Origin of the sequence: Streptomyces sp. NPDC092952 (genome assembly GCF_044754785.1) — a bacterium.
Taxonomy (GTDB): Bacteria; Actinomycetota; Actinomycetes; order Streptomycetales; family Streptomycetaceae; genus Streptomyces.
In genome coordinates this window covers 28,897-75,850 of the sequence record NZ_JBIVPT010000025.1, presented here as the reverse complement: position 1 = coordinate 75,850, position 46,954 = coordinate 28,897, and the positions used below count along the sequence as shown (strand labels likewise).

The 46,954-nt window shown below is 73.0% G+C and carries 39 protein-coding genes, 1 pseudogene and 1 riboswitch; of the genes and pseudogenes, 26 read left to right on the top strand and 14 right to left on the bottom strand.

Going from position 1 to position 46,954, the window contains the following annotated elements; translation table 11 throughout:
• The 8 genes from ACIQGQ_RS33630 to ACIQGQ_RS33595 form a co-directional block, all read left to right on the top strand.
• The coding region (locus ACIQGQ_RS33630) for a peptidase C14 (RefSeq protein WP_402403326.1) at positions 1–1,622 on the top strand (1,622 nt) is incomplete at its 5' end.
• The gene (locus tag ACIQGQ_RS33625) at positions 1,619–2,554 is read left to right on the top strand and encodes a GNAT family N-acetyltransferase (protein WP_402403323.1); all 936 of its coding nucleotides are present in this window, start codon (positions 1,619–1,621) and stop codon (positions 2,552–2,554) included. The genes ACIQGQ_RS33630 and ACIQGQ_RS33625, both read left to right, overlap by 4 nt.
• Before the next feature lie 150 nt (positions 2,555–2,704).
• Positions 2,705–3,733: a 3-oxoacyl-ACP synthase III family protein gene (locus ACIQGQ_RS33620; protein WP_402403321.1), complete on the top strand. Its 1,029-nt coding sequence runs from the start codon at positions 2,705–2,707 to the stop codon at positions 3,731–3,733.
• On the top strand, positions 3,730–4,470 hold the full coding sequence (locus ACIQGQ_RS33615) for a glycosyltransferase family 2 protein (RefSeq protein WP_402403318.1): 741 nt from the start codon (positions 3,730–3,732) through the stop codon (positions 4,468–4,470). Before ACIQGQ_RS33620 ends, ACIQGQ_RS33615 begins: the two co-directional genes overlap by 4 nt.
• Positions 4,470–5,948 (top strand): class I adenylate-forming enzyme family protein, encoded by a 1,479-nt coding sequence (locus tag ACIQGQ_RS33610; RefSeq protein ID WP_402403316.1) that lies wholly within the window; start codon positions 4,470–4,472, stop codon positions 5,946–5,948. The genes ACIQGQ_RS33615 and ACIQGQ_RS33610 overlap by 1 nt, the downstream gene beginning before the upstream one ends.
• The gene (locus ACIQGQ_RS33605; protein ID WP_402403313.1) at positions 5,945–6,721 is read left to right on the top strand and encodes a glycosyltransferase; all 777 of its coding nucleotides are present in this window, start codon (positions 5,945–5,947) and stop codon (positions 6,719–6,721) included. The genes ACIQGQ_RS33610 and ACIQGQ_RS33605 overlap by 4 nt, the downstream gene beginning before the upstream one ends.
• Positions 6,718–7,866 carry a cytochrome P450 gene (locus ACIQGQ_RS33600; protein WP_402403310.1) on the top strand — a complete coding sequence of 383 codons (1,149 nt, stop codon included), beginning with the start codon at positions 6,718–6,720 and terminating at the stop codon, positions 7,864–7,866. Before ACIQGQ_RS33605 ends, ACIQGQ_RS33600 begins: the two co-directional genes overlap by 4 nt.
• The gene (locus tag ACIQGQ_RS33595; RefSeq protein WP_402403307.1) at positions 7,863–8,765 is read left to right on the top strand and encodes an NAD-dependent epimerase/dehydratase family protein; all 903 of its coding nucleotides are present in this window, start codon (positions 7,863–7,865) and stop codon (positions 8,763–8,765) included. Before ACIQGQ_RS33600 ends, ACIQGQ_RS33595 begins: the two co-directional genes overlap by 4 nt.
• A 31-nt stretch (positions 8,766–8,796) precedes the next feature.
• Here the strand turns inward: ACIQGQ_RS33595 and ACIQGQ_RS33590 are convergent, their stop codons facing one another.
• Both ACIQGQ_RS33590 and ACIQGQ_RS33585 read right to left on the bottom strand, forming a co-directional pair.
• Positions 8,797–10,191, bottom strand: a complete 1,395-nt coding sequence (locus tag ACIQGQ_RS33590; protein WP_402403304.1) for a uracil-xanthine permease family protein — start codon at positions 10,189–10,191, stop codon at positions 8,797–8,799.
• A gap of 172 nt (positions 10,192–10,363) precedes the next feature.
• A complete protein-coding gene (locus tag ACIQGQ_RS33585; protein ID WP_402403301.1) occupies positions 10,364–11,596 on the bottom strand; it encodes an MFS transporter in 1,233 nt (410 codons plus the stop codon).
• A 145-nt stretch (positions 11,597–11,741) separates the two neighbouring features.
• On the opposite strand from ACIQGQ_RS33585, the gene ACIQGQ_RS33580 reads away from it, so the two are divergent.
• Positions 11,742–12,941: an ROK family transcriptional regulator gene (locus ACIQGQ_RS33580; RefSeq protein ID WP_402403298.1), complete on the top strand. Its 1,200-nt coding sequence runs from the start codon at positions 11,742–11,744 to the stop codon at positions 12,939–12,941.
• Positions 12,942–13,039: 98 nt separating this feature from the next.
• Here the strand turns inward: ACIQGQ_RS33580 and ACIQGQ_RS33575 are convergent, their stop codons facing one another.
• Positions 13,040–15,379 carry a chitinase C-terminal domain-containing protein gene (locus tag ACIQGQ_RS33575; RefSeq protein WP_402403295.1) on the bottom strand — a complete coding sequence of 780 codons (2,340 nt, stop codon included), beginning with the start codon at positions 15,377–15,379 and terminating at the stop codon, positions 13,040–13,042.
• Positions 15,380–15,634: 255 nt separating this feature from the next.
• Positions 15,635–15,765, top strand: a riboswitch (FMN riboswitch).
• 161 nt (positions 15,766–15,926) lie between these two features.
• Here ACIQGQ_RS33575 and ribD point away from each other — a divergent pair.
• The 10 genes from ribD (at position 15,927) to ACIQGQ_RS33525 (ending at position 24,502) form a co-directional block, all read left to right on the top strand.
• On the top strand, positions 15,927–17,027 hold the full coding sequence (gene ribD, locus ACIQGQ_RS33570) for a bifunctional diaminohydroxyphosphoribosylaminopyrimidine deaminase/5-amino-6-(5-phosphoribosylamino)uracil reductase RibD (RefSeq protein WP_402403293.1): 1,101 nt from the start codon (positions 15,927–15,929) through the stop codon (positions 17,025–17,027).
• Complete coding sequence (locus tag ACIQGQ_RS33565; protein WP_402403290.1) at positions 17,028–17,645, top strand: riboflavin synthase; 618 nt, start codon at positions 17,028–17,030, stop codon at positions 17,643–17,645.
• Positions 17,642–18,286: a nicotinamide riboside transporter PnuC gene (locus tag ACIQGQ_RS33560; protein WP_402403287.1), complete on the top strand. Its 645-nt coding sequence runs from the start codon at positions 17,642–17,644 to the stop codon at positions 18,284–18,286. Before ACIQGQ_RS33565 ends, ACIQGQ_RS33560 begins: the two co-directional genes overlap by 4 nt.
• Entirely contained in the window at positions 18,283–19,581 is a 1,299-nt protein-coding gene (locus ACIQGQ_RS33555; protein WP_402403285.1) for a bifunctional 3,4-dihydroxy-2-butanone-4-phosphate synthase/GTP cyclohydrolase II, read from the top strand. Before ACIQGQ_RS33560 ends, ACIQGQ_RS33555 begins: the two co-directional genes overlap by 4 nt.
• 46 nt (positions 19,582–19,627) lie before the next feature.
• On the top strand, positions 19,628–20,113 hold the full coding sequence (gene ribH, locus ACIQGQ_RS33550) for a 6,7-dimethyl-8-ribityllumazine synthase (RefSeq protein WP_366299449.1): 486 nt from the start codon (positions 19,628–19,630) through the stop codon (positions 20,111–20,113).
• Between the two features lie 35 nt (positions 20,114–20,148).
• Positions 20,149–20,421 carry a phosphoribosyl-ATP diphosphatase gene (locus tag ACIQGQ_RS33545; RefSeq protein ID WP_352280087.1) on the top strand — a complete coding sequence of 91 codons (273 nt, stop codon included), beginning with the start codon at positions 20,149–20,151 and terminating at the stop codon, positions 20,419–20,421.
• Positions 20,422–20,498: 77 nt separating this feature from the next.
• Positions 20,499–21,347 carry an ATP phosphoribosyltransferase gene (gene hisG, locus ACIQGQ_RS33540; protein WP_366299447.1) on the top strand — a complete coding sequence of 283 codons (849 nt, stop codon included), beginning with the start codon at positions 20,499–20,501 and terminating at the stop codon, positions 21,345–21,347.
• Positions 21,348–21,402: 55 nt separating this feature from the next.
• The gene (locus tag ACIQGQ_RS33535) at positions 21,403–21,867 is read left to right on the top strand and encodes a PH domain-containing protein (protein WP_366299446.1); all 465 of its coding nucleotides are present in this window, start codon (positions 21,403–21,405) and stop codon (positions 21,865–21,867) included.
• Between the two features lie 194 nt (positions 21,868–22,061).
• Positions 22,062–23,426, top strand: a complete 1,365-nt coding sequence (locus ACIQGQ_RS33530) for a hemolysin family protein (protein WP_402403280.1) — start codon at positions 22,062–22,064, stop codon at positions 23,424–23,426.
• On the top strand, positions 23,423–24,502 hold the full coding sequence (locus tag ACIQGQ_RS33525; protein ID WP_402403277.1) for a hemolysin family protein: 1,080 nt from the start codon (positions 23,423–23,425) through the stop codon (positions 24,500–24,502). The genes ACIQGQ_RS33530 and ACIQGQ_RS33525 overlap by 4 nt, the downstream gene beginning before the upstream one ends.
• Positions 24,503–24,560: 58 nt before the next feature.
• On the opposite strand, the gene ACIQGQ_RS33520 is transcribed toward ACIQGQ_RS33525, so the two are convergent.
• Both ACIQGQ_RS33520 and ACIQGQ_RS33515 read right to left on the bottom strand, forming a co-directional pair.
• Entirely contained in the window at positions 24,561–26,480 is a 1,920-nt protein-coding gene (locus ACIQGQ_RS33520; protein ID WP_402403275.1) for an AAA family ATPase, read from the bottom strand.
• Between the two features lie 361 nt (positions 26,481–26,841).
• Complete coding sequence (locus ACIQGQ_RS33515) at positions 26,842–27,471, bottom strand: uridine kinase (RefSeq protein ID WP_402403272.1); 630 nt, start codon at positions 27,469–27,471, stop codon at positions 26,842–26,844.
• A 175-nt stretch (positions 27,472–27,646) separates the two neighbouring features.
• Here ACIQGQ_RS33515 and ACIQGQ_RS33510 point away from each other — a divergent pair, with 175 nt between their 5' ends.
• Complete coding sequence (locus ACIQGQ_RS33510) at positions 27,647–29,014, top strand: peptidase C39 family protein (RefSeq protein ID WP_402403269.1); 1,368 nt, start codon at positions 27,647–27,649, stop codon at positions 29,012–29,014.
• Between the two features lie 347 nt (positions 29,015–29,361).
• Positions 29,362–32,544: a DEAD/DEAH box helicase gene (locus ACIQGQ_RS33505; RefSeq protein WP_402403266.1), complete on the top strand. Its 3,183-nt coding sequence runs from the start codon at positions 29,362–29,364 to the stop codon at positions 32,542–32,544.
• Between the two features lie 465 nt (positions 32,545–33,009).
• Here ACIQGQ_RS33505 and ACIQGQ_RS33500 read toward each other — a convergent pair whose 3' ends face one another.
• On the bottom strand, positions 33,010–33,642 hold the full coding sequence (locus ACIQGQ_RS33500) for a TetR/AcrR family transcriptional regulator (RefSeq protein ID WP_402403264.1): 633 nt from the start codon (positions 33,640–33,642) through the stop codon (positions 33,010–33,012).
• Positions 33,643–33,786: 144 nt separating this feature from the next.
• Between ACIQGQ_RS33500 and ACIQGQ_RS33495 the strand changes: the two genes are divergently transcribed.
• The 4 genes from ACIQGQ_RS33495 to ACIQGQ_RS33480 all read left to right on the top strand — a co-directional run bounded on the left by ACIQGQ_RS33495 (position 33,787) and on the right by ACIQGQ_RS33480 (position 36,882).
• Complete coding sequence (locus tag ACIQGQ_RS33495) at positions 33,787–34,158, top strand: alpha/beta hydrolase (protein ID WP_402403262.1); 372 nt, start codon at positions 33,787–33,789, stop codon at positions 34,156–34,158.
• A 47-nt stretch (positions 34,159–34,205) separates the two neighbouring features.
• Positions 34,206–35,015 carry an aminoglycoside N(3)-acetyltransferase gene (locus ACIQGQ_RS33490; RefSeq protein ID WP_402403259.1) on the top strand — a complete coding sequence of 270 codons (810 nt, stop codon included), beginning with the start codon at positions 34,206–34,208 and terminating at the stop codon, positions 35,013–35,015.
• A gap of 220 nt (positions 35,016–35,235) precedes the next feature.
• Positions 35,236–35,685: a hypothetical protein gene (locus ACIQGQ_RS33485; protein ID WP_402403257.1), complete on the top strand. Its 450-nt coding sequence runs from the start codon at positions 35,236–35,238 to the stop codon at positions 35,683–35,685.
• Positions 35,686–35,976: 291 nt separating this feature from the next.
• Positions 35,977–36,882, top strand: coding sequence for a S41 family peptidase (locus tag ACIQGQ_RS33480; RefSeq protein WP_402403338.1), 906 nt, complete (start codon positions 35,977–35,979; stop codon positions 36,880–36,882).
• Between the two features lie 87 nt (positions 36,883–36,969).
• On the opposite strand, the gene ACIQGQ_RS33475 is transcribed toward ACIQGQ_RS33480, so the two are convergent.
• The 3 genes from ACIQGQ_RS33475 to ACIQGQ_RS33465 all read right to left on the bottom strand — a co-directional run bounded on the left by ACIQGQ_RS33475 (position 36,970) and on the right by ACIQGQ_RS33465 (position 40,003).
• Complete coding sequence (locus tag ACIQGQ_RS33475; protein WP_402403255.1) at positions 36,970–37,386, bottom strand: hypothetical protein; 417 nt, start codon at positions 37,384–37,386, stop codon at positions 36,970–36,972.
• A gap of 251 nt (positions 37,387–37,637) precedes the next feature.
• On the bottom strand, positions 37,638–38,036 hold the full coding sequence (locus ACIQGQ_RS33470; protein ID WP_402403252.1) for a hypothetical protein: 399 nt from the start codon (positions 38,034–38,036) through the stop codon (positions 37,638–37,640).
• A gap of 1,061 nt (positions 38,037–39,097) precedes the next feature.
• Entirely contained in the window at positions 39,098–40,003 is a 906-nt protein-coding gene (locus ACIQGQ_RS33465; RefSeq protein ID WP_402403249.1) for an SDR family oxidoreductase, read from the bottom strand.
• A 103-nt stretch (positions 40,004–40,106) separates the two neighbouring features.
• Here ACIQGQ_RS33465 and ACIQGQ_RS33460 point away from each other — a divergent pair, with 103 nt between their 5' ends.
• Complete coding sequence (locus tag ACIQGQ_RS33460; RefSeq protein ID WP_402403245.1) at positions 40,107–40,793, top strand: TetR/AcrR family transcriptional regulator; 687 nt, start codon at positions 40,107–40,109, stop codon at positions 40,791–40,793.
• An 89-nt stretch (positions 40,794–40,882) separates the two neighbouring features.
• Here ACIQGQ_RS33460 and ACIQGQ_RS33455 read toward each other — a convergent pair whose 3' ends face one another.
• From ACIQGQ_RS33455 to ACIQGQ_RS33435, 5 genes and pseudogenes are all read right to left on the bottom strand, one after another.
• Positions 40,883–42,256, bottom strand: a complete 1,374-nt coding sequence (locus ACIQGQ_RS33455; protein WP_402403243.1) for an alkaline phosphatase — start codon at positions 42,254–42,256, stop codon at positions 40,883–40,885.
• Between the two features lie 251 nt (positions 42,257–42,507).
• Positions 42,508–43,956, bottom strand: a complete 1,449-nt coding sequence (gene argG, locus ACIQGQ_RS33450) for an argininosuccinate synthase (protein WP_402403241.1) — start codon at positions 43,954–43,956, stop codon at positions 42,508–42,510.
• A gap of 164 nt (positions 43,957–44,120) precedes the next feature.
• The gene (locus ACIQGQ_RS33445; protein ID WP_402403239.1) at positions 44,121–45,470 is read right to left on the bottom strand and encodes a hypothetical protein; all 1,350 of its coding nucleotides are present in this window, start codon (positions 45,468–45,470) and stop codon (positions 44,121–44,123) included.
• Positions 45,467–46,057: a type VII secretion system-associated protein gene (locus ACIQGQ_RS33440; protein WP_402403236.1), complete on the bottom strand. Its 591-nt coding sequence runs from the start codon at positions 46,055–46,057 to the stop codon at positions 45,467–45,469. Before ACIQGQ_RS33440 ends, ACIQGQ_RS33445 begins: the two co-directional genes overlap by 4 nt.
• Before the next feature lie 98 nt (positions 46,058–46,155).
• A pseudogene (locus ACIQGQ_RS33435) lies at positions 46,156–46,954 on the bottom strand (hypothetical protein); the annotation flags it as partial.

Sequence of the window (46,954 nt, the reverse complement as noted above, 5' to 3'; positions counted from 1 at the left end):
ACCGCATACGCACCGAAGGCATCGAGAAGAACACCCACGACAACCCCTTCGGCGCCGTCCTCTCCTTCCGCGGCACCGTCACCGACACCACCGTCAGCCACCCGCTCGCAGCCACGGTGATCGAGCTGACCGACACCTTCCCGGTCCCCGACGCCAAGGCGTTCCGGGTCGGCCAGTGGTGGACCGTCCAGGTCGCCCCGGTCGAGGGCGGCGGACGCGACGAACGCGAACTCCAGAAGCTCGTCGAGATCACCGAGATCGTCGACGCGACCCACGTCCGCGTCGGCTACCTCAACGGCTGGGAGCTCGCCGCCGGCCGCACCCTGACCTGGACCCGCGTCGAACCCGTCCGCAACAGCCATGTCCGCAACATGGTCTTCGAGGGCGCGGGCCCCGACGAGTACACCGGCTCGCACCCGGTCAGCTACGAGTACGCGGTGGGCTGCGACGTCTCCGGCATCCACGCCACCGGCACCTTCTGGCCGGTCGTCATGCGCCGCTGGTGCACCCGCTTCCGCACCGAGGAGTGCTCCCTGAAGAACCCGCCCACCGTCGAGTACGGCGGCGCCGGGTACCTCACCCAGCAGATCTACTGCCTGTACGGACGGGTCGCGGACTGCACCACCAGCAATGTGCGCCACCTCAACGACCTCACCGCCTCCGCCTACTGCACCGTCGTGAACTGCCACGGCGACGGCGACGACGCCGGCGGCAACCCCTTCACCACCCACGGGCAGTACGAGCACGACCTCCTCTTCGACGGCAACTCCGGACTGATGGACATTGCCAACTCCGGTGCCCAGTGGGGGATCTCGGCCAAACGGATCACCGTGCGCCGGCACGTCTGCTCCTGGTTCGTGGCCAACACGAAGATCACCGACCTGACCCTGGAGGACGTGACGGTGATCGCCCGCCCCACCTTCGACCAGGCGGGCACCCTGACCGTCAACGCCGACGGGGCCCAGGTGCGCGGCTGCACCGCGAAGACCTTCGCCGTCGCCCAGCGCTCCGCCCGCTCCACCCGGCCCACCACCGTCAGCGACTGCTCCTTCGACCTCCCCGCGGGCAGCGTGCTCGTCCAGACCCCGGTCACCGCCCCCGTCCACTTCGTCCGCTGCGCCTTTACCGGCGTCGACGGCGCGGTGCTGCGCGGGGCCGGGCCGGTCCGCCTCACCGACTGCACCGTCACCGGGGCAGAGGACGCCGCCCCGCTCTCCGTCGGCTCGGCCGACCTCACCATCGACGGCGGACGCTACGAGAACACCGGCATCGAACTCAGCGCCGTGCGCGACCAGCGGATCACCGTCACCGGCGGGGCCCGGCTCACCGGCCGCAACCGGGCCGGTGCGCTGCTCGGCCGCGCGGCCGGTCCGGGAAAGGTGACCTGGGACCTCACCGGCCTCAGCAGCACCACCGACACCGCGACCGCCCATGTCCGCATCGCCGACGGCACCAACCACTACCTGGCGACCGGCAACCGCTTCACCGGCGGCACCCTCCACCTCGCCCCCGGCGCGCTCGCCTCGGCCCTGCACACCGCCTGCGTCGAGGACGGCACGAAGCGCGTCGCGATGCCGGACGACGGCACCACGGCCCGCACGGAAGGAAACCTGATCCTGTGACCCCCGCCGCCGTCCGCACCGCCGTCCCGGCCGACGACCCGGCCCTGGCCGCCCTGTGGCGGCGGTGCTTCGACGCCCCGCAGATCACCGCCCTGCACGCCCTGGACCCGGACCGGTACCGGCACACCTTCGTCGTGCCGGGCGCCGGGGAGGGCGTGCTCGACGCGGTCGTCGTCTACGTACCGAGGACGATCCGCGACGCGGACGGCGCCCCGCACAGGGTCGGCGGCATCGGCAGCGTGGCCACCCGCCCCGAGGCCCGGGGCCGGGGACTGGTGCGGCTGCTGCTGGCGGCGGCGGAGCGCACCATGCGGGCCGAGGGCTGCGCCTGGTCGCTGCTGTTCACCGGCACACCGGGGGTCTACCGGGGCTCGGGATGGGAGGAGTTCGGCAGCGGGGTCGTCGAGGGGCGGCTCGCCCCCGCGCCGGCCACCGGGGAGTTCCGGGTCCGCGCGGCCACCGCCCCGGACGCCCCGGAGGTGGCCGCGCTGCACCGGGCGTACAACGCGGACCGGCCGCTCAGCACGGTCCGGTCGGCCGAGGACTGGGCGGTGCGGGTGCCCGCCTGGTACGGCCCGCTCGACGGGACACTGGTGGCCGAGGACCCCCGCACCGGGGCGCCCGCCGGCTGGCTGGTGGCCCGGCACGAGGAGGAGTGGCTGGAGGTACGGGAGTTCGCGGGAGCCCCGGAGTGCCTGGGCGCACTGCTGGCCGCCGCCGGGGAACGGGGCCGCGCGGCCGGGCTCGACCGGGCCCGGGTGCGGCTCCCCGACGGACCGGGCACCGCCGCCGCCCTGCCCCGCCTGCTGGCGGACGCCCGGCGGACGACGGAGTACGTGGGCATGGCCCGTCCGCTCCTCGCCCCGGCCCCGGCCGTCCGCGCCACGGTCACCGCGCCCGGCGCGGTCCACTGGTACGGCGACTGCTTCTGACCTCCGGCGCGGTAGGATCCCGCCGCCCCGGTCCTCCCGAGGACGGCGGACCCGGGGCCGGCCGTCCCGGCCGACGGCCGGATCCGGCTGAGTACGAGTGAGTACCAGCGCTCAGGTGGACCGTCCCGCGCCGCTCGTAGCATCCGGCCCATGCATATCGAACACGCTGTCTCCGGACCGGTGCGCCGGGCGGGCATCACGGCCGTGGCCTCCTGCCTTCCGGAACTCGAAGTGACCTCAGGACAGTTGCAGGAGCGGATCGCCGCGGCCTCCGGACTGTCCCTGCCGGCCCGGATGCTCGAACGGGCCACCGGCATCACCGCACGCCGGGTGGCCTCGGAGGACGAGTACGCCTCGACGTTCGCGGTACGGGCCGGGCGCACGGCGCTGGAGCGGGCCGGGCTCACCCCGTACGACGTGGACCTGCTGGTCTTCGCCTCCGCCACCCGGGACGTCGTCGAGCCGGCGACCGCCCACATCGTCCAGGCCCAGCTCGGCTCCCGGGCCCACGCGCTGGACGTGACGAACGCGTGCAACAGCTTCCTCAACGGCATCGACACGGCACGGGCGATGATCCTCGCCGGCCGGGCCCGCCGGGCCCTGGTCGTCACCGGGGAGACCCCGAGCCGAGCGGTCCGCCACGCCCCGTCCGGCCCCGGCCAGCTCCGCGACGGATTCGCGGGCTACACCTTCGGCGACGCGGGAGCCGCCGTCGTCCTGGAAGCGGTGGACCGGGGCGGCATCCTCGACGTGGACACCGAGACCCGCTCCGAGCACTGGCCGGTCGGCGGCATCTTCGGCGGCGGCTCGCGCCACCCCCGCGGGGACGAGCACACCTACTTCCACGGCGACGGCGGCGAACTGCGCGAGGTGTTCGAGAAGGTCGGCACCTCGGTGCTCGACCGGGTGCGGCACCGTACGGGGCCGGCGTGGGACGACTTCCGGTACGTGCTGGTGCACCAGGTCACCGTGGCCTACCTGGACCGGTTCGTGGAGCTCACCGGCGTCCCCCGCGACCGGCTCGTCGTCACGGTCCCCGAACTCGGCAACATGGCCAGCGCCACGCTCGGCGTGCAGCTCGACCGCGTCCACAGCCGGCTGCGCCCCGGCGACCGGGTCCTGTTCGTCGGCCTGGGCGGCGGCGTGAGCATCATGACGATGGTCTGGGAGAAGGCATGAGCACGCTGTGGGTGGTGGTCCCCGCCCACCGGGAGGCCACCCGGATCGGTGCCACCCTGGACGCGCTCGCGGACCAGCGCGACCGCGACTTCACCCTCGTCGTCGTGGACAACGCCTCCGATGACGACACCGCCGCCGTCGCCCGCGACTTCGCCCGCCGCGCACCCTTCCCCGTCCACGTCCTGCGCGAACCGGAGAAGGGCGTCGGCTGCGCCGTCGACACCGGATTCCGGTACGCGATCGGGCACGGCGCCACCCTCCTGGCCCGCACCGACGCCGACTGCCTGCCGCACCCCGGCTGGACCGCCGGTGCCCGCACGGCCCTGGCGGCCGGTGCGGGGCTGGTGTGCGGACGCATCGACGCCCGCCGCGACGAGCACGGGCCGCTCGGCCGCGCCGCCTTCCGCGCGCTGGTGCGCGTCGCCGCGTCCTTCGGCCGGATACGCCCCGCCCACCACCGCCGCCACGGCTACCTCGCCCCGTACCGGATGCACGCCGGCAACAACATGGCCGTCACCGCCGCGCTCTACGAAACCGTCGGCGGCATGCCCCGCCGCCCCTCACCCACCGACCGGCTCTTCCTCAACCGGGTGCGCCGCCACACCACCGCCATCGTCCACGCCCGCGACATGGTCGTGGAGAACTCCACCCGCCGACTGCGCGCCTACGGCCTCCTCGGCACCGCCCGCTGGTACCTCGGCAAGGGGCCCGGCCGCCACGGGGAGGACCCCCGCTGATGCTCGACACCCTCGCGCACACCCTGCGCCGCCACCCCGACCGGCCCGCCGTCCTCGGCACCACCCGGACCGGCGCCGTCCGCACCAGGGTCACCTCCGGTGACCTGGCCGACCTCGCCGACCTGTACACCGCCGCCCTGCACGGGCGGGGCATCGGACGCGGCAGCACCGTCGGCGTCGCCGTCCGGCCCGGCCCCCGGGCCCTCGCCGTGATGCTCGCCGTCCACCGGCTCGGCGCCCGGGCCGCCGTGCTCGACCCCGGCGCCGGACCGGACGTGCTGCGCGCCCGGCTCGCCCTGGCCCGCCCCGAACTCGTCCTCGCCGACGCCACCGCCCAGGCCGTCGCCGGCTGGGCCCGGCCGCTCGCCCGCCAGGCCCGCCTGGCCCTGCCCGACCTCGCGGAGCTGGGACCGGTCGCCACTCTCGGCCCCCGGCTGCCCGGCTGCGCCCCCGCCCTGGGGACCGGCCGCCGGACCGCGCCGCCGCCGCCCCCGGTGGACGAGGACGGCGACGCCGTCGTCGTGTTCACCTCGGGCACCACCCAACGGCCCCGGGCGGTCGTCCACACCCGTTCCTCGCTCGCCGCCGGGATGGCCACGGTGGCCGGACTGGTCCGGCCGCAAGCCGGGCGCCCCGTCCTCGGCGGCACCTTCTTCGTCCTCCTGCCGTCCCTCGCGAGCGGAGCCCCCGTCGCGCTCCCCGCCCGCTCCGCACCCGTTCTGCGCCGCCAGCTGAACCGGCTCGCCCCGCAGGCCACCTATCTGACACCGCCGCAGATCCGGCGGCTGCTGGCCGCGGGCGGACGGTTCACCGGCCGGGTGTGGACCGGATCGGCCCCGGCCGGCACCGACCTCCTCACCCGCGTCAAGCGCGCCGGCGCCGACGAGGCGTGGGGCGTCTACGCCCTGACCGAACTGTTCCCCGCCGCGGCCGTCGAGCAGGCCGACAAGGCCGCCTTCACCGGCGACGGCGACCTGGTCGGCCCGCCCCTGCCCGGAGTGGCGGCCAGGACCGACGCCGCCGGCGAACTGCTGCTGTCCGGCCCCGCCGCCCGCGACCGCTACCTCGGCGAGGACCCGGACCCCTGGGTCGCCACCGGTGACCGGGCCCGCCTCGACGACGGCCGGATCGTCCTCGAAGGCCGCCGCAAGGACATGGTCCTGCGCCACGCGGAGAACATCTATCCCGGCCTCTACGAGCCGGGACTGCACGTGCCCGGCGTCGAACTGGCCCTGCTGGTGGGCGTACCGGCCGGGGACGGCGACGAGCGCCTCGTCGCCGTCGTCCAGCCGGTGCCCGGGGCCGACCGCGCCGCGCTGCGGGCGGCCCTGGACGGACCGCTGGAGCGGATGGGAACCGCCCGGCCGGACGCGGTGCTGCTCGCCGACGTCCCGCTCTCCGGCCGCTCCCTGAAACCCGACCGCGCCGCGACCGCCCGCCTCGCCGCCCGGTCCCTGGCCGGACGGAGCCGGGGATGACCGCGCCCGACGCCGCGCCCCGGCTGTGGGCCGTGGTGCCCGCGTACAACGAGGAGGCCGGAATCGGCGCCACCCTCGCCGCTCTCGCCGCCCAGACCGACACCCGCTTCGCCCTCGTCGTCGTGGACAACGCCTCCACCGACGCGACCGCCGCCGCCGTCCACCGCTTCGCCGCGGGCGCGCCCTTCCCCGTGCACCTCGTCCGGGAGGAGGAGCGCGGCACCGGCGCCGCCGTCGACACCGGATTCCGGTACGCCGCCGCGCACGGCGCCGAACTGCTCGTCCGCACGGACGCCGACTGCCTGCCCGCCGCCGACTGGATCGCCGCCGCGCGCCGGGAGTTCGCGCGCGGCACGGAGATGGCCTGCGGCCGCAGCCTGCCGCGCCGGGACGAGCGGCCCTCACCCGCCGAGCGCTACCTCCTCCCGGCGGTGATCAGGGCGACCGCCCTGTACGGGCGCTACCGCGCCGCGCACCGGGACCCGCGCCACCGCGCGCCCTACGTGCTGTGCCACGGCCACAACCTCGCCATCACGGCCGCGCTCTACCTGCGCTGCGGCGGAGCGCCCCGGATCCCCCTGGAGGGACCGCCCGAGGACGTCGTCCTCCTCAACCGGGCGCGCGAACACAGCGACCGGATCGCACGGGCCGAACGGATGGTGGTGCACACCAGCCTGCGCCGGCTGCGGGCCTGGGGCGCCCGCCGGACCCTGCTGTGGTGCTGGGACCGCCGCTACCGACCCGCCGACCCGAAGGAGGTGCACGTCAGATGAGTACGGTCCCCACGACTCCCGGCACCGCCGCGCTCCGGGCCGCCCGGCGCCGCGACCGGCGGGTGTACACCCGCTCCCACCCCGTGCTGTTCGCCCTCCTCGCCGCCGCCCGCCGCCGCGCGGTCGTCCGGATCGGCGGCACGGTCCTGGTCAGCGGCACCGAGCCCTACCGGCAGGCCCTCACCCGCATCCCGCTGGACCGCACCGCCGCCGGCACCACCGGCGGCACCGCCCGCGAACTCTCCGAGGGCGGCACGCTGTTCGACCAGGAGGGCGCGGGACACCGCACCGCCCGGCGCGGTCTCGCCGCAGACCTCGGCGCGGCGGGGGTGGAGCGGCTGCGCCCGGTGTGGCGGGACGTCCTGGAGCGCCGCCTCGCCCCGCTCCACGCGGGCCGGGAGATCGACCTCGTACCGCTGGCCCGTGAACTGGCCGGGGCCACCGTCCGCGCGCTGCTGGACACGACCGGCGACCCGGAGGCCGTCGCCCGGGCGGCCGCCGAGGTGGCGGCCGCCGCCGTACGCGGCCACCTGCCCGGCCCCCGGCCGCCGGGCGCCGCACGGGCCGCCGCGGCGGCGACCGCCCGGCTGGAGGCACTGCTCGCCCCGGTCTCCGGCGGGACGGCCGAACCGGCCCTGCGGGCCGCGCTCGCGGTCGCCGCCGTCAACACCACCGTCGCCGTGCTCCCGCGCGCCGCCGCCTGGTGCGCCGACGCGGACCTCTGGGACGAGGCGGCCGACGACCGGCTGCGCCCGGCGCTGGTGGGCGAGGTGCTGCGGGTGACCGCCCCCTCACCGCTGCTGCCCCGTGTGGCGGCGGCCGACGCGGAGCTGGACGGCCGCCCGGTCCGGGCCGGGGACCGCCTGGTCCTGATGGCACGGCACGCCGCGCGGGCCCACGACCGGCTGCCCGACACCCGCGACCCGGCCCCGCCCGCCGTGGCCCGGCTCGTCTTCGGTGCCGGTGCCCACGCCTGCCCCGGCGCCCGGCTGGCCCGCGCCCAGCTCGACGACACCCTCGCCGCGCTCGCCCCGCACCGCCCCGAGGTCCGGCGCGCCCGGGTGGACCGGGCCGCCGCCCTGCCGGGCTGGCGCTCGCTCACCGTCCGGGCCGCCGCCGCCCGCCGATCCCCGGAGAACCCGTGACCACGATCGCCGTCACCGGTGCGAGCGGCTTCTGCGGCTCGCACGTCGCCACCGGGGCCGCCGCCCGCGGCTTCGAGGTCCTGTGCGTCGGCCGGCGCCCCGGCCCGGCCGGCCGGCACGTTCCCTGGGACGCCGCGTGCGGGATGCCGGACCTGTCCGGCGCCGACCTCGTCGTGCACTGCGCGGCGGCCGTCGGCGACCCCGTGCCCGGCTCCCCGGCCGAGGCCGCCATGCGGGCCGTCAACGTCGACGGCACGGCCCGGCTGCTCCGGGCCGCCGCCGGCCGGCCGGTGGTGTGGGTGAGCAGCGCCAGCGTCTACGCCCCCGGCCCCGGGCGCTCCAGGGTCGCCGAGGACCATCCCGTGCGCGGGCACCTGAACGCGTACGGCCGGACCAAGGCCGCCGGCGAGGCGCTGGCACTCGCCGCGGGCGCCGTGGTGCTGCGGCCGAGGGCGGTCTACGGTGCCGGGGACCCGCATCTGGTGCCCCGGCTGCTGTCCCGTGTCCGCCGCGGGCTGCTGACGCTGCCCGGCCCCAGCGTCCGCCTCAGCCTGACCGCCGTCGAGAACCTCGCCGACGCCTGCCTGCTGGCCGCCGACTGGCCGTCCGGCGCGTACAACATCGCCGACCCGGTGCCGTACGACCGGGACGAGGCGGTCCGCACGGTCCTGCGCGCCCACGGGGTCCGTGCGCGCGTCGCCCACGTCCCGCTGCCGGTGGCCCGCGCGGTCGCGGGCGCCGCCGAGGCACTGGCCCGGCTGCGCCCGCACGCGGACCCGCCGCTCACCCGCTACGCCGTGGACCAGCTGGCGCACTCCGTGGTCCTGGACGTGTCCAGGGCCGAGTCGCGGGGGTGGACGGCCGGGCGTTCCCTCGCGGACTACGAGCCGCTCCCCTGAGCGGGGGAGCGGGCACGCTTCGAGGCAGGGCCTAGCGGTCCGAGTCCTTCGACGACCCCGAGTCGTACGCCGAGGTGCCCGAGTCCAGCAGGGGCTCCTGGGTCTTGAGGTGCGCCGGGGCGAAGGCGCGCAGCACGTGGTAGCCGGTGATCACGACGATGGTGCCGAGCGCGATCCCGCTCAGCTCGAAGTTGTCGGTGATCTTCAGGCTGACCCCGCCGACGCCGATGATGATGCCCGCCGCGGCCGGAACCAGGTTGAGCGGGTTGCGCAGGTCGACCTTGGCGTTCAGCCAGATCTGGGCGCCCAGCAGGCCGATCATGCCGTAGAGGATGACGGTGATGCCGCCGAGCACCCCGCCCGGGATGGCGGCGACGACCGCGCCGAACTTCGGGCAGAGGCCGAAGAGCAGGGCGAAGCAGGCGGCGGCCCAGTACGCGGCGGTGGAGTAGACCCGGGTCGCGGCCATCACGCCGATGTTCTCCGAGTACGTGGTGTTCGGCGGGCCGCCCACCGCGGTCGACAGCATCGACGCGGCGCCGTCGGCGGCGATGGCGGTGCCGAGCTTGTCGTCCAGCGAGGCGCCGGTCATCTCGCCGACCGCCTTCACGTGCCCGGCGTTCTCCGCGATCAGCGCGATGACCACCGGCAGGGCGACCAGGATCGCCGACCACTCGAAGCTCGGCGCGTGGAAGGAGGGAAGCCCGATCCAGTCCGCCTTGGCGACCCCGGACAGGTCCAGCCGCCAGTGGTCCACCGCCTCGGCACCGCCCGCCGGGGAGTGGATCTTGCCGAAGACCCGGTCGAGGACCCAGGACAGCGCGTACCCGAAGACCAGGCCGAGGAAGATCGCGATGCGCGAGAAGAATCCGCGCAGGCACACCACGGCCAATCCGGTGAACAGCATCACCAGCAGGGCCGTCCACTGGTCCTGCGGCCAGTAGGTCGACGCGGTCACCGGCGCCAGGTTGAAGCCGATCAGCATCACGACCGCGCCGGTGACGACCGGCGGCATGGCCGCGTGGATGATCCGGGCGCCGAAGCGCTGCACGGCCAGACCGGCCAGGAAGAGCACCACGCCGACGGCGAAGACCGCGCCGGTGACCGTGGCACTGCTGCCGCCACTGGCCCGGATCGTCGCCGCGACACCGACGAAGGAGAGCGAACAGCCCAGGTAGCTGGGCACCTGGCCGCGCGTGGCCAGCAGGAAGATGGCCGTCGCGACACCCGACATCATGATCGCCAGGTTCGGGTCCAGGCCCATCAGGACCGGGGCGACGAACGAGGCGCCGAACATCGCGACCACGTGCTGCGCGCCCAGCCCGAACGTACGCGGCCACGACAGCCGTTCGTCGGGCCGCACCACGGCCCCCGGTGCGGGGGTCTTCCCGTCGCCGTGCAAGGTCCAGCGCACGCCGAGGCCCATGGTCGCTCCCTGATGTGTGTAGGCGCGGAACGGATTGCCTCGATGGGCACGTCGCTACCGCTGAAATGATCAGCGCCATGGTAATGCCGGTTCCCGGCGTGCTCGCGGCGGGGCGCCGCTTTCGAGCAGGCCGGCGCCGTCCGGCCGGGAGCGGACCGGCCGGACGGGCGGCTCAGCCGCGCGGTTCGGTGGCCGCCGCCTCCGGGGCACCGGCGTTCCCGGACGCCACCGCCCGGCGGTCGCCCGCCCGGAGCACCCCGGCCCCCAGCACCAGCCCGAAGGCCAGGACCGTCACCAGCCCGAAGGAGACCACCAGCGAGGTCGCCTGGGCCAGCGAACCGATCGCGGACGGGGCGATCAGCCCCGAGGTGTACGTGATCGTGGCGACACCCGCGATCGCCTGGCTCGGGTTCGGCCCGCTGCGCCCGGCGGCGGCGAAGGCCAGCGGGACGACCACGGCCACCCCGAGCCCCAGCAGCCCGAAGCCGCACATCGCGAGCACCGCGTCGGGCGAGGCCACCACGAGCAGCCCGCCGACCGTCGCGAGGGCGCCGCCGGCCCGCACCGTCCGGACCGCGCCGAAGCGGTCCACCACCTTGTCGCCGGCGATCCGGGCGACCGCCATGGTCAGCGCGAACGCCGTGGTGGAGGCCGCGGCGAGCCCGGCGGAGGTGTCCATGACGTCCCGGAGGTAGACCGCCGACCAGTCCAGGCTGGCGCCCTCGGCGAACACCGCGCAGAAGCCCACCGCGCCGATGATCAGCGCCGACCTCGGCGGCAGCGTGAAGCGCGGCGGCGGCTCCTCGTCCGGCTCGCCGCGCAGGTCCAGTACGTTCCGGCAGGCGATCAGGCCCAGCGCGGTGAGGACCAGGGCGGCCACCGTGTGGTGCAGCCGGGCGTCGGTGCCCAGATGCGCGGCGACCGTGCCCGCCGCCGAGCCGAGCAGCGCGCCCACGCTCCACATCCCGTGCAGCCCCGACATGATCGACTTGTCGAGGCGGTTCTCCACCTCGACGCCCAGGGCGTTCATCGCCACGTCCGACATGCCGGCCGTCGCCCCGTACACCAGGAGCGCCGCGCACAGCGTCAGCAGGTTGGGCGCCAGCGCGGGCAGCACCAGTGCCAGCGTCCACAGGGCGAGCAGCGCGCGCAGCGCGGTCCTGGCGCCCAGCCGGTGGCTGATCGCACCGGCCAGCGGCATGGCGAGCGAGGCGCCGATGGCGGGAAAGGCGAGCGCGAGGCCGAGCTGACCGGCGCCGATCCCGGCATGCTCCTGGATCCAGGGCACCCGGGTGGCGAAGCTGCCGGTCACCGCGCCGTGCACGGTGAACACGGCGGCGACGGCGTATCTGGCCCGTACCACCTGCTTCGTCCCGAACTCCGTGTCGGTGGAATCCGCTGTCATACCGCCGTGCCCTCCCTTGGAAACGTTCCGCTGCCGGTGGTCCGGTGCCCGTGTGCACGGTGCGGGCCGTAAACTATCAGGAACCCTGCCTGATAAATAGTGCGCCGGGCACTCCGGTGCTACGGAGATCTGGAAGGATCCCGGCATGCCCGCATCACCGAGCACCGCACGGGCCATCAACGACCGGCTCGCCCTGGGACTGCTCCAACAGGACGGCCCGCTGACGGCCGCGCAGCTGAAGACACTGACCGGCCTCTCCCGGCCCACCGTCGCCGACCTGGTCGAACGCCTCCAGGGCGCCGGGCTGATCCGGGTCGTCGGCGAGACCGGCGCCAGGCGCCGGGGCCCCAACGCCCGGCTGTACGGGATCGTCGCCGACCGCGCCCACCTCGCCGCCCTCGACGTACGCACCGGCAGCGTCGCGGTGGTCGTCGCCGACCTGCTCGGCACCACGCTCGCCGAGGCGACCCTGCCGATCGGCGGCGACACCGCCACCGAGGCCGCCGCCGAGCAGGCCGCCGCGCTCCTGGAGCGCACCGCCCGGAAGGCGGGGGCCGGGCCGCTGCACAGCGTCGGCATCGGCGCGCCCGGCCTGATCGACCCGGCCACCGGCGAACTGCGCGACACCACCGGGCTGCCCGCCTGGCACCGGCGGCTGGTCCGGGTGCTCCAGCAGCGGCTGCCCGCGACCGTGCTGGTCGAGAACGAGACCAACCTCGCCGCCGTCGCCGAGCACCGCGACGGCGCGGCCGTCGGCCAGGACACCTTCGTGCTCTTCTGGCTCGGCCACGGTGTGGGCGCCGCCGTCGTGCTGGACGGCAGGCTGCGCCGGGGGGCCTCCGGCGGTGCGGGCGAGATCGGCTTCATGCCGGTGCCCGGCATCACCGCCACCCCGTCGGCGCTCAACTGCGAGGGGGGCTTCCACTCGCTGGTGGGCTCCGCCCCGGTCTGCGAACTGGCCACCGCCCACGGCATCGCGGTGCCCCTCGACACCGGGGGGAGCGAGGAGGAGGGCAAGGAGCCGGCCGCGGCCTTCGCGGTCCGGGCCGCACTGGCCGGGGCGGGGGACGCCGACGCGTTCCTGGACGAGCTCGCCGGGCGCCTCGCGGTCGGGGCCGCCGCCATCGCCGCCGTTCTCGACCCGGGCTGCGTGGTGCTGGCGGGCGAGGTCGGCCACGCGGGCGGAGGCGCGCTCGCGGCCCGCGTCGAGGGGCGGCTGGCCGCCATGTCGCCGCTGCGCACCGAGGTCAGGGCCGGGCGGCTGGGTGGCGGCGCGGTCCTCCGCGGCGCCCTGCTGGCGGCCCGCGACGCGGCCCAGGACGACCTCTTCGGCTCGACGGCCTGAGCCGCGGGACGAGCCGCACGGCCCGGCCCCGGACGCGAAGGGGCCCGGCGGCGACCGGGGGCGAACCGGTCACCGCCGGGCGGTCACGGGGAGGCGGGTCAGCAGGCGCCGAGGTCCTGCCAGACCCCCCAGTCACCGGTGGAGCCGGGCGTCTCGCCCTTCGTCCACCACTTGGCCTTCCACTGGTGCCCGGCGTGGGCGACCGTCGTGCCCGTGCCGTACTCGGCGGTCGCGGACCAGGCGGTGGCGGTGCAGCTGCCGCCGCCGGGGCCCGGGGTCGGGCTGGTCGACGGGTCGGGCGTGGGCGAGGTGCCGGTGCCCGGCTCGACCACGGTGGTGCCGCGTGCCAGGTCGGCGGCGAGCGCGTAGGACTTCCCGCCGAAGGTCACCGTCCAGTTCGACGGGGTGGAGGTGGGCAGGTAGTAGACGAAGTCCAGCTGCACCGATGCGCCCGGGGCCAGGCTCTGCCAGCCGGGCAGCTTCAGCGCGACCCGGTTGTAGTCGCCCTTGAGCCCGCCCGCGTTGCCCGTGCCCGGGTGGTCGCTGCGCACGATCGTGGTGCCGAAGCCTGACTGGTCCTTGGCGTTGGCGGGCGCCGAGGTGGCGTAGTCGAACTGGAACTCCGTGCCGCCGGGCAGCGTCGCCTTCGTGTGGTTGGTGATCGTCAGCTTGGGGCTGATCGGGTAGTTGGAGTCGCCGAGCGGGAACTGGCCGAACGACACGTCGATGTCCAGCGCCTCGGTGGGCAGCTCGATGGTGGAGCGCTTCGCGCCGTACGGGGCCGCCGACTTGAACGTGTCGTACATCGTCGAGGTCAGCGTCGAGCCCGGCTCGTACTGGCCCTTGGCGGCGTTCCAGCCGTAGTCGCCCGCCAGCTCCCAGATCATGGTGCCGCCGATGCCCTGGTCGACGACGTACTTCACCTTCGCGGCGACCGACTGCTCGTCCTCGGTGGAGAGGAAGACCTTCTTCTCGGCGTTCCACAGCCAGGGCGCGACCAGCGTCGAGTCGTACTTGCGGGCGTAGGTGCCGGTCAGCTTGGTGCCGGCGGGGAAGCCGTAGTCCGTGACGTAGTCCCCGACGACGCCCTTCTCCAGGTTCTTCGCGTGCCACATCGGGTTGGAGCCGGCCGGCGACTCCTTCCCGTCGGCGTCCTGGTCGTGCCAGAGGTTGTCGATGCCGACCGCGCCGTCACCGCACTTGGTCAGCCCCGCGCCGGCCGGGCAGTCGGTGGTGGCGGCCCGGCCCCACAGTCCGTCGGTGCCACCCTGTACGTTCTTGAAGCCGCGGGTGTAGTACGGCAGCCCGATGTTGATCCGGCCGGCCGGCATCGAGCCGCGGAAGTAGTGGTACGCCCAGTCGGTGTTGAGGTAGCCGACGCCGCCGTACTGCGCGGTGGAGTAGACGCCCGCCTGGGCGAGCTCGGCGTCCTTGCCGTCGTCGTACAGCGCCGCGTTCGGGCCGACGTACTCGTTCCAGGCGCCGTGCAGGTCGTACGACATGATGTTGACGTAGTCCAGGTACTTCTGGACCTGGAAGGTCTCCATGCCGCGCAGCAGGTAGCCGGAGGAGGGCGCCGCCACGCTCAGCAGGTAGTGGGTGCCGTCGGCGGCCGAGGCCCGGTCGAGCTTCTCGCGCAGGGTCTTCATCAGCGCGGCGTAGCCCTTGACGAGACCGGCCCGGCGCGCGTTGGAGAGCGTCCAGTCCAGCGGGTTGCCCGAGTCCTTCATGGTCGTCGGGTACTCGTAGTCGATGTCGACGCCGTTGAAGCCGTACTTCTTGACGAAGGCGACGGCCGAGTCGGCGAAGGTGTCGATGCCGGCCTGGTTGACCGAGCCGTCGGCGTTGGTCGCCATCGAGTAGAACCCGCCGGAGTCGACCCGCTTGCCGCTGTCGTCGAAGTAGCCGCCGGTCTCGGCCCAGCCGCCCACCGACACCATGGTCTTCACGTTCGGGTACTTCTTCTTGAACTTCGTGAGCTGGTTGAAGTGGCCCTTGTAGGGGAGGGCCGGGTCCATCTCGGCACCGGCGACGCCCGGCCAGGTCATGCCGGTCGCGGGGTTGTCCGGGCCGTCCGAGCCGACGGAGAGCTTGTTGGCGCCGTCGACATGGGCGAAGGCGTAGTTCAGATGGGTGACCTTGTCCCAGGGGATGTCGGAGGCGAGGTAGGCGGGCTTGCCGTCCTTGCCGGTCCGCCAGCCGGTGAAGTAGCCGATGACCCGGCGCTGGTGGTCGGCGCCCATCTTCTCGCGGCCCTCGGTGTCGTACACGGAGCAGTAGGGGACCGAGACGCCGGGCGTCTCGTAGAGCCCGTCGGGGCGACAGGACTCCTGGTCGGCGGCGGCGGACGGGGTGGCGGTGAGCGAGCTCATCAGCAGTCCGGCGACGGCGGCGCCGGCGGCGAGCAGGGTGGCTCTCGCACGGGTGGGGGACAGCACGTTCGGTTCCTCCCGGGGAGGTTCGGCGGCACACAACTTGCAAGGGGGTGGGTCGTGTTGATGCCCCGGGTGTGCGCACACCACGGAACGGCTCCTCGGAGGTGACGCAGACATTAAGAGGACTAGACCAGTGCGTCAATAGGTCTGGACCATCGGGGGACGGGGAGATTCCGGAAGGGTGGTCTGTGAGGCAGTCCACAGGCACCGGCCGGTTGGCCCGCCGCGGTCCGTGGCACACTGGCCCTGTACCAGCAGCAGCGCACTCCGGGGTCGGTGCAATTCCGAACCGGCGGTTATAGTCCGCGACCCGTCCGCATCCAGCGGCCGGTTGACCAGGTGGGATTCCTGGACCGACGGTTAAAGTCCGGATGGGAGGCAGTGCGCGGCGGGCCGTTTCGCGGGTACGCCGCCGTCGGCGGATGGTTTTCGGGCGACCGATTCCATCCGTGTTTTCCGGCATTTCCGGCGTTCCTCCGTTGCGTTCCCGCTCTTTCTGTCGTCGTCGACAGGCCCCGGAGTCCGTGCCCGAAGAGGCAGGAGGACACCGGTGGACACCGCGGCCGACATCACCGCCATGCGTCGCGCGATCGCACTCGCCGCCCGAGGTCTCGGCTCCACCAGCCCCAACCCCGTCGTCGGCTGCGTCGTGCTCGACGCCGCGGGCCGCCTCGCGGGGGAGGGCTTCCACCGGCGCGCCGGCGGGCCGCACGCCGAGATCCACGCCCTGCGCGAGGCGGGCGACCGGGCCCGCGGCGGAACCGCCTACGTCACCCTCGAACCCTGCAACCACACCGGCCGCACCGGCCCCTGCGCCCAGGCCCTCGTCGAGGCCGGGATCGCCCGGGTCGTCTACGCGGTCGGCGACCCGAACCCGCAGGCCACCGGCGGTGCCGACACCCTGCGTGCGGCCGGGGTCACGGTCGGGCAGGGCCTCCTCGCCGACGAGGCCGAGGCGGGCAACGCGGCCTGGCTGACCTCCGTGCGGCTCGGCCGCCCGTACGTCCTGTGGAAGTACGCGGCGAGCCTCGACGGCCGGATCGCGGCCGCCGACACCACCAGCCGCTGGATCAGCTCCCCGGAGTCCCGCGCCGACGTCCACCGGCTGCGCGCCGAGGCGGACGCCGTCGTGGTCGGCTCGGGCACCGCCCGCACCGACGACCCGCAGCTCGGGGTACGCGGCATCGAGGGCGCCGTCCAGCCGCTGCGGGTGGTCGTCGACACCGCCGCCACCGCCGTACGCCCCGGCGCCCGGGTCCTCGACACCACCGCCCCCACCCTGATCGCCGTCGCCGAGGACGCCGACGCCGGGCACCTGCCCCCGGACGCCGTCCTGCGGCTGCCCCGCGCCGCCACCGGCCCCGGCCTGGACCTGCCCGCCCTGCTCCGGGCCCTGCACGGGCGCGGCGTCCGCTCCGTACTCCTCGAAGGCGGGCCGACCCTGGCCGGGGCCTTCGTCGCCGCGGGCGTGGTCGACAAGGTCGTCGGCTACCTCGCCCCCGTACTCCTCGGCGCCGGCCCCGCGGCCCTCGCCGACGCCGGAATCACCACCATCGCCGAGGCGTTGCGCCTCGATGTGACCGAGACCGTCCGCATCGGCCCCGATCTGCGCATCACCGCCGTCCCCGGCACCGACCGGAAGGGAAACTGAGTGTTCACCGGAATTGTCGAAGAACTGGGTGAGGTCACCGCCGTCGAGCAGCTCGCCGACGCCTCCCGCTTCCGTCTGCGCGGCCCCGTGGTCACCGAGGGCGCCAAGCACGGCGACTCCATCGCCGTCAACGGCGTCTGCCTCACCGTCGTCGAGCTCGGCGACGGGGAGTTCACCGCGGACGTCATGGCCGAGACCCTGAACCGGTCCAGCCTCGGCGCCCTCGCCACCGGCTCCCGGGTCAACCTGGAGCGCCCGATGGCGGTCGGCGGCAGGCTCGGCGGCCACATCGTCCAGGGCCACGTCGACGGCACCGGCCGCATCGTCGCCCGCGAGCCCTCCGAGAACTGGGAGGTCGTGAAGGTCTCCCTCCCCGCGGAGCTGAGCCGCTACGTGGTCGAGAAGGGCTCCATCACCGTCGACGGGGTCAGCCTCACCGTGGTGGACGCCGGTCCCGACTACTTCACCATCAGCCTCATCCCCACCACCCTCGCCCTGACCACGCTCGGCATCAAGAAGCCCGGCGACCCGGTCAACCTGGAGGTGGACGTCATCGCGAAGTACGTCGAGCGACTGCTCGGCCACACCACCCGGGACCCCGAGGAGCCGGTGTCATGACCTCTCTGCACTGGCTGAACGCGGAGGCGTTCACCCTCTTCGGCCAGCACATCATCTGGTCCGACATGATCGGCAACACCGTCGGTCTGATCGCGCTGACGCTCGGCTGGCTCCGCTCCGTCTGGACCTGGCCCGCGCAGCTGCTCTCCGGCGTCGTCCTGGTCGCCGCCAACGTCTCCGTGCAGCAGGCGGGCAGCGTCGGCAAGCAGCTCATCGTCATCGCGGTGGCCGTCTGGGGCTGGCAGCAGTGGACCCGGGGCCGGCAGCGGGCGCAGGACGGCTCCATAGCCGTACGGTTCGCCACCTGGCGCGAGCGCGGGCTGCTGCTCGGTGGCGCCGCGCTCGGCACCCTCGCGGTCGGCGGCCTGTTCACCGCGTTCCCCTCACTGTCCTGGAGCCCCTGGGCGGACGCGTACATCTTCGCCGGGACGCTCGTCGCGATGCTCGCCCAGGCCCGCGGCATGGTCGAGTTCTGGTTCGCCTGGCTGCTGGTCGACCTCGTCGGCGTACCGCTGAACTTCCACAGTGGGCTCGCCTTCTCCGGTCTCATCTACGTCGTGTACGGCGCCCTGGTCCTGTGGGGCATGCGCGACTGGTGGCTGCGTTCGCGGACACCCGCTCTGAAGGGAGCCACGGCATGACCGCCCAGCCCACCTGGCTGCACCGGGAACCCGGCGCGGCCGCCGAGGACCTGCGCCTGGACCCGGTCGGGCAGGCGATCCGCGACATCGCCGCCGGACGGCCCGTCGTGGTCGTCGACGACGAGGACCGGGAGAACGAGGGCGACCTCGTCGTCGCCGCCGAGAAGGCCACCCCCGAGATCGTCGCGTTCATGATGAGCGAGTGCCGCGGCCTGATCTGCGCGCCGATGGAGGGCGACGAGCTGGACCGGCTCGACCTCCCCCAGATGGTCGACCGCAACACCGAGTCGATGCGCACCGCGTTCACCGTCTCCGTCGACGCCGCCCCCGCCCACGGCGTCACCACCGGGATCTCCGCCGCCGACCGGGCCGCCACGCTCCGGCTGCTGGCCGGCGGCGAGGCCGGTCCCGGTGACTTCGTCCGCCCCGGCCATGTGTTCCCGCTCCGTGCCCGCCCCGGCGGCGTCCTGGTCCGCAACGGCCACACCGAGGCCGCCGTCGACCTCGCCCGGCTCGCCGGACTTCGCCCCGCCGGGGCCATCGTGGAGATCGCCGGCGAGGACGGGGTGATGCTGCGCCTGCCCCAGCTGGTCCCCTTCGCCCGCAAGCACGGCCTCACGATCATCTCCATCGAGGACCTGATCGCCTACCGCCGCAGCTCCGAACCGACCGTCCGCCGCGAGGCCGAGGTACGGCTGCCGACCGCCTTCGGCGCGTTCACCGCGTACGGCTACCGCTCCACGACCGACGGCGTCGAGCACGTCGCACTGGTCCACGGCGAGCTCGGCGACGGCGACGACGTGCTGGTCAGGGTCCACTCCGAGTGCCTGACCGGCGACATCTTCCAGTCGCAGCGCTGCGACTGCGGCCCCCAGCTGCACGCGTCCATGCGCCGGATCACCGAGGAGGGCCGCGGCGTCGTCGTCTATCTGCGCGGCCACGAGGGCCGGGGCATCGGCCTGCTGTCCAAGCTCCGCGCCTACGAGCTCCAGGAGCGCGGCGTCGACACCCTCGACGCCAACCTGGAGCTCGGCCTGCCCGCCGACGCCCGGGACTACGCGGCCGGCGCCCGGATCCTCGAGGACCTCGGCGTCCGCAGTCTGCGGCTGATGACCAACAACCCCGACAAGACGGCCGCGATCCTGCGGCACGGACTCGCCGTCACCGGCCGGGAACCGATGCCCGTCCAGGCCGGCGAGCACAATCTGGGCTACCTGCGCACCAAGCGCGACCGCATGGGGCACGACCTGCCCTGGCTCGACGCCGCCACGGCGTCGACCTGCGGCAACCAGTGATCTCGGCCATCTCGGCCACCTCACGGAAACGAACCACGGGAGAGACATGAGCGGCAAGGGCGCACCCGAACTGTCCGTACGCAACTGCGGCGACCTGCGCGTGGCGGTCGTCGCCGCGCAGTGGCACGAGAAGGTCATGGACGGGCTCGTCGACGGCGCGCTGCGCGCCCTGCACGACCTCGGGATCGACGAGCCGACCCTGCTGAGGGTGCCCGGCAGCTTCGAACTCCCGGTCGTCGCCAAGGTCCTCGCCGGCCGCGGCTACGACGCGGTCGTCGCCCTCGGGGTGATCATCCGCGGTGGCACCCCGCATTTCGAATACGTGTCCAGTGGTGTCACCAACGGGCTGACCCAGGTCGCCGTCGACACCGGCGTCCCGGTCGGCTTCGGCGTCCTCACCTGTGACACCGAGGAACAGGCGCTCGACCGGGCCGGCCTGGAGGGCTCCAGCGAGGACAAGGGCCACGAGGCGGTCACCGCGGCCGTCGCCACCGCCGCCACGCTGCGGACCGTCAGCGAGCCCTGGCGCTGAACACGGGCCGGGGACCCCGTACTCTAAGACCCATCATGGCGAACAAAACCTTCGAAGAGCTCTTCACCGAGCTCCAGCACAAGGCCGCCAACGGCGACCCGTCCACCTCCCGTACCGCCGAGCTCGTGCACAAGGGCGTCCATGCCATCGGCAAGAAGGTCGTCGAAGAGGCCGCCGAGGTCTGGATGGCGGCCGAGCACGAGGGCAAGGACGCCGCCGCCGAGGAGATCTCCCAGCTGCTGTACCACGTCCAGGTGATGATGGTCGCCCGGGGGATCTCGCTCGACGACGTCTACGCCCATCTCTGAGCACCACCCGCACCACCCAGCACCGCGCACACCCGCACCTCAGCACACACCCCCTCCTCGCAAAGGAATCCGACCTCATGCTGCGCATCGCCGTCCCCAACAAGGGTTCACTCTCCGGGCCTGCGATGGCGATGCTCCATGAGGCCGGATACCAGCAGCGCAAGGAGTCGAAGGAACTCGTCCTCGTCGACCCGGAGAACGAGGTCGAGTTCTTCTACCTGCGCCCCCGGGACATCGCGATCTACGTCAGCTCCGGTCGCCTCGACATCGGCATCACCGGCCGTGACCTGCTGCTGGACTCCGGAGCGGACTCCGAGGAGATCCTCCAGCTCGGCTTCGCCCGCTCCACCTTCCGCTACGCCACCAAGCCCGGCACGGCGAGCGGCCCGCAGGACTTCGACGGCAAGACGATCGCCACCTCCTACGAGGGCATCGTCGCCAAGCACCTCGCCGACGCCGGGGTCCACGCCTCCGTCGTCCACCTCGACGGCGCGGTCGAGACCGCCATCGAGCTCGGGGTCGCCCAGGTCATCGCCGACGTCGTGGAGACCGGCACCAGCCTGCGCAACGCCGGGCTCGAAGTCATCGGTGAACCGATCATGACGTCGGAGGCGGTCGTCATCCGCCGCACCGGCGCCCCCGGCGACGACCCCAAGGTGCAGCAGTTCCTGCGCCGTCTCCAGGGCGTCCTGGTCGCCCGCTCCTACGTGATGATGGACTACGACTGCCGCGTGGAGCACCTGGAGCGCGCCGTCGCCCTCACTCCCGGCCTGGAGTCGCCGACCATCTCGCCGCTGCACCACGAGGGCTGGGTCGCCGTCCGCTCCATGGTCGCCGCCCGCGAGGCCCAGCGGATCATGGACGACCTGTACGCCCTCGGCGCCCGCGCCATCCTCACCACCGCCATCCACGCCTGCCGCCTCTGACGGCACGGCAGGACACGGCACCCCGAAGCGAAGACCGAGAAGACAGAAGAACGACATGTCCGCCCCCGCAGCCCGGCCCGAACTCCCCGCCCTCCCCGTCACGTTCCGGCCGACCCGGACCCGGGTCGTCCTGCTGACGGTGGGCGCGGCGATGTTCCTCGTCATCACCGTGGTCGCCCTGACCCTGGAGCAGCTGGGGCCGGGCGAGCGGGCCAGCTTCGTCTTCACGGCGCTGCTGTTCTTCGGGGTCCTCGCCCTGCTCAGCCGCCCCAAGGTCGTCGCGGACGCGGACGGGGTGACCGTGGTCAATCTCACCCGGACGCGCCGACTGTCCTGGGCGGAGATCCTCCGGGTCAACCTGCGTGTCGGCGACCCCTGGGTCTTCCTCGACCTGAGCGACGGCACCAGCCTGCCCGCCCTCGGCATCCAGCCGGGCATCGCCAAGGAGCAGGCCATCAGGGACGCCCGGACGCTCCGGGTGCTCGCCGAGAACCACGGCACCGGAACGGATCTCGGCTGAGCCCCCTGCCCCGCACGGCCTGTTCTTGACTACTCTGGAGCACGGCGGTACCCCTGTGTACCCCCGCCCCGCACCGGAAGGTCCATGAACAACAGGACCGGCGGGGCCTTCCTGCGACCCAAGGAGTGACTCCTTCCAGCAATGGACGGATCGTCCGGTAGTACCTGCGCCGCCCCTTCCCCGGAGGCGGCGGCATGACCACCCCCCTGCTGCTCCTCGGAGCGGCGTTCCTTCTCATCCTCGCCAACGGATTCTTCGTGGCGGCCGAGTTCGGCCTCGTCACCGTGGAGCGGCCGGACGCCGAACGCGCCGCGGCCGAGGGAGACCGGCGGGCCCGTACCGTCGTCGGAGCCCTGCGCGAACTCTCCTTCCAGCTCTCCGGCACCCAGCTCGGCATCACCATCACCTCACTGGTCGTCGGCATGCTCGCCGAACCGGCCCTCGCCCAGCTGCTGGAGGGCCCGCTCAACGCGATAGGCCTCCCCGACGGTCTGGTCTCCGGCGTCAGCGTGCTGATCGGGATGATGGCGGCCTCCGCCGTCCAGATGGTGATCGGCGAACTCGTGCCCAAGAACTGGGCGGTCTCCCGGCCGCTCCAGGTCGCCCGGTTCGTCGCCGGCCCCCAGCGCCGCTTCTCCGCCGCCTTCCGGCCGGTGATCAGCCTGCTGAACACCGTGGCCAACCGCCTCGTCCGGATGCTGGGCGTCGAGCCCACCGACGAGCTGGCCTCCGCCCGCACCCCCGGCGAGCTGGTCTCCCTGGCCCGGCACTCGGCCGAGGCCGGCACCCTCGAACAGGACACCGCCGACCTCTTCGTACGGACACTGTCGCTCGCCGGGCTCACCGCCCAGCACGTCATGACCCCGCGCGTGAAGGTCAGCGCCCTGCAGTCCTCCGCGACCGCACAGGACGTCCTCAACCTCACCCGCGCCACCGGCCTCTCCCGCTTCCCCGTCTACCGGGAGCGGATCGACGAGGTCATCGGCATGATCCACCTCAAGGACGCGCTCGCCGTGCCCGCCCAGGACCGGCTGCGCACCCCGGCCGGCCGGATCGCCGTACCGCCGCTGCTGGTGCCGGAGACCCTGCCCGTGGAGCAGCTGCTCCAGCGGCTCCGCAACGAGCAGCCGATCGCCGTCGTGGTCGACGAGTACGGCGGCACCGCCGGGGTCGTCACCCTGGAGGACATCATCGAGGAACTGGTCGGCGAGGTCAGGGACGAGCACGACGCCGAGGGCGCCGACCGTCCCGAGCTGGCCCCCGCCGCCCCCGAGGACGGCCGCCCGGCCTGGGAGGCCGACGGCAGCTGCCGGGTCCTCACCCTGCGCCGGATAGGCCTCGACGTCCCCGACGGGCCGTACGAGACGGTGGCTGGGCTCGTCGCCGACCTGCTGGGACGCATCCCGGCCCCCGGCGACCGGGCCGAGCTGCCCGGCTGGCGGATCTCCGTCCGCCAGGTCGGCCACTACCGCGCCGAGCGGGTCCGCTTCGTCCGGCTGGCCGAACAGCCCGGCCCCGACGCCCCCCGGACGCACCAGGTCCTGGAGGGTGCCCGATGAGCCTGGCCCAACTGCTCTTCGCCGCGCTCCTCGTGCTGGCGAACGGCTTCTTCGTCGGCGCCGAGTTCGCCCTGGTCTCGGTACGCCGCAGCCAGGTCGAGCCGCTCGCCGCGGCCGGGTCCGGCCGGGCCCGCCAGGTGCTGTACGGCCTGGAGAACCTGCCGCAGATGATGGCCGCCGCCCAGTTCGGCATCACCGTCTGCTCACTGACCCTCGGCGCCGTCGCCGAACCGACCATCGCCCACCTCCTGGAGCCGGTCTTCGCGGCGGTCCACCTCCCCGAGGGGCTCGTCCACCCGCTCGGCTACGTCCTGGCGCTCGCCTTCGTGGTCTTCCTCCACCTCGTCATCGGCGAGATGGTCCCGAAGAACCTCGCGATGGCCGCGCCCGAGCGGACCGCGCTCTGGCTCAGCCCCGGCCTGGTCGGCTTCGCCCGGATCTGCCGTCCGGTGACCGCCGCGCTGGGCGCCTGCGCCCGGCTGGTGCTCCGGCTCTTCGGCGTCGAGCCGAAGGACGAGGTGGAGGCCGTCATCACCAGCGAACAGCTCAACCGGCTCGTCGAGGACTCCGGCCAGGCCGGACTCCTGGAACCGGATGCGCAGGAACGGCTGGAGGACGCGCTGGAGCTGGGCAGCCGGCCGGTCACCGACGTACTGCTGCGCCGGGCCGCCCTCGTCACCGTCGACCCGTCCGTCACCCCGCGCCGGATCGAGGAGCTGACCGTACGCACCGGCTACTCGCGTTTCCCGGTGTGCGCGGAGGGCGGTGGTCCGTTCATGGGCTATCTGCACGTCAAGGACGTACTGGACCTGGAGGACGGCGAACGGGCCGTCCCCCAGCAGCTCTGGCGGCCGATGGTCACCGTACGGGCCGAGCTGCCGCTCGACGACGCGCTGACCGTGATGCGCCGGGCGGCCACCCATCTGGCGCAGGTCGCCGACGCCTCGGGCCGGATCCTCGGCCTGGTCGCGATGGAGGACGTCCTGGAGACGCTCGTCGGCGAGGTGCGCGACCCGGCCCACCGGATCGCGGTCCCGCGCCGTGCCGCCGAGCCCGCCGCCACGGTGGCCGGCTGAGGGGTCCCGTGCTGCCGGAGCGGACCAGGTTCCGCGGTCCCTCCGGCAGCCGGGAGCCTCACAGCGCGGGCGGCGGCTCCTGCTGCCCCCGGCCCACCGGCCCCCGCCCGGACAGCACCTCGCCGTAGGCCTGCATCAGATCCGGCAGCCGCAGGGTCGCCAGGTCGTCCCGGCCCGGCAGCGACGTGTACCCCGAGAGCCGCAGATCGCGGTAGGCACAGCTCTTCTCGTACAGCGTGCGCAGGAACCGGCCGTTGCCCAGCTCGTCGATCCAGCCCTGCTCGACGACATGACCGCTGATGGAGGCGAGTTCCTCCAGGGACTCCTCGTCCCACAGGTCGCCGTTCTCCGCCGCGAGCACCTCGCCGATCGCCGTCAGCTCCGCCGGACGGTAGCTCGGGAAGTCGACCCGGGTGGTGAAGCGCGAGGAGAGACCGGGGTTGGTGGCCAGCAGCCGGTCCATGCCCTCCGGGTATCCGGCGAGGATCACGACCAGGTGGTCCCGGTTGTCCTCCGCCCGCTTGAGGAGGACCTGGAGGGCCTCGTCCCCGTACGCGTCACCCTTGCTGTAGCCGCTGTTGGCGAGGCTGTACGCCTCGTCGACGAAGAGCACCCCGCCGAGCGCCGAGTCGATCAGCTCATTGGCCTTGACCGCGGTCTGGCCGAGGAACTCGCCCACCAGGTCCGCCCGCTGGGCCTCCACCAGATGGTCGCCGCCCAGCAGCCCCAGCGCGTAGAAGACCCGGCCCAGGATGCGGGCCACCGTCGTCTTGCCCGTGCCGGACGGGCCGGAGAAGACGAAATGGCGCTTCGGCGGCTGCACCGGCAGCCCCTGCCCGGACCGCAGCCGCGCCATGTTCAGCTGCGCGGACAACGCCTTCACCTGGCGCTTCACCGGCTCCAGGCCCACCATCCGCTCCAGCTCCGCCAGCGCCTCGGCCAGCAGCACCGGATCGCTGGGCCCCGCCGGGAACGGCGCGGGCGGCTGACCGGGCACCGCCGACCGGTGCCGCGCCCCGCCGGACGGCGGCGGCATCCCGGCACCCGGGATCCCGGGCTGCTCGCCGTCCGGCCGCAGCTCCCGGCCGTCCGGCGGATCGGTGCCGGGCAGCGGCGGCTCCGGCTCCGGCTGCACCTCCGACACGGCGCCGTCCGTACCGAGCCCGGCCAGCGACACGGCGGCCAGGCTCGCCGCGTCGTCGGAGCCCTCCAGCCCGTCGTAGTCCGCGATGGCGGCGAGCCGCGCGGCGGTGTCCATGAACGTCGGGTCGATGCGGTGCACCGCCCGGTACAGCGGCAGGGCGGCGGCGCTGCGGCCGGTGCCCTCATGGGCGCGGGCCAGCCAGTAGCGCAGCTCCTTGCGCTGCGGCTGCTCGCTGCGGCACCGCATCAGGGCGGTGGCCAGCAGCGGCTCGGCCTGCCCGTACATCTCCAGCCGCACCCGCGCCATCCCGCCGAACAGCCCCGCCTCGATGCCGAGCAGCGGGTCGTCCGTCAGCTGTTCGGTGTTGCGGACCAGCTGATCCCAGTCCTTGACCAGGTACGAGCGGCAGGCGTGCAGAAAGCGGACCTGCGGGTCCGTGTCCACCGGGGGCAGGCCGGCGAGTGCCCGGTCCAGCTCGGGGACATGGCGGCCGTCCAGCCAGTGCGAGGCGTGCGCGAGCAGCAGATCGCGCCCGCTCTCCAGCACCGGCTGCACCCACCAGCCCAGCCAGTACCAGGAGTTGAGCGTGCGCCGGTGGCGGGTGCGCTGCTCGCCGAAGCGTTCGCGGTGGCGGTACATGCGCAGCAGCGCGGTCGTCGTGTCGACCCTCAGGGCGTGGAGGCCGAGCCAGCCGTCCGCCATGCCGGGGTCGAGCCGTACCGCCGCCCTGAACTCCTCCTCGGCCTGCGGATAGGCGCCCACGGTGTAGGCGTCCACGCCGCGCAGCCAGGCGAGGTCGGCCGGGGCCTGTGCGCCCTGCGTGCCGATGTCCATCTGGTCCCCCACAAACCGTGCCCCCAGGATGTCCCGCCGCACGATTCTGCCCATCGGGGAGCGTCGAATCACTTGGCCGCGAACGGGAATTGACCGCACCGAGAGGCATCGTACCTGCGCAGGGAGTATGCGACTAAGGGCTCCGCAGACGGAACGAAGACTGTGACCCAGGGTGATCGGAACCCCCTCGAACCGGCGCGGGGGAGGGGTGCGAGGGCAGAACGAAGCCCCCGATCACGGGGGAACAACCGGGGGCTTCGCGTCTGTCGGGGCTCCGAAAAGCCGCACATTGAGAACGTAAGACCTGTACCGTCCCCGGGTCAAGCCGAGTTGGGGTACTTCCGGGGCGATTTCCCACCATTCACCGGGGCGCCGCACCGCACTCACGCTCGGTGACGGAATGGTTCATTCCTGCTGCCGGGGCGGGGCCGTCCAGCAACGCGTATCCCACCGGCAACTGCCGCACCAGGGTGTCCGCGTACGGGCGCGAAGGATCGGCCGAGAAGTGCTCCGCCTCGGCCGCCGTCCACCCGTCCCAGAACTCCGTGAGCGCCGGCCCGTCCCGGCGCCGCCCGCGCTCCCAGGACTCCGCCGCGTCCAGTTCCATCCACAGCAGCCGGGCCAGCCGGGGCCGCACCGCCCGCCGCCCGGCCCCGACCCCCTCGACCAGCACGACCGGGGCGGGCCGGAGCGTCCGCGGCGCGCCGAACCGCCGGGCGGTCCAGTCGTACGGCGCGTACCGCGCGCATTCGCCGCGTCCCAACGGCTCCAGCACCTGCTCCCGCAGCCGGTCCGTCCAGGCGAAGCAGGCGTCGTGGCTGGCCAGGTCGTCCAGGTGCAGGACCGGGGCGTCGCCGAGGGCCGCGGCCAGGCGGGCGGCGAAGGTGCTCTTGCCGGAGCCCGCGTGGCCGTCCACGGCGATCAGCCGCACCGGTCCGCAGGACGGGGCCAGGGCACGCAGCCGCGCGGCGAGCGGCGAGAGGTCGGTCATGCCCACCAGCCTACGAGCCGCTCCGGAGCATCCGCAGGTCACGTCAGTGGACCAGACCAATATTGGTTGGTCGGCACGAGTCGAATCCCTGGCCGGATCCGGTCGCGACCGGCGATAGTTGGCGCACTGCCGTGAACCTGTAGCCGCATTCCGCCGACGACCGGGGGTCTCGCCCATGAACCGACCGACCTCACGCAGAACCGTGCTGACCGCCGCGCTCGCGGTGGCGGCCACCGCAGGCGCGGTGTCCTCCGCCGCGTCCGCCTCGGCCGCCGTTCCCGCCGCCCCGTCCGGGGCGGCCCCGACGACGGGCCCCGCCGTGGACAACCACTCCTGGCACGGCTTCACCGACTGGCGGTCCGGCTCCGGCGCCGGGACGCGGCCGGTCGCGGGCCGGCGCCCCGGACTGGTGATCGGCCACGCCGAGGGCCGCACCGACTACACCGACCCGCACACCGGCACGACCGCCAGCTGGGAGTACGCGAGCTGGACCTCGCCGCTCCACCGCCCCGCCGTCCCGGCCACCGAGGTCATCGCCTCCTGGAACGCCCACACCCCGGCGGGGACCTGGATCCAGATCGAGCTCCAGGGCCGCTACTCGGACGGGACCACGGCCCCCTGGTACGTGATGGGCCGCTGGGCCGCCGGCGACGGCGACATCCGGCGCACCTCCGTGGACGACCAGACCGACGGCCGCAGCTCGGTGTGGACCGACACCCTCTCGGTGGACGACCCGGCGAGCGGGCTGCGGCTGGCCGCGTACCGGCTGCGGCTCACCCTGTACCGCACCCCCGGGAGCCGCCTGACGCCCACGGTCTGGCGGGTCGGTGCGATGGCCTCCGACGTCCCGGACCGCTTCACCGTCCCGGCCAGCACCCCCGGACTCGCCCGCGAGCTGATCGTGCCGCGCTACTCGCAGAACATCCACGCCGGCCAGTACCCCGAGTACGACAACGGCGGCGAGGCCTGGTGCAGCCCCACCTCCTCGCAGATGATCATCGAGTACTGGGGCCGCCGCCCGACCGCCGAGGACCTCTCCTGGGTCGAGCCCGGCCTCCCCGACCCCCAGGTCTGCCACGCCGCCCGCTTCACCTACGACTACCAGTACGAGGGCTGCGGCAACTGGCCGTTCAACGCGGCCTACGCCTCGACGTACGAGGACATGAGCGCCGCCGTGACCCGGCTGGGCTCGCTCACCGACCTGGAGACCCTGATCCGGGCGGGCATCCCCGCCATAACGTCGCAGTCCTTCCTCAAGGAGGAGCTGACCGGCGCGGGCTACGGAACCTCCGGCCACCTGATGACCGTCATCGGCTTCACCGAGGACGGCGACGTCATCGCCAACGACCCGGCCTCGCCGAGCGACGAGGCGGTGCGCCGGATCTACCGACGCCGCGAATGGGAGAACATCTGGCTGCGCACCAAGCGCTACGACGCGAACGGCAAGGTCAGGAGCGGTACGGGCGGGGTCTGCTACCTCTACTGGCCGGCCCGGCCGACTCCGGCGCAGCGCCGGGTGCTGGAGTCGTTCGGCCTGCTGTGAGCATGTGCGGCCCGACGGCCGTCTCCACGACTCGGCGGCAGCGTTTCCGGCCGTCCTGAGCGAGGTGGCCGTACCGGTCCACCGTGACCTTGACCGAACGATGTCCGAGCCGGCGGGACACCTCGTGAACGGAGACTCCGTTGGTCAGGGCCACGGTGGCCCCTCGGCGGCACAAGTCGTGCGGTCGTGTGCGGATGATGCGCTCGTACCCTTCTTCCGGTCCCGCGGCCGTCGGCCCTGGAGACGGCTCCGGATGAGGTAGGGGCCGAGTCGTGACGGGACGTTCGACCGGGGCAAGTCTCACGACCGGCTTACGGGTGGTGATCGCTGGATGTCACAGTGGGGTCATGCGTAGTGACGAGGCCGGCGTGCGGGGATCGGTCACCGACCTGGTGCGGGAGCGGTGGGGAGTCACGCTGGGCGGAGAGTTCCCCGCGCGGTTCGCGGAGCCGGGGTGGAGGTATGAGGCGACCGTCGACCGTCGCTGTCCGGTGTGTGGCGGTGAACTGCACGCCCTGCGCAGACCGTACGGGTCCCAGGGGCGCACCTATCAGTACACGGCGCTGGTCTGCCCCGCCTGTCCCGCCGCCTTCACCCTGGCGGACCTCGGTGTGAAGCGATACGACCAGCTGACGGACGCCGTGCCATGCCGGTCCGGGCAGTCGGCCCGGACCCGTCCTGCTTCCGTTCCGCTCGGGGCCCGCCCGGGCGGGCCGGGGGTCACCGTGACCGCGATCATCAGGGTTCCGGCGCAACCGCGTCCGGGCGCGGGCACGGGCCGTGGACCGGCGTGGCCGGAGGACGTGGTCATGCCCGATGGGACGGAGCAGCGCGCCTTGTTGTGGTGCACGGTCGCCGATCCCGAGTGGCGTCCGGCCGAGGCGGCGCTCGCGGTGGCCGAGGACGCGCGGGTGATCCTCCCCGAAGGCCCGGAGTACGAGGCGCTGCGGAGCTGGCTGAAGGAGCGGGACGTCCCGTACCGGGTCGGCCGCTACTGGGAGGAGGCCGGTCAGGTCGGCACGGTCGGCGACACCGGCGGCCGCACCGAGCTGGTCGCGGCCGGTCCGGACGGATCGGCACCCGCCGCCGGCCCCTGGGCGGTGGCGGCCCGGGACGCCTTCGCGGCCCAGTGGGACGCCCTGGAGGAACTGCCGGACGGCGCCGCCGACGCATACGTGCCCGTGGGAGAGCTGGTGCCGGCCGAATGGGCCGGGCTGCTGCCGCACCCGTCGTTCAATCCGGTGCAGGCCGCCGCCGTACCGGCGGTGCTGAAGGACACCGGGCATCTGGTCGTCGTCGCGCCGACGGGTGCGGGGAAGACCCCGATCGGGATGGTCGCGGCCCTTGAAGCACATTCCCGCGGACGCAAGGCGGCCTGGCTGGTGCCGCAGCGCTCGCTCACCGACGAACTCGACCGTGAGCTCGAGCTGTGGCGCGGCCATGGGCTGCGGGTGGTGCGCCTGACCGGTGAGGCGGCGGTGGACACGGAGCTGATCCGGTCGGCCGACGTATGGGTGGCCACCACCGAGAAGTTCGAGGCGATCTGCCGCTCGGGCTCGCTGCGGGAAGCGCTTGCCGAGGTCGGCTGTCTGGTGGTCGACGAGATCCACCTGCTCGGCGACCCGGCGCGCGGCGCCGTACTGGAAGCACTCCTCGCCCGGGTACGGGAGGACGGGGCGGCCACCCGGATCGTCGGCCTGTCGGCGACGGTCGCCAACGCCGACGAGGTCGCGGACTGGCTGGGCGCCCGGCTGGTCCGCACCACCTGGCGGCCCACCCGGCTCACCTGGCAACTGCCCCTCCTGCCCCCGGTCGACGAGACGGACTGGGTGAAGCGGGCCACCGTCCGCACCGAGGCCGCCGTACGCATCGCCCGACAGATCACCGGGGACGGCGGCAGCGTCCTCGTCTTCTGCGGCAGCAAGCGGGGGGTGCGGTCCACGGCACTCGCGCTGGCCGCCGACCGGGGCGTGCCCACCACCGGCGTGGACGCCGACGACGCCGAAGAGGTGGAACGGCTGTGCACCAAGGCGGGTGTACGGCTGCACTACCGGGACTGGCCGTACAAGCGGGAGGCCGAGCAGGCGTTCCGCGCCCGCGAGGCGGAGGTCCTGGTCGCCACCTCCACGGTCGCGGCCGGCGTCAACCTCCCCGCCCGCGCGGTGATCGTCCGCGACACGACCCTCGGCCTGGACCGCGTCGAGGTGTCGATGGTCCAGCAGATGTTCGGCCGCGCCGGGCGTATCGGTGCCGGGGAGCGCGAGGGCTGGGCGTTCCTGCTGAGCGACCCGGCGGAACGGGCGCACTGGCAGGCCCGACTGGCTGCCGGGTACACCGTACGGTCACGGCTCGACGAGCACCTGGCCGACCATCTCCTCGCCGAGACCGTGCAGGAGCGGCTGTCCACCCTCGACGAGGCGGAGCGCTGGTGGGCCGGGACGTTCGCCGCGTACCAGGGCCACGACAGCGTCGAACCGCTGCACGAGGCGGCGCGGTTCCTCGCCGAGGTGGGCTGCCTGCGGCCCGCTGCCGACGAGGAATGCCTGGAGCCCAGCCCCCTGGGCCGGCTGACCAGCCGCTTCATGGTGAACGCCACGATCACCGACGACCTGGCGACGGCACTGCGGCGAGCACCGGTACCCGAAGACCCCCTCGCAGCGGAGCAGTTGCTCGCGTTCCTGCTCAGCACCCGCCTGCCCGTGCTCGAACAGGCGCCGTTCACCGAGCGGGCGAAGGCCGCTCTGCGCCGGGTCCTGCGCGAGACCGGGGGTGCGGACGCCGAGCAGGACGACCCGTGGGGGATCGGCCTGGAGGAGGGGGCGACGCCGGGCGACGACGAGCAGCAGCCGCAGGCCGGTGACCTGGCCCGCGCAGTCCTGTTGCTCGCGGCAGCCCGCCCGCACCTCTTTCGCGGCCGGCCCTCCTACGTCCTCGGCATCCCCGTCGACTCCATGACCGGCATCCTGGAGGAGGCGCAGCGCTATCTGGCCTGGCTGGGCGCGCAGGGCTCCCTCGGCACGGTCCATCCCTGGGTCGCCGTCGTCGCCAGTGACCTCGCGCTACGCATTCGCTGGCGCACCCTGGGCCCCGGCCGGGGAGCCGGACGCCTGCTGTGGATGTGCGAGCGCATGGCCACGGCCCCGCGCGCACCCCATCTCGTCCCCCGCATGTGGCACGCGGCCCGGGCCCGCGGCATCGACGCACCCGACTGGAACGGCACGACCCCGCCGAGCGACTGCGTCCTGCCCCCGGACCGTTACCACGCCCTCCTCGCGGAGCGCGTCACCGGCACGCGCCTCACCGTCGAGGACGACATGGTCCGGGTATGGGCCCCGCCCGGAGCCGTGATCCGCCTGTGGAACGGTGTTACCACCACGTTGCACCTCTCCGACGGTGAGGAGACCACGCTGCTTCTGCCACCCGCCGACCCGGCCGACGCGTCGGCGGGAGCGCGCGGCGCGGCCGCCTTCACCAGTGCCGACCGGTTGGCGACGGGGTGGCTCGGGGCGTACGCGTCGATCCGTGCCTGACCGGGGCAGCGGGCCCGCGATCGGACGGTGGGTGAGGCGGGCATTCTGCCCGTGCCGCCCCACCCGATCGGCCCGCGCGTCGGGCGACCGCTCTCGCCGTCGCCCTGACCCACTCGGGCCCGATCGCCCGTCGCATGCGGCATGCCGCGCAGGAAGGCGCTCCTGGCCCGGTTCGGGGCTTCGAGGGCTTTCGCGAGAAGGTCCCGGACGGGCTCCTCGGGCTCCTGTGAAGTGAGACCGGCGGGGATGCGGACCCACACCTTCCCGCCCGGGTCGGTATCCACGAGTGCGTATCCCGTGGACCGGGGCGGTGTCCCAGTGCCCGCAGTGCGACCGTGCGGTCCTCCAGCTCGGCGATGGCGGACTCGAACTGTGGCGGATCCGGTTCGGTCCAGGCGCTGCCGGTGCCCGGCCGGATCTCGGGCTGCTGCCCGTCCTGGCCGTCTTCGATCACCGGTATGGAACCTACAGGGGGGCGGCCCGGTCCTTGATCCCGGCAAGCACGGTGTCGAGCATCCGGTCGAACTCCGCCAGGGATCCGAAGTCGGCCATCATCGGGCTGAGCGCGGCCATCGCCGGGTACGCGGTGGCGTCGAATGCCGGCACAGCGATGGGTCCGTCGCTGGTGCGTGCCAGCAGGTGGCCGTTGAGGAAACTGAACAGCACCATGGGCGCATCCGCGACCGTCTGGTCGGGCAGGCCGGCCTCACGCATCGCGGTGACCAGTCCCTCCAGGGCGGAGACGGCCACTGGCGAGGTCTGGGCGCGCGTCACCAGCAACGGGAACACCTGGGGGTGCCGGTAGGCCATCTCGCGGTAGCCGTGTGCCGTCCGGCGGGCGATTTCCTCCCAGTGGTGGGACGCGTCATCGTCCGCGGCGGCAGCCACCTCGGCGAGCACCGCCTCGGACATCGCGTCCAGCAGTGCCGCCTTGCCCTTGATGTGGTGGTAGATCGACATCGGGTCGACCTCAAGCTCTTGTGCGAGTCGTCGTACCCCGAAGCGCTCCAGCCCGTCGCGGTCGACCAGTGCTACGGCGGCGGCGGCGATCCGTTCGCGGTCGAGTCCCGCCGAAGTGCCCTGAGTGCGTCTGGCCATGTCCACTCCCTCCCTTGCAAACCTACGCCGTAGAAATTACCGTACGGGAAAACAAACCTACGGCGTAGGTTTCAGGTCGCCGGTCCATAGACCTGACGGAGGGGGAGACATGGGCGGGGTCGCTGACACGGAGGGGCCATCGACGTGACCGAGACGATGTACGACTGCCCGTCGATGGTCGAGTACGCATACGGCCCGCCCCCATTTCTGACGCGACCGCGGTTCTTGCGGCGGCCCGCCGTCCCGCCGGGAACCGGTGCCGGCGCGCTCTCGCCCCCGTACACCGGCAACCTGGGCGGAATCGCACCCGCGCTCGTGGTGGTGCCCACCCGGGACGCGGTCGCCGATCACGACCGCCGCTACGCCGAGCGGCTTCACGCGGCCGGGACGCCTGTGAGGCTTTCCGGATACCCGGGCGCGAGGCACGCGTTCCTCGCCATGCCTGCCGTGGAACCACGGGCCGGGGCTGCCCGGGCGGAGATCCTCGCGTTCCTCCGCACGGCGCCGGTCAGGTGACGGAGGAGCGATGCACCCCACCACCCCGGAGACGGAGATCCTCAAGCATGCGCATGACCGAGCGGACCGACGGGCTGACCGAAACCGACCTGGTGGAGGGCTGGCGCAAGGCCGGGGTCCAGGAAGGCATGTCCGTGATCGTGCACTCTTCCCTGTCCAGCATCGGCCACGTCGACGGCGGAGCCGCCACCGTGATCGGCAGCCTGCGCACCGTGCTCGGCCCGACCGGAACGCTCGTCGCTCCCACCTTCACCTGGCAGGTCACCGATCCCGACCCCGACCGCGTCGGTGTCCCCGATGCCGAGGTGATCGAACGGCGCGCGGCCGTGCCCGCCTTTCATCCCGACCTGCCGTCCACCGGCATGGGCGCCGTCCCCGAACACCTGCGTTCCTTGCCCGGGAGCGTGCGCAGCTCGCATCCGCAGGCGTCCGTCGCCGCCATCGGTGCGCGGGCAGCCGATGTCGTTCGCCGTCAGACGCTCGGATTCGCGGTCGGCCCCATGTCGCCGTTCGGCCGTCTGAACGACCTCGGGGGCCACATCCTCCTCGTGGGGGTCGGCCACGACCGCAACACCTTCCTGCACTACGCCGAAACACTCACACCCAACCCACGCCTGAAGGTCCGTCGCTTCCCACGGGACCTCGACGGAGAGCGGGTGTGGGTCGAGACGCTCGACGTGGGCAACGACAACGGGAGGTACTTCCCCGCCGTCGGCCGCGAATTCGAGGAGCAGGCCGGCATCGAGGAGACGATGGTCGGCGACGCTCCCTGCCGGCTGATCCCGGTGCGGCCGCTGGTCTCCTTCGCGGTCCGCCGCCTCACCGAACTGCTCGACGCGGACCAACAGAACCCGTGAACGAACCCGTCCGTTCCACAGGTCCTGACGACCGGCCCCCGGCAGTTCCCGTTGCCCGCGCCTGCGCGACAACACGGTCGCCCGCGACCCGCGACCCGCGCCCGACCGCGACCGGCCTCGGCGGTATTGCAGCCGCCGTCCCCGGCACCGGGGCCCAGCAGACCCGGTACGGCGACCACCGCACCACCCTGACCTGCCAAGAAGAGAGAGAAGCACCCTGATGAAGAAGCCACTCTGTACGCGAGGGGCGCTCGGAGCGATGTACGCAGGCGTGGTGCTCACCGTCCTCGTGACGATCGCCCCGTACGTCGACCACGGCACCACCCATCTGCTGGCCGACCACATCCGCGCCGGCTATCCGATGTACCCCCGGGCGCGGGTCGACTCGGCCGTCACCACCTACCTGGTCGTGCTGTCCGTCATCGGAGCGTTCGGCGTCCTCGCCTGGCTCGCAACGGCCTGGGCCGTCGGAGCAGGCAAGCGGTGGGCCCGTCCCGCCGCGACCGTGATGCTCGTGCTCGGCACCAGCATCGGGCTGGCCGGGCTGCTGACCAAGGACACCTCCGGCGCGACCGGCCTGCCGCCGGAGCTGGGCTGGGCCGGGATGATTCCGTGCCTGGCGGGCATCGTCGCGGTCACATTGCTCTGGAGGAGACCCCGACTGACGTGACGTCGGTCCGGCGGAAGTCGGCACCAGCTCGGTACCAGCGCGTTCGCGCTCGATCCGCCCCACCCGGTCCGAATCTGTGACCTGCGCCCTCCCGCATGGAGATCATCATTCGCCTACTGTGAGCCTGTGAAGCGAACCGGCCCGTACCCCCGTGACCCCGGCCGGGCGATATCCGTACAGACGGGGTGCCTCGCCCGCCGAGGGCGCGGGGGTCGCGGGGCCGGGGCTGTTCTCGTCGCCGTGCTCGCCGTGGTCGGATGCGCCGGGGGCGGCGCGGGGGCGGCGGACGGGATGTCGCCGAGGGCGAGCGCCTACCTCGGCTCGGCGCTGGACGTGATGGAGGAGCACTCCCTCGTCACCGCGGACGTGGACTGGCCGAGGGTCCGGCGGGAAGCCGTCGTCCGTGCCGGGGCGGCACGGACTCCCGCCGACACCCATGAGGCGGTCCGGCAGGCACTGAGGGACCTGGGCGACGGGCACAGCACCTTCTTCGATCCCCGGGAGGCGTCCCGGGCCCTGAACGTGCCGGCCGGTGACCTGATGCTGCCCGAGGGCCGTCGGCTCGCCGGTGGCATCGGGTATCTGACGCTCCCTCCGGTCCCGTCCGACCGCGTCGCGGGCCCGTACGTCCGCTCGGCACGCTCGACCGTCGAGGGCATCGACCGGCGGGGCGCCTGCGGCTGGGTCGTCGACCTGCGGAGCAACAAGGGCGGGGACATGTGGGGGCCGCTCGCAGCGGTGGGGCCCGTCCTCGGTGATGCCACCGTCGGTGAGGCCGTGTACGCCGACGGCAGGAGGACGCCTTGGACGATCGAGAAGGGCACGCCCCGCCAGTACCTGGAGAAGTGGGGCCCCGCGGCTCCGCTGGCCCGGCCGATGCCGCCGGTGGCCGTGCTGACCAGCGGGCGGACCGCGAGCGCCGCGGAAGCGGTCGCCATCGCCTTCCGGGGCCGGCCGGACACCCGTGCCTTCGGGCAGCCGACCGCCGGTGTCCCCACCGCGAACGCCCCGTACCGGCTCTCCGACGGCGCGCTGGTCATCCTGACCGTGGCCCGCGAGGCCGACCGGGACGGACGCCTGTACGACGGGCCCGTCGTACCCGACGTGACCGTTCCGGAAGGGCTGGGGAAGGACGGGGCGCTGGCGGCCGCCACGGACTGGCTCAGGACCCGGGAGGGGTGCCGGAGTCCCCGCTGACCTCCTGTCGGTCGGGAGGAGGCCGGGTGCCCCGGTGGGCCTCATCCCGGGATGAGGCCCACCGGGGCACCCTGGCGCTGTGCCGTCTCAGCAGCGGGGCAGGTCCACGTTGTAGTCGGCGGCGCTGAGGTAGACCCTGCTCACCCAGACGTTGGGGTTGCCGCTGTCGTCGTCGGTCTGCAGCCAGACGGTGCTGGTGTGGCCCTTGTCGGTGTAGTTCTCACCGTTGGTGAAGCAGTAGACGTAGTTCCTCCCCGCGTACAGGGTGCCCGCGTGGGAGGAGTCCCGGGAGTCCGGAGTCCAGTGGGACCACGAGGAGTAGGCGAAGTTCACGTAGTACTTGGTCCGCTGCAGCGTGGGCTGCGCGGCCGGGGACGACGGCGCGCTCGTCGAGACGGCCGGGCTCTGGACGGCGTGGGCGGGGGCGGCAGTGACGGCCAGTCCGGCCCCGCCGAGGAGGGCCGCGGTCAGCACCGCGGTCGCGGAACGCTTGAGCTGCTTCATTATTGATTCCTTCCGGTGTGTTGCCTGTCGGGTGTGCTGTTGGCGTTACGCGCGGGTCCGCCGGGGGACCGCGCGCGGGCCGGCTCGGGTCACGGGCCGGTCACCTCCCCGCCGGCCCGCGCCGATGCGGTGGACCGTCGATCGTCCGGTCTTCGCGAAGGCGGCGGTTCCGGGGGAGCGGTGGTGTGCGTGATGCGGCGGCCTTCATGCCGGGCCGCGTCGGGTTTCTCGGTCCGTACCGCATGCTGCAGTCAGCAATGGGGCAGGAGCGCGTCGTAGTCCTCGGGGCTCAGGTAGACCCTGCTCACCCAGGTCTTCGCCTCGACGGGGCTGGAGGGGAAATCCATCAACAGCCAGACCGTGCTGGTGCGGCCGCGGTCCGTGTACGCCGGACCGTTGGTGAAGCAGTGGACGAGGTACGAGCCGCCCGGCAGAAGCCGCCCGCCCGAGGTTCTCCCGGAGTCGAACTTCAGCATGCTGCCGACTCTGTTCACCGCGGAGGGCGGTGTGCTCGATGTGGCGTCCGGGGCCTGGGTGGCGCGGGCCGGGGCTGCCGTGGCGGCGTGACCGGTTCCGCCGAGTACGGCGACGGCGATGGCTGCGGCTGCGGCTGCGGCTGCGGCCAATGTGCACAGGGGTTTCCTGCTCAAGGGGCGTCCTCCTCGGTCGTTCGCGCTCCCGGCCCTCGACCGGGGCCGGTGCTGGCGCTGCACCGAGTCTTCGCCGTCCCGGCAATGTCTGGCAGGCCCCATTCATCACGTCAGACAAAGCTGTTGGGCCCGGTTGCCGGTGTGTCCCGACAGGCCGACCGGCGGACACCCCTGGCCTCTCGCGGGGCCGGCACATGGCGCGTGGCCAGGTCATGCCGGTACGAGCCGGGGGTGGTGGGGCGTGTCGAGCGCGCGCCGGATCCGGCCGAGGGGCGGTGGTCCTGTTCGCTCGCGAATGACAGAAGTTGTGTAAGAGGCCAGGCCTTACGCACCGGGCGAAGGGCGACTACTCGACCGCGGCACGGGCCCGCACGGCCGAGTGCGCGATGGCGACGCGGAGGCGTGGACCGGGCGGGGAAGTGCGGCGCGGCAGGAACCGGCGGACCAGGTGCTTCGCTGCCTGGGGACCAGACCAGGAGGTGCGCATGTGGGGGTGTCGTGTACTCTCCGATGGCTTCCGGCTCCGGGCACGGCGAGCGCCTCGGCGTCGCCGAAGGCGGATCGAGCCATCCGTGAACGCGGTGGCCGTGCCGGATGGTCAACTGCCCGCCGAACCGCAGGTGGGCGGCATCCGCGTAGCCTCCCCAGTAGGTGAAATCGGCGAGGCCGTCCGTTGTTGACGGGTGACCGTCTCCGGTCCACGAGTCGAGGGCGACCGCGTCACCGATCACCTGCCGCACCGGTCGACCGGCAGATCACCGAGGAGGATCGGTGTCCAGAGGGGACACCGTCGTGCCGGCCGGACCGCCGACTGCCTTTCTGCCGCTGCGGGAACCGCGACCATCTCGCACGGCCAGTCGTGGACGTGTCCTCCCCCGACGGGCGCCGCGGCGCCCGCGCGCTCGGACAGCGGCCGACCCAGCTGCGGCCAGTAGCCGATCCAGGGCGCCGTCCCGAGGACGAGGACCCCCGACGGCGCTCGTACGACTCCCAGGTCGGTGCCGGCCTCAGCCATGCGCCGATTGGACCTTCGCTCACCGTTCGGACCAAGGTCCGAGGTGTCAGCGACTCCGGTTGCCGGGGGCGTCTCGGTTCCAGGTTCCGCCGGCCTCGGCGGGCGCGGCGACCGGCGTCGGCATCACAGCGCTCCACAAGGGGCTGGCCTGGCCGCGGTTGCGGGCGCTGAGCTCCTCGAAATACCAGTCCTGGCCGAGCAGTTGCTTCACGCGGGGGATGGCCTCGCCGTCCGGGCCCGAGTAGTAGTGGACCTTCTTCCGGTCGCCGTCGGTGACCATGCGGAACATGACCTCGGCCGTGCCGGCGGGATCCGAGCGGACGAGGTTGAGCGAGGCGAAGGCCGCCCAGCCGGCGTCGTAGTCGACGGGTACGTTCTCGGCGCGGTCCACCTTGCTGAAGATCTTCGTCTCGTGGCTGCCGGGGTGCAGCGCCTTCACGACCGCCCCGAACTCCGCGAGCTCCGCGTGCAGGCCCTCCGTGAGGGACGCGACGGCGGCCTTCGATGCCTGGTAGACGGAGGTGTACGGGTAGCCGCCGTCGGCGCTGATCGAACTGACGTTGACGACGACGCCGGAGCGCTGCGTGCGGAAGAGCGGGATGAACGCCTTGTTCAGCGCGATCAGCCCGAAGACGTTGGTCCGGAACTGGCGGTGCACCTGGTCCATCGTCGTGGCTTCCAGCGGGCCGCCCTGGAAGTACCCGGCGTTGTTGATCAGGGCGTCCACACGGCCGAACCGGGACAGGGCGAGGTCGGCGAACGCCAGGTCGGCCTGTTCGTCGTCGACGTCCAGCAGGAGCGTCTTCACATTGCCGAGGCCGGCGTGCGCGTCGAGGTCCGTCTCCTTGCGGACGGTGGCGACGACGTTCCAGCCGGCTTCGGCGAACCGTCGCACCGCGAGGCGGCCGAAGCCGCTGCTGGTGCCGGTGATGACAACGGTCTGGGCTGACATGGAGTGCCTGCTTCCACTGAGGCGATGGGGTCCGCGCCGGGGCGCACCTCTAGTGAAACGCTGTTGTGCTAATAGCACAACATGGTTGCGCTAAAGTGGGCGGATGACCCAGCCGAAGTTCGAGCGTGCCCGTAGTGCCGAGGCCAAACGCATGCGCGAGTCCGCGATCCTCGGGGCGGCCGAGCGCCTGGCCGTCGAGCACGGCGTCCGCTCGGTGACCCTCACCGACATCGCCGCCGCCGTCGGCATGCACAAATCGGCGATGCTGCGGTACTTCGAGACCCGGGAGGAGATCTTCCTGCGCCTGGTCGCCGTCCAATGGAAGGAATGGTCCGAGGAGGTCCGCGACCGGCTCGGCCCGCAGACCCCCCGGGGCGCGGGCGACGCCGAGGCACGGCTCGTCGCGGTCGCGGGCACCCTCGCGCGGACGCTCGTCGCCCGGCCGCTCTTCTGCGACCTGCTCGCCCACACCCCGCTCAACCTCGAACGCGGCGTGTCCTTCGACGCCGTACGCACCTTCAAGGTCATCGCCGTGGCGGAGGCGGCCGCCGTGGGCTCGGCGCTCGGCGCGGTGCTCGGTCTGACGCCGGACCAGGCCGGCAACACCGTGGCCACCGCGACGGCGATGGCGGGCGCACTGTGGCAGATGGCCGCGCCCGGCACCGAACTGCGCCGCTTCTACGAGGACACTCCCGAGCTCGCCCACGCCGTCGTCGACGTCGCACCCCGTCTCACCGACATCCTCACCGCCCTCCTGCGCGGCTACCGCTCCGCCCGGGACACGGCCTGACACCGGCAGGACCGTCCACGGCCGAAAGCCCCGGGCCCCGTCGGCGAACTGCTCATGCCGACGGGGCCGCGGTGCGGATCTCCGATTGGTCAGCGCAGGCGGAGCGCCTCGCGGATCGTGCCGAACAGGTCGGTCTGGTCGGTGACGCCCAGGACGCGGTAGGCCTGCGGGCCCTGCGCGGCGATCCGGACCTCGGTGCCGGTGTGCTCCTGGGACTGGCCGGGCGCGTTGGTCGAGTAGTTGACCTTGATCGGCTGGCCCTCGTCGGTGATCAGCGTGGAGCTCAGGCCGGGCGGCTGGGCCTCCAGCGGGATGATCTGGCTGGTGTGGCCGTGGTCGGCGGTGGTGACGACCAGGGTGTCGGGGTGCTTGGCCGCGTACGCGCGAGCCGTCTTCACCGCGCGGTCGAAGGCGGCGGTCTCACCGATCTGGCCGCAGGGGTCGGCGGCGTGGTCCTGCTTGTCGATCGACGCGCCCTCGACCTGGAGGAAGAAGCCCTGCTTGCCGTGGTTCCGCTTCTGCTTCGCCTCCAGCAGCTGGATGGCCTTCGCGGTCTGGTCGGCCAGCTCCGGGGTGCCGGCGGGCCGGTTCGCGTTGGAGGTCACGCAGCGCTGCGGGTCGGTGCCGCCGAGCGCGGCGGGCTTGCCGGTCCACTCGGTGGGGACGTTGCCCGGGGCGAAGAGGCCGAGCACCGGCTTGTCGCCCTTGGTCGCCTTCAGGGAGGCGTCGTCGGTGACGACCTGGTAGCCGAGCTTGCGCGCCTGCTCGGTGACGGTCAGACCCTTGTACGGGCCCTCTGTGATCTTCTGGTCGAAGCGCTGCTTGCCGCCGCCGAGGAGGACGTCGACCTTGTGGTTCACGCTCTGCTCGGCGATGGAGCCGGGGCCGCCCTTGCCGATGGTGTCGACGGAGCACTTGGCCATGTCGGCCGGGCCCTGGCAGGAGCGGTCGGTGACGTGCGAGGCGAGGACGGCCGGGGTGGCGTCGGTCAGCTCGGCGGTCGTCACCGAACCGGTGGCGAAGCCGCCCTTCTGCGCCAGCTCCAGGATGCTCGGGACGGCCTTGTTGGTGCCCGGCGTCTTGGAGATCCGGCCGTTGACGGTCTTCACACCGGTCGCCCAGCCGGAACCGCTGGCCGCGGAGTCGGTGACGTAGTCCGGCGTGCCGTTCTCGTGCACGGCGTACGTGGTGTACGCGCCGGTCAGCGGGAACTTGTCCATGTTCAGGCGGCCGGCCGCGCCCACGGTGTAGTTGCGGGCCAGGGTGATCTCGGAGTCGCCCATGCCGTCACCGATGAGCAGGATGACGTTCTTCGCCTTGCCGCCCTTGATGGCGCTCTTCGCGTAGTCCTTCGTGTCGTGCGCGCCGGCCGTGGCGGTGAGCGCGACGGCAGCGGTGGCGGTCGCCGCGAGGACGGCACCGGTGGCCATCAGATGCTTGCGGGACAGGCGCTGTATGGGCATGCAAATCTCCTTGATCCGGTCGGCGGGCAGCACCGACGACACACAGCCCATCAGCGCCGGATGAACCGCCGGTGACGTCCTGGCTGCTTCCGTCCTGCCGGGACATGGCATGCGGAACGCCCGGGACATGACATGCGCAACGTTCGGGGAGCGCCCCGCGTGCGGAGCGCCCGCGCCCCCCCCGGTACGGCGACGGGCCCCGGCGGAAGGGAATCCGCCGGGGCCCGCCGGGTGACGGCCGGTGACCGGTGTCAGTCCGTGCCGGACTCCATCGCGGCACGGTCCAGCATGGCCTCCTCGTCCGCGGCCTCGCCGCGCGAGGCGATCGCCTGGGCGCCGCCCTGGTCCATGGCGCCGATCAGCCCGGTCGAAGCGGCCTGCGCCGCACCGATCGGCGTCGGGTGGCCGCTGCCGACCAGGCCGAGCCCCGCGTACTGCTCCAGCCGCGCCCGCGAGTCGGCGATGTCCAGGTTCCGCATGGTCAGCTGGCCGATCCGGTCCACCGGGCCGAACGCCGAGTCCTCGGTGCGCTCCATGGAGAGCTTGTCCGGGTGGTAGCTGAACGCCGGGCCCGTGGTGTCGAGGACCGAGTAGTCCTCGCCGCGCCGCAGCCGCAGCGTCACCTCGCCGGTGACGGCCGCGCCGACCCAGCGCTGGAGCGACTCGCGGATCATCAGCGCCTGCGGGTCCAGCCAGCGGCCCTCGTACATCAGCCGGCCGAGCCGCCGGCCCTCGTTGTGGTATGCGGCCAGCGTGTCCTCGTTGTGGATCGCGTTGACCAGGCGCTCGTAGACGATGTGCAGCAGCGCCATGCCGGGCGCCTCGTAGATGCCGCGGCTCTTCGCCTCGATGATCCGGTTCTCGATCTGGTCGGACATGCCGAGGCCGTGGCGGCCGCCGATCGCGTTGGCCTCCATCACGAGGTCGACGGGGGAGGCGAACTCCTTGCCGTTGATGGTGACCGGGCGGCCCTGGTCGAAGCCGACCGTCACGTCCTCGGTGGGGATCTCCACCGACGGGTCCCAGAACCGCACGCCCATGATCGGCTCGACCGTCTCGACCCCGGTGTCGAGGTGCTCCAGCGTCTTGGCCTCGTGGGTGGCGCCCCAGATGTTGGCGTCCGTGGAGTACGCCTTCTCCGTCGAGTCCCGGTACGGCAGCCCGTGCGCGAGCAGCCACTCCGACATCTCCTTGCGGCCGCCGAGCTCCGTGACGAAGTCCGCGTCCAGCCAGGGCTTGTAGATGCGCAGGTGCGGGTTGGCGAGCAGCCCGTACCGGTAGAAGCGCTCGATGTCGTTGCCCTTGAAGGTGGAGCCGTCGCCCCAGATCTGCACCCCGTCCTCGAGCATGGCGCGGACCAGCAGGGTGCCGGTCACGGCCCGCCCCAGCGGCGTCGTGTTGAAGTAGGGGCGCCCGCCCGAACGGATGTGGAACGCGCCGCAGGAGAGCGCGGCCAGCCCTTCCTCGACGAGCGCGGCCCGGCAGTCGACGAGCCGGGTGATCTCGGCGCCGTACGCGGAGGCGCGGCCGGGCACGGACGCGATGTCGGGCTCGTCGTACTGGCCGATGTCGGCGGTGTACGTGCAGGGCACGGCGCCCTTGTCACGCATCCAGGCGACGGCTACGGAGGTGTCGAGACCGCCGGAGAAGGCGATGCCGACGCGCTCGCCGGTGGGGAGGGAGGTAAGGACTTTGGACATGGCAAGACTATGCACCACTTCGCATGATCATGCAACATGAGGTGTGTCGTGCCTGGTGGGGCGCGTCCGGTGGAGTGCGCCTGGTGGGTGCTTCGGGCCGAAGTGATGCGCCTGGTCGAGGGTGCCGTCCCGGGCGTCTCGGGGGCGCCCGGGACGGCGGGCCGTCAGGAGTTGCAGGTCACCTTGATCTGGGCGGCGGCATGGTGGGCCTTCTCCCAGCCCTTGGACCAGTCGTCGCCCCGGTCCAGCATCTTCACCCCGATGGTGGCGCCCTTCATGGCGAAGGTCCCGGCGTTCACCCACTGGCCGCGATGGGCGACCTGGTTGATCGTGAAGCTGCTGTACATGGTCGAACGGTCGTTGGCGTTCACCAGCACGTGGTACTTCGTGGGGTGCCCGCCCACCAACTTGGTGCTTCCGTTCGGTATGTACACCGAGATCTGGCAGCTGCGGGCCCGGGTGCCGGGTGTCCACCACCACCGGACCCGGCTCTTCGCGTCCTCGGTGGTGGAACCGGACATGGGGACGGCGACGTAGCGGCCGTTGCAGCCGCCCGACGCCGAACCGCCGGACGACTGGGTGAGCCATCCGGCGTCGCCCTCGGAGAAGTAGCCCTCCTGCTGGTAGCCGCCACCGGAGGGAGTGGCGCAGCCCGGGCCCGCGACACCGCTGTAGACCGTGCTCGACGGCGGGGTGGTCTTCTCGGTGGTGCCCGAGCCGCCCGACGCGCCGCCGGACGTGCTGCCCGCCGGTCTGCTGGTTCCGGTGTCGCTCGTGGTGGTCTTTCCGGCCTTGGTCGTCGTGTTGTCGCCGGACTTCTGCGTGCGGGTGCCGCCGGCCGTGCCGCCGCCCTCGTCGAGCGGGGTGGAGCCGCCCTCGTTCAGCGGGGTGGAACCGTTCTCGCCGTCGGTGGAGGGGGCACCGCCCTTGCCCCTCCCGTCCTCATTGCCGCCGAGCCCCTGCTTGTCGCCGGGCTTGCGGGGCGAGGGCGCCGCGGACGCGAACGCGCCGGGTACGTCCCCGTTGCCGGAGCCCAGCAGGGTCCCCGGAACCTCGCCGCCGGCCGAGCGCTTGCCGTCGTCGCCGCTCCCGCCGACGTTGACCAGGAAGGGAATCGTCACGAGCAGGGCACCCGCGATGGCGGCGCCCGCCAGGAGCGCCTTGTTCGGCCGGCCCGTCCTCTCGGGGTCCTCGGTCGTGGTGGTGGCGGTCATGGACGCGGTGGCCTCGGCCTCGGCATCGGAGGCAGCCTCGGCCTCCGTCTTCGTCCGGGCCTCGGCCTCGGCAGTGTTCGCCTCCGGCGCCTCCGCAGCTGTCTCCGCCGTGTTCGCCTCCGCCTCCGGTTCGGCCGTGGCAGTGGTGGCGGTGGACGTCTTGGCAGCGGGCTTCGGGGCCGTCTTCTCCGCAGGCTCCTCCGGTTCCCCCGGAGTGGCGGGCTGCTCCGCGGCCGTTGCCTCGGTGGAAGTCGCGTGAGCGGCGGTGGACGCGGCTTCTTCGTTCCTGGACGTGGTCATGGGGTCCTCTGGATGACGGGACTGGTGGGGAGTGGACGGGATGGAGCGGTGGGCGGGAGTGCGTCGCGGATCAGGCGCGCCTCCAGCCGGAGGTGGGCCGGGCCCGCCGGGTTGACCGAGAGATGGACCCGGTCGGTGGCGAGGCCGCTTACCAGGTCGGCGACGACGACCGTGTCGTGCGCCAGGACGCCCTCGAAGGACTGGTGAGGTACGGAGGTGAAGAGCGGGACCGTCGGCGAACCGTCGGCCCCGGCGACGGTCAGCGGGCCGCCGTCCGGCGCCCGGAGCACGGCCACCTCCGCGCCCGCCAGCGCCTCGACGACATCGCTCAGCGGACCGTACCCGGTGACGGCCAGCTGCACGGCGGCATCGACCGGATCGGTCGGCTCGGGCCACTCCAGGGCGAGCGGGGACGGCCGGTAGTCGTCGTTGGGCCGCCACTCCACGACCTCACCGTCGGGCGCGGACCGCCACTCCCCGGTCACCGCCCAGGGCGGCGGGGCGGCGGCGTCGGTCCAGGCGGGGTCGACGACGCCGATCCAGTGGTCCGGCGCGTCCCGCGCGACCGCGCGGACGTGTTCGGGCACGGGTGGCGATGCCCCATCGGCCGACCCGTCGGTGTGCTGCATCTGTGTGCCTCGGTTCGATTCCGTCATTGCTCCGTCCCATGTGCCGACACCGTGGGTCACCCGACCTCGCGCCGCATGATCGCCTCGTACTCCGGATGCCCGCGCAACTCCTCCGCCGCTTCCGGGGCCAGAGCATGGTGGCAGGCGAGGACCCGCAGCATCTGGAGGTCCGTCAGTCCTAGGTCCCGCATGGACTGCCCTTGGGGCAGGAGTTCCAGCGTTGCCCTCGTGGCCAGGGGCAGATCGGTGAGCCGACGCAGGTTCACCAGCTGTACGCGAATGTCCCGCACCCCGTACCGGTCGAGGATCTGGGCGAGGACGTCGGGGGCGGCCTGACCTGGTTCCGTCGTGTTGTTGCTGTTGCTGTTGCTGTTGCTGTTGCTGTTGCTGTTGCTGTTCGTGCTCGTGCTCGTGCTCGTGCTCGTGTTTGTGGGGGAGGACTGGGGAGGGGGCGGCGGTGCCGATGTCCCGTCCGCCGCGCCGTCGTCCTCGGAGTCGTCGCCTTCCAGGTCGCTTTCCCGGATGCTCTCTTCGTCGTCTGCTTCGTAGCCGTTCTCCGAGGCGTCGCTGTCGTTGTCCGACTGGTCGTTGTGGTCGGACGTGTCGTCCTCCGAGTTGCTTTCCTCGTCGTCCGCCACGTATCCGATCCCTGACACGTCGCTGTCGTTGTCCGTGGTGGTGTCGGTCTCCGAGTCCTCGTCCTCGGTCGCCGACTCCTCGGTCTCCGGGTTTTCGTTCTCGGTACCCTTGTCGCCGAGGTTGTCGCCGAGGTTGTCGCCGAGGTTGTCGCCGAGGTTGTCGCCGAGGTTGTCGCCGAGGTTGTCGCCGAGGTTGTCGCCGAGGTTGTCGCCGAGG

Bases quoted from the DNA above. Each gene is read 5' to 3' on its own strand.
- ACIQGQ_RS33620 (WP_402403321.1), top strand. From the start codon at position 2,705: ATGCATATCGAACACGCTGTCTCCGGACCGGTGCGCCGGGCGGGCATC.
- ACIQGQ_RS33615 (WP_402403318.1), top strand. From the start codon at position 3,730: ATGAGCACGCTGTGGGTGGTGGTCCCCGCCCACCGGGAGGCCACCCGG.
- ACIQGQ_RS33610 (WP_402403316.1), top strand. From the start codon at position 4,470: ATGCTCGACACCCTCGCGCACACCCTGCGCCGCCACCCCGACCGGCCC.
- ACIQGQ_RS33605 (WP_402403313.1), top strand. From the start codon at position 5,945: ATGACCGCGCCCGACGCCGCGCCCCGGCTGTGGGCCGTGGTGCCCGCG.
- ACIQGQ_RS33600 (WP_402403310.1), top strand. From the start codon at position 6,718: ATGAGTACGGTCCCCACGACTCCCGGCACCGCCGCGCTCCGGGCCGCC.
- ACIQGQ_RS33590 (WP_402403304.1), bottom strand. From the start codon at position 10,191: ATGGGCCTCGGCGTGCGCTGGACCTTGCACGGCGACGGGAAGACCCCC.
- ACIQGQ_RS33585 (WP_402403301.1), bottom strand. From the start codon at position 11,596: ATGACAGCGGATTCCACCGACACGGAGTTCGGGACGAAGCAGGTGGTA.
- ACIQGQ_RS33580 (WP_402403298.1), top strand. From the start codon at position 11,742: ATGCCCGCATCACCGAGCACCGCACGGGCCATCAACGACCGGCTCGCC.
- ACIQGQ_RS33560 (WP_402403287.1), top strand. From the start codon at position 17,642: ATGACCTCTCTGCACTGGCTGAACGCGGAGGCGTTCACCCTCTTCGGC.
- ACIQGQ_RS33555 (WP_402403285.1), top strand. From the start codon at position 18,283: ATGACCGCCCAGCCCACCTGGCTGCACCGGGAACCCGGCGCGGCCGCC.
- ribH (WP_366299449.1), top strand. From the start codon at position 19,628: ATGAGCGGCAAGGGCGCACCCGAACTGTCCGTACGCAACTGCGGCGAC.
- ACIQGQ_RS33545 (WP_352280087.1), top strand. From the start codon at position 20,149: ATGGCGAACAAAACCTTCGAAGAGCTCTTCACCGAGCTCCAGCACAAG.
- hisG (WP_366299447.1), top strand. From the start codon at position 20,499: ATGCTGCGCATCGCCGTCCCCAACAAGGGTTCACTCTCCGGGCCTGCG.
- ACIQGQ_RS33535 (WP_366299446.1), top strand. From the start codon at position 21,403: ATGTCCGCCCCCGCAGCCCGGCCCGAACTCCCCGCCCTCCCCGTCACG.
- ACIQGQ_RS33530 (WP_402403280.1), top strand. From the start codon at position 22,062: ATGACCACCCCCCTGCTGCTCCTCGGAGCGGCGTTCCTTCTCATCCTC.
- ACIQGQ_RS33525 (WP_402403277.1), top strand. From the start codon at position 23,423: ATGAGCCTGGCCCAACTGCTCTTCGCCGCGCTCCTCGTGCTGGCGAAC.
- ACIQGQ_RS33520 (WP_402403275.1), bottom strand. From the start codon at position 26,480: ATGGACATCGGCACGCAGGGCGCACAGGCCCCGGCCGACCTCGCCTGG.
- ACIQGQ_RS33515 (WP_402403272.1), bottom strand. From the start codon at position 27,471: ATGACCGACCTCTCGCCGCTCGCCGCGCGGCTGCGTGCCCTGGCCCCG.
- ACIQGQ_RS33510 (WP_402403269.1), top strand. From the start codon at position 27,647: ATGAACCGACCGACCTCACGCAGAACCGTGCTGACCGCCGCGCTCGCG.
- ACIQGQ_RS33505 (WP_402403266.1), top strand. From the start codon at position 29,362: ATGCGTAGTGACGAGGCCGGCGTGCGGGGATCGGTCACCGACCTGGTG.
- ACIQGQ_RS33500 (WP_402403264.1), bottom strand. From the start codon at position 33,642: ATGGCCAGACGCACTCAGGGCACTTCGGCGGGACTCGACCGCGAACGG.
- ACIQGQ_RS33490 (WP_402403259.1), top strand. From the start codon at position 34,206: ATGCGCATGACCGAGCGGACCGACGGGCTGACCGAAACCGACCTGGTG.
- ACIQGQ_RS33485 (WP_402403257.1), top strand. From the start codon at position 35,236: ATGAAGAAGCCACTCTGTACGCGAGGGGCGCTCGGAGCGATGTACGCA.
- ACIQGQ_RS33480 (WP_402403338.1), top strand. From the start codon at position 35,977: ATGTCGCCGAGGGCGAGCGCCTACCTCGGCTCGGCGCTGGACGTGATG.
- ACIQGQ_RS33475 (WP_402403255.1), bottom strand. From the start codon at position 37,386: ATGAAGCAGCTCAAGCGTTCCGCGACCGCGGTGCTGACCGCGGCCCTC.
- ACIQGQ_RS33465 (WP_402403249.1), bottom strand. From the start codon at position 40,003: ATGTCAGCCCAGACCGTTGTCATCACCGGCACCAGCAGCGGCTTCGGC.
- ACIQGQ_RS33460 (WP_402403245.1), top strand. From the start codon at position 40,107: ATGACCCAGCCGAAGTTCGAGCGTGCCCGTAGTGCCGAGGCCAAACGC.
- ACIQGQ_RS33455 (WP_402403243.1), bottom strand. From the start codon at position 42,256: ATGCCCATACAGCGCCTGTCCCGCAAGCATCTGATGGCCACCGGTGCC.
- argG (WP_402403241.1), bottom strand. From the start codon at position 43,956: ATGTCCAAAGTCCTTACCTCCCTCCCCACCGGCGAGCGCGTCGGCATC.
- ACIQGQ_RS33445 (WP_402403239.1), bottom strand. From the start codon at position 45,470: ATGACCACGTCCAGGAACGAAGAAGCCGCGTCCACCGCCGCTCACGCG.